This window comes from Sphingorhabdus sp. 109 (genome assembly GCF_902506555.1).
Lineage (GTDB): Bacteria > Pseudomonadota > Alphaproteobacteria > Sphingomonadales > Sphingomonadaceae > Parasphingorhabdus.
Genome location: NZ_LR732707.1, coordinates 3,099,376 through 3,153,836, shown reverse-complemented (window position 1 = coordinate 3,153,836; position 54,461 = coordinate 3,099,376). Strand labels below are relative to the sequence as shown.

Here is a 54,461-nt window from a genome sequence, read left to right as displayed (position 1 = left end):
AAGCATTTGCGGCGTTACGTCATGTGACATATCAACCCGCGGCTCGGGGCGACTTCATTCGCCAGCATCGCCAGATAGGCGGACTGCAGAGCTTTGCCCCCTTGCATATCTTCGATCGTCAGATAGTCGCTGGCACTGGCGACAAAGGCCGCAAATTGTTCGTCAACCTGCGCGCGAAATGTAACCGCCCCGACCTGCTTGATCAGGGTTTCCGCGGCGGTCGGAGCGAAAAAGAGCTCCGGCTTCGGCCCGGGCAAATCATCGGCACTTCCCCGCTCGGAAATATGCGTTACGCCGACCAGCGAGCTGAATTTCAGCGCATTGGCCCAGTGGCTGTGGATCGCGCCCAGCAACGGCCCGTTACCGGCAAAATCGACCGAGACGGTCGGGGTTGCGGCGTCGGCAGCGGCCAGATTGTCATAGGTCAGGACCGCGTCGTAAAGGCCCGAACTCTCGACAAAGGCCTTGTTCGCCGCCGATGTCAGACCAATACGCCGGATCTCCGGACTCCGGCTTTTCGCGACCATCGCCAGACCCAGCGCGGTTTTCGACGAAGCGCTGGTCATCAGCAGGGCCTGCGCGCCGAACCAGTCATTCGACCGCATGAAATGTTCGATCAGGAAACTGGTGGTGAACAGGGGCTGGAAAATCGCGCGCTCCGCCTCCAGCGGAGTCTCGTCCGTGCCCAGCCGCTGATATTGATTATAGATGATCGCCAGCCCCTGCCGATGGGCAGCGCCGTCGACAAAAGCACCATCGGTCACATTGGCGGGCGTAACCAGCAAATGGCTGGCCATCGGCAGATAGCCATAGACCCGTTCGCCCACCGCGATATCGCCATTGTGCGACGCCACAACCCGGGCAAAGCCCCAGACCGGAACAATACCCCATTGATCCTCACCGGTCGGGAAGAAATTCCAGTAGCCAAAGCCGTCACCAACCGTCGCATAGGTTATATTGTTGGCGGTCAGCGCATATTTCTCGATTTCCAGCAATATCTGTCCGTCGGCCAGCGACGGTGTCTCGCTGTCCTGCCATTTGGACTGCGCGAGTTCATCTTTCTTCACCCACAGGCTGTGCATCTTATCGTCTCCATGCTGTTTTCCGGTTTTGATCCAGCATAGGCCGTGGCGCCGAGATGGCAAAAGCATTTGCCAAAAATCATGCGCCTGCTAATCCTGTCTCACGGGATAGAATATGCGCCCATATGCGCCATCGGGGAGAAGTTTTGTGAGTACAGCACCTGTTTCAGGTCTCGAAGCGGCAATAGAGCCGATCACCAATGTTTCGGATTTCATCTGGGGTGGCAGCTGGGCCGGGGTGGAAATTCTGCCGATCCCGCCGATGGTCGTCATTCTGCTGGGCGCCGGCATCTATTTCATGATCGGCCTGCGCGGCTATCCGGTGCGCCGTCTTTTCCCCTCGCTGGCCGGTCTGTTCAAGAAGTCGGAGAAGAAGGGAGCGGGTGAAATCTCGCCGTTCGCGGCGCTGTCGACCGCGCTCTCGGGCCAGGTCGGTACCGGCAATCTCGCCGGCGTCGCCACCGCGATCACGCTCGGCGGGCCCGGCGCAATCTTCTGGATGTGGGTGACCGCCCTGTTCGGCATGGCCCTCGCCTTTGCCGAAGGGTCTCTCGCCGTTCGCTTCCGTTCGCAGGCCGCTGACGGCACCTATCGCGGTGGCCCGATGACCTATATCGCCATCGGTCTCGGACCGAAGTGGAAATGGCTCGCCATTCTCTTCTGCCTCGGCACCCTGTTTTCGGCGCTGGTCACCGGCAATGGCATCCAGGCCAACAGCCTCGGCGACAGCGCCAACGAACTGTTCGGCGTACCGGAATGGATTGGCGGCGCGGTGGCGGCGGTAGCGGTTTTTGCCGTGATCATCGGCGGCATCAAGTCGATCGGCAAGGTTGCCGAAACCATCGTGCCGTGGATGGCCGGTGCCTATCTGATCATGGCGCTGATCGCTCTCGGCATCAACCTGCCCTATCTGCCGGAAACCTTCGGCCGGATATTTGACGGCGCCTTCAATACCCAGTCGGCAACCGGCGGCTTCCTCGGCGCGGCGATCATCATGGCGATCCGCGCCGGTGTCGCGCGCGGCCTGTTCTCGAACGAGGCCGGACAGGGTTCGACCCCGATTGCCCACGCGGTTGCGCAGACCAACGATCCCGCAGCACAGGGCCGTTTCGCCATGATGGGCACGTTCATCGACACGGTCGTCATCTGCACGATGACCGCTCTGGTCATGCTGACGGTGGCCGGCGACTTCACCTATACCGATGCCGGCGGCGTCAAACAGGCGGTGGAGCACGCATGGCAGTCCGATCTCAACGGCTTTGCCATGACCTCCGGCGCTTATGCCGCAGCTTTCCCGCTGCTGGTGTTCGGCATTCCGATCGGCACACTGGTCGTGTCGGTCGCGCTGATCCTGTTCGTCTTCACCACCCTGCTCACCTGGAGCTATTATGGCGAACGGGCGATCACCTTTCTCTATGACCAGTTGCCGGGTGCCAGCCTCAGGGGCGAGAAAACCCTGCATATCATCTGGCGCGTGCTGTGGTGTGTGGTCATTCTCATCGGCTCGTTCGCGCCGCTTCAGCTGGTCTGGCGTCTCGGCGACATTTCCAACGCCGCGATGACCCTGCCGAACATTATCGGCCTGCTCGCCCTGTCCGGCGTCGTCTTCGCCCTCGCCAAGGGCGATCGCACCGCCGGCACCGACCATGGCCGCGAGACGCCGAAGGAACTGCTCGAGGAAATAACCGGCGCGCCGGGGCACTAGATGGACTCTTCTTTGCACCTCAAGCGCCGGGCGGCCTTGCCTCGCTACGCTCCGTATCATGACCGGAAAACCGAGCGTAGCAAGGCAAGCGCGACCGCGCGCCTGGGCCCCGGGTTTAATCCGGGGGAAGGAAGCCAAGGGGCGCGGATGCGCCCGCCCGGCAATTGAGGTCTAATAAACAATGTTAAAAAAACTCTATGAGTGGATGCTCGAAAAAGCGGGCCATCCACAGGCTCCCAAATGGCTTGCCGGAATCAGCTTTGCCGAATCCAGCTTCTTCCCGATCCCGCCGGACGCCATGCTCGCACCGATGTGCCTTGCGCGCCCGGAGCGGGCGTATTGGTACGCCTTTGTCTGCACCATCGCCTCGGTGCTCGGTGCCTTGCTCGGCTATGCCATCGGCTTTTTCGTTTTTGAAACCGTCGGCCTGCCGATCCTTGAATTCTACGGTGTAACCGAGAAATTCGACATTTTCGCGCAGAATTTCAACGAACAGGGCTGGATCGTGGTCCTGCTCGCCGGCTTCACGCCGCTGCCCTTCAAGGTGATCACCATCGCCGCCGGCAGCACCGCGATGCCGCTGCATGTCCTGATCGGGGCCGCGATTATCGCGCGTTCGGCGCGCTTCTTTCTGGTCGCCGCCCTGCTCCGCTTTTTCGGGCCACCAATGAAAGACTGGATTGACAAGAATTTCGCGCTGGCCACCACGCTGGTCGGGATTTTGTTCGTCGGCGGCTTTGCCGCGGTCAGCTGGTTCCTCTGACAAGCAACAATAGCTTTTAGCGCGACAGTATTTTTTTCAGTGGCCTAGCCACCGATGATTTTCTAAGGCTGGATGATGAGCACTAGACAGGTTTCAGACAGCAACGATCCTGTGATCGAGAATATCGGCCAGCTGGTCGAGCCCATGGTCAAGGGCGAAAAGCCCAAGGATCGCTGGCGGATCGGCACCGAGCACGAGAAATTCGTCTATTGTACCAATGACCATCACGCCCCCGGCTATGACGAGCCCGGCGGGATAAAGGATCTGCTGCTGGCAATGCAGGAATTCGGCTGGCAACCGGTCGAAGAAGGCGGCAAGGTGATCGCCATGTCCGGCAGCGATGGCGCGATCAGCCTCGAGCCTGCCGGCCAGCTGGAACTGTCCGGCGCGCCGCTGGAAAATCTGCACGAGACCTGCAACGAAACCGGCCGCCATCTGCAACAGGTGAAGGCGATTGGCGAGAAGACCGGCAAGGGTTTTCTCGGCATGGGCATGTGGCCGGACAAGACCCGTGCCGAACTTCCGATCATGCCCAAGGGCCGTTACCAGATCATGCTCGACCATATGCCGCGCGTCGGCAATCTGGGCCTCGACATGATGCTGCGCACCTGTACAATCCAGGTCAATCTCGACTATGCCAGCGAGGCCGATATGGCGCAGAAATTCCGCGTCGGGCTGGCGCTGCAGCCGCTGGCCACCGCCTTATTCGCCAATTCGCCCTTCACCGAGGGCAAGCCCAACGGCTACCAGAGCTTCCGCAGCCATATCTGGTCGGACACCGACCCGCACCGCACCGGCATGCTGCCCTTCGTGTTCGAAGAAGGCTTCGGCTACCAACGCTACGCCGAATATATGCTCGACGTGCCGATGTATTTCGTCTTTCGCGACGGCAAATATATCGATGCCGCGGGCCTCAGCTTTCGCGATTTCCTGAAGGGCGAGCTGTCGGTCCTCCCCGGCGAGAAGCCGACCATGTCCGACTGGAACGACCATCTCTCGACCGCCTTCCCTGAGGTCCGGCTGAAAAGCTTTCTCGAGATGCGCGGCGCCGACGGTGGCCCATGGAACCGTATCTGCGCCCTGCCTGCCTTCTGGGTCGGCCTGCTCTACGACCAGACCGCGCTCGATGCCGCATGGGACCGGGTCAAGGGCTGGACCATGGAAGAACGCGAGGCGCTGCGCAAAGGCGTCCCGAAGCTGGGCCTCGACACGCCTATTCCCAACGGCCAGACGCTGAAAGATCTGGCAGCAGAAATCCTCGACATATCCTCCGCCGGCCTGACCGCGCGCAACCGCCTCAACAGCAGCGGCGACAATGAAAGCGGCTTTCTCGACCCGCTTCGCGAAGTGGTCGCCAAGGGCAAATCACCAGCCGCCCAGCTGCTCGAACGCTATCATGGCGAATGGGACGGCGATGTCAGCCGGATCTATGACGAGATGAGTTTCTGAGCACCCTCGTTGCCCGTCGAACAGATTTGTGCTCCGCGCTCGACGCGGAGCCCTGACGGCAAAAGCCGGCTTTCTAACGCACGGCTCCGCATCAAGTTCGGAGCACCGGCCCTCCCCGACGCTAAAATTCAAACGCCTTCTGCTCCATGTCATCGGATGGCTCGTCCGCCTTCGCCTCCGCGCCCTCCAGGTTGGCCAGCGTCAGTCCGAGCAACCGCACGCCATTTTCCACGGGCATGATGCTAGCCAGCAAGTCCCGGCCGATGGCGGCAAATTCATTCTTGTCCGCAACATAATGATCGGTGGACTTTGACCGCGTCACCTGCCGGAAATCGGCATATTTCGCCTTGAGCGTCACCGTCCGCCCGCGCGCTTCGCATTTCCCGATGCTATTCCAGACGATGTCGATAATATGTTCGAACGCGTCGTGCATATCATCATCGCTGACCAGATCGTCGCCATAGGTCCGCTCGCCACCGACCGATTTGCGAATCCGGTGCGCGCGCACCTCGCGATGATCGACCCCGCGCGAGGCGCGAAACAGATAGCCTGCCGACTTACCGAAATGCTGGTTCAGAAAGGCCTGCGATTGCGCGCGCAGGTCAGCGCCGGTGTGGATGCCGAGCTTCGCCATCCGCTCTGCCGTCTTCGGGCCGACGCCGTAGAAACGCCACACCGGCAACTGCGCGACAAAATCCGCCCCCTGGTGCGGCTTGATCACGCAAATCCCGTCAGGCTTGTTCTGGTCCGAGGCAATCTTGGCGATGAACTTGTTATAGCTGACCCCGGCGCTGGCGGTCAGACCCGTCTGCTTCTTGATCTCGGCGCGGATCATCTCGGCAATCCTTGTCGCATTGCCGATCCCCATCTTGTCTTCGGTGACATCGATATAGGCTTCATCCAGCGACAGCGGCTCGACCAGATCACTATGCGTGCGGAAGATCGCGCGGATTTGCTGCGACACCTCGCGATAGACCTCGAACCGGTGCTTGACGAAAATGAGGTCGGGACAGCGGCGTTTGGCGGTCACCGAGGCCATGGCCGATCGTACGCCAAATGTCCGCGCTTCATAAGAAGCCGCCGCGACCACCCCGCGCTTTGACGAGCCGCCGACCGCAACCGGCTTGCCGCGCAATTCGGGAAAGTCGCGCTGTTCGACACTGGCGAAAAAGGCATCCATATCGATATGGATGATCTTGCGCTGTAGCAGATCGGGAGCGGAGTCGGACATGGGTTCAGTCTAGCGTCTGTTTTCCGGCTTGGGGAGCGGCTACATTGCCTCGCTCAAAACTTGCCGATAGCGTTCGATCGTTGCCTCTCCTGCTCTGGCCCGGACCGTCTCGGTAAAACTCGCGCGCATTCCGCAGCTCATAATATCCGCCGCTGCGGGATATTTTTCATAGTCCGGCTTGCCGGCGGCAAAAATTTCCAGTCGGTTGTCAAAAATCCGGAAGACCGGAACAGCCTCTCCCTCCGACACCGGAATATACCAGCCCGATTGCGCGTCGAAATAGAGATGCGTGGCATAGATGCTGCACAAATGCGCATTGGCTCCGACTGCGCTGCCTTTGATCGCATAGAGCCCGCCATCCCCGCGTTCGACCAATATTTCGGTCATCGAGGCACCGACCAGAACCGGCGCGATTCTGGCCATGAGATCCGATCCGGCCATGGTCGCCGGCAGCGGCAGCACATCATCGACAAAAAGCGCCGCCTGTCCGCGCGCCAGCCAGTTCTGCTCGCCCAGCATGCCGAGCAGCTCGCCCTTGCGCGCGCTGTAGCTTTGCCGGATACAGTCAGCGGGATATTCGGCCATTGCGCATCGGTTGCGCTGCTTCAGCCAGGCACGCTGGCTGGTTCTGACACTGGCGTTCGCTGCCTTCGCACGTTGGTACAGGACGGCCATAGAGCGGTCGTCAGCACGCAGATCGCTGGCATAGTCTCCGCAGATTTCCTTCTCGACCCGGCTCGCCGCCTTGCCACAGTTGAAAGACGGCTGCGATTCCACCGCGCGCTGTTCGATATGGGCGGCCAGCAACCGTCGGGCCTCCTCGCTGGTCAGACTGACATCCTGGTCACCACCGCGCAGGATGACAGGGCCGCGAAAATCGCTCTTCGCCAGATTCGGCAATTGGCGGGGGCCAATTATTGTCCGGTCGATCCGGGCACCGGCCAGATCGACGGCGTGCAACCCGAAGCTGTGCAATATGGCGCCGGTGAAATCAGCACCTTTGGCGCTTGTGTTGGCGCCGCCCTGATAAACCGGACAACCATCCGGCACGGTTATACCACATGCAAAAACAAAGCCGGTCAAATTGGCACCATCCAGATTCCAGCCCTCGACACTGCCCTCGAACCAGCCGCCGTCGAAATGCCCATGGGAAAAATCCGCGCCCCTGGCCGACACGGCCCGCAGACCGGCGTTGCGGAAAAGCACGCCGGGCATGTGAACGCCGTCCATATTGGCGGCGCTCAGGTCGGTCTTGATGAAGCCCGCGCCGGCGGCCAGCGCGCCGGCGAAATTGGCACCCGAAAGATCGCTTTCTTCAAAACAGATTCCGGGCAGCGACATGCCACCGAAATCCCAGCCGGCAAACGCGCCGCCCCTGACCACCGTTACATTTGATGTCCGATCTCCGGTCATCCGCAAAAAATCCGTAAGCGATTTTATCTGTTTGCCATCAATCATCCGAGGGGGCTTATCCGGTCGGCCTTCTCCCCAGATATCACCCGAGACAGACATGCAACCGGCTTGCTCAGGGGCGGATTCCGGCCGTGCGCCCGCTGGCCCTGCCAGCATCCCAATCATCAGAACAAGCAGCGGAAAGCTTTGCTTCGTCATCCCGTTATCCCCGGTCGCGCTGCCCGGCAAAGGCAAGCTGTCTATTTACACTATAGCCACAAGCGCGCGAGCTTGCCATAGGCCACCGGTGCAACGCAAAGCTCTTCCCTTTCCCATAGGCCGTATTGAACTCATCTTCATGATGGCAAGCCTGATGTCGCTCAACGCGCTTGCGATCGACATCATGTTGCCAGCGCTGGGGCTGATCTCGGACGATTTTGCCCTGCCCAACGTCAACGACCGGCAGTGGACGATCACTTCCTATATTTACGGCATGGCGGTCGGGTCGATCCTCTATGGATCGCTGGCGGATCGCTATGGCCGCAAGCCGGTGCTGCTGGTGACTATCGGCATTTATACCGGCTTCGGTATACTCTGTGCCCTGGCATGGGACTATCAGTTGCTGCTGATCGGCCGCTTCATCCAGGGACTGGCGGCGTCGGCGATGGGTGTGCTGGCGAACAGCATCATCCGCGATCGCTACGACGGCGATGCGATGGCCCGTGCGATGTCCACGATCATGATGGTGTTCATGATCGTTCCAATCACGGCGCCCCTGATCGGCCAGCTGGTACTCCACGTTGCGCCGTGGAAGGCAATATTCCTGGTTCTGTCCACCGCCGGCCTGATAGCCTTCCTATGGGTGAGTACCCGCCTTCCCGAGACTCTGCATCCGGACGACAAGACGCCGATCAAGGCCCGGTCGATCGGCGCCGCATGGTATGGCGTTATCTTCAACCGCAACAGCTTTGGCCATGTCATGGCCAGTGGCCTGATGATGGCGCCGCTCTTTGCCTATATCGCATCGGCCCAGCAGATATTTTTCGACATATTCGGTGCGGGTGATATTTTTGTCTATATTTTTGCCCTGAACGCCGGCGCGATGTCGGTCGCCAGCTTTACCAATTCGCGGATCGTCATGCGCTTTGGTGCGCGGCGAGTGTCCCAGTCGGCGCTGATCTTTTTCATATTGGTGTCGGCGATCCATCTGGTTCTGGCCGAGGCCGGTATGGTCAATCTCTGGATCTTCATGGCCCTGCTCGTGCCCACAATGGGCATGATCGGCTTCACCGGTGCCAATTTCAGCTCGATCGCGATGCAGCCGTTCGGCAAGACCGCGGGTGTCGCTTCCTCGTTCCAGAACTTTGCCCGATCCGGCCTGTCTTCGGTCATCGGATCCGTTATCGGCCTGCAGTTTGACGGCACGATCCTGCCACTTGCCACCGGCTTCCTGGTCTGTGGTATTGCGTCCCTGACGCTCATCTTCTGGGCCGAAAAAGGCAGATTGTTCCGCCGCGTTCAGACTGGGGTCACCGCCAAGGATCTATTGCCGCGATCCTGATCGACCCATAGACGAGCGGCAAGGGAACAAGGCAATGTTCATTTTCACTTCGGACAGACCGGCCATCGGCCTGATCTCAGCCGCCATGATCTTCGCGAGCCCTGCGCTGGCCGCGGAGCCGATCACCGGTGACTGGATCACCGAGGACCGCGACGCCATTATCCGTATTTCCCGATGCGGCGCGACCGTCTGCGGCCGGATTCACAAATATCTGGTGACCCCGCCGGATGGTGCGGGCCAGAAGGATATCTACAATCCCGACAGGAAGCTGCGCAACCGCAAGGTGCTTGGCATCGCGATCCTGACCGGCTTGAGGCCCGACGGCGATATCTGGCGCGGCAAGGTCTATGATCCGAAGAGCGGCCGGACCTATCGATCCGAAATCAGTCTCGACGCGACCAACAGACTGAAGATGAAAGGCTGTGTCGCCTTTATCTGCCAGAGCCAGATCTGGACCCGGGCGCGATAATCATCCCCCGGCTTCCGCCGGACCACATCCTCTATTCCATCTCCGCAATCCACTCGCGGAGCAGTGCGACCCCTTCGTCATGAACGATCGAGCGGCCGACTTCCGGCATGCTGATACCCGGATCGAGGCTGTTCAGCCGATAGATCATGATGCTGCCGTCCGGATCGCCCGGCGCGATGTCGAAATCATGACTGCCGCTGCCCCGCCCCGCCGCCACCGGACGCTTGTGGATACCGATACGGACCGGCGTGTCTTCCTCATAGGTCAGAAACAGGCCCGAGTTGCTCGCCGAACCATTGACGTTGTGGCAATGAGCGCAATTGACGTCAAGATAGCCGCGCGCACGGTCATTGAGCGGCGCGCTGCTCTCCCCCCAGACCGGGACGCGATAATCGACCGCCGGCACCCGGTCGACCAGGCCAAGCCGCGCGAATTGCGCAAGCTGCCCGCCGTGGGTCAGGTTGCGCGCCTTGGGACCGATTGGCGTCACCGCATCCGACAGTCCATGGCATTCCTTGCACTGGTTCTTGTTCGGCACAGCATAGCTGATCGACCGTTCCCGCCCGGAAGGGTCGGTAAAAGTGACGGGGATACGCGCGCCCGCAACCTTCAGCCTCGCCTCGGTCTGCGCCTCGTTCCAGACGTAGGGCAGCGCCAGCCAGCCGTCGGCCCGGTGGAGCAGCACCCTTGTCTCGAGCAGCATCGGCTTGCCGTCGCGCTCGTAACCAAAGCTCTTGATCAAGGCCGACCCCACCGGAAACTCGAGCAGCCCGTCGCCGTTTGCCTTCGCCTGCTGTCCCTCGGGCACATAGATGAACCGGTATTTCTCCGCATAGTCCGAAAAGAGCGGCATGTTCAACTGATAGGGCACGACCCGCTCGTTCGGCTGCCAGCCCGCTGCATCCTTGAAAAACCCATAGTCCGAAAGCAGCCGCGGCAGGCCGTCGGCCATTATCACCCCGTCGGCCACACCTTCCGGCTCGCGCGCGCCCGCTGTAAGGGCAAGCGCCAGAACAGCGCACGCAGAAGCCAGCAACCGCATTATCGGATAGCGTCTTCCATGGCCTGCGGCAGGGTGACCGGTTTCAGCCGCCGGCCGTCAAACGGCTCGCTCGCGCCCTCGACCAGCGAGGGCCTGGCTTCGGCCAGCGGCTGGCCCGGCGCGGTCAGCCCCAGCGACAGAATCGCGACATCATCACCGATCAGGATATTCTCGCCCGTGCCATCTTCGATAATCGGCGGAATAGCGCCGCCAAAGGCGGCCTTCAGCATATCACCCCCGGGAAAGGCCGGATTATAGCCAGCCCGGCCATGGTCATTTTCAAACACCCGCACGCCGATCGGCTTCGGGTTATAATTCGGATCATCCTGCCCCTTGCTATAGGACACGATCAGGACATTGCCGGTGCCGTTCTCGGCGAAGCGGTTTTCGAACACTTCCACTTCATAATGCGACATCACCATGACGCCCATGCCGGCCGGGACGTCCGCGACAATATTGCCTTCGGGGGCAAAATTCGGGGTGTTGTTGTCGACCACGATATTGTCGAACACGCGGACGTTGCGGCCGCCCTGTTTCGGGATATTGGGCAGATCGAAGACCAGGATGCCGCCGGTATTGTTGACCGCGACATTATTATAAACATCCGCGCCGACGCTGTTCTCGATCTCGATGCCCGCGACGTTGAACTTTGCCACGCTGTTGCGGACGACGATATTCTCCGATTGTCCGACGTAAATCCCGGCATCGGACGAACCGATGGTGGTCACGCTATCGACCAGCACATTGCTGCTTTCCACCGGATAAATGGCATAGGCGCCATTTTCGGCGTGCGGCCCGCGGGTCCACTCCACCCGCAGCCGGTAGTAGACAATATTGTCCGCGCCCTTCGACTTGATGCCGTCGCCCTTGCTGTCCTCGATCGCAAAATCGCGCAGCACGACATGATCGGACGTCACCAGCAGGCCTTCGCCCGCGCCCAGCTGTCCGGCGAAATTGAGCACCGTCTGGTCCATGCCGGCGCCACGAACGGTGACATTGTCGACATCCAGCGACAGGCCGTCGACCAGATCGAACCGGCCGGCGCCCAGTTCCACGACATCACCCGGCTCGGCCAGGATCAGCGCTTCCTGCAGCCGTTCCTGCGCATCGTCTCCGGGTGCAACGGTGATGGTTTTGGCCAGGGCCGGGGCGCTCAGGCAAAGCGCGGTAGCCACCAATAGACTGCGTATCATATCTCTCTCCTCCACGAAGCAGAGATAATGCCGCAAAAAAGCGGCCATGCCAAGAGCATTGACATCAATGTCAGTAATCAGCGAAAAACCAGCCTAGCCGTCGGCAAGAATCCATTCGATCGCCGCATCGGCGTGGATTTCGGTGCTATCGTAAATCGGCAGGATATTCGCCTTGGTATCGATGATCAGATCCAGCTCGGTGGAACCCAATACGATCGCTTCGATATCCTGCTTGGCGATATTGGTGATATAGGTTTTCATCGTCCGTTCGGACTCGCGCTTGGCCTGATTGAACATCAACTCTTCGTAGATGATCCGGTCAATCTCCTCGACCCGCTGCTCGTCGGGCGGCGACAGGGTGATGCCCTTACCGACCAGACGCTTGCGATAGAAACCCTCGGTCATCACATTGCGCGAGCCGATCAAAGTTGCCGTCTTTACGCCATCGGCGACCATCTTGTCGCCGACGCAATCGGCGATATGCAGGATCGGAACGCCAACTTCCGGCTGCACCTGGTCATAGATCTTGTGCATCGCGTTGGAACAGATCAGCACCGCCGTGGCGCCGCTTTTTTCCAGACGCTTCGCCGACCGGGTCATCAGACCGGCGGCCGCATCCCAGTCATCGTCCGATTGCAGCCGGGCGTAATCGCTGAAATTGACGCTTTCGATCAATAGATGCGGACTGGTAAAGCCGCCGAGGCGGTTTTGCACGATCCGGTTGATCCGCGTGTAGTAGCTGGCTGTCGACACCCAGCTCATCCCGCCAATCAGGCCAATTTTACGCATTGATGTTACATTCCCTGAAAAAATCGAAATTGGCGTCTAGAGCGCCTTTACGATTTCCTCGCACATTTTCTTCGCGTCGGAAAGTAACATCATGGTCTGGTCCATATAAAAGACCTCGTTGTCGACCCCGGCATAGCCGACACCGCCCATCGAGCGCTTGACGAAAAAGATCGTCTTGGCCTTGTCGACATCGAACACCGGCATGCCGTAAATCGGCGATCCCTTGTCGGTTTTCGCCGCCGGATTGACCACGTCATTGGCGCCGATGATGAAGGCCACATCGGCCTGGGCAAATTCGCTGTTGATATCTTCCAGCTCGAACACCTCGTCATAAGGCACATTGGCTTCGGCTAGCAGCACGTTCATATGGCCCGGCATACGGCCGGCCACGGGGTGGATCGCATATTTGACGCCGACGCCCTGCTCCTTCAGCATGTCGCCCATTTCGCGCAAGGCATGCTGGGCCTGCGCCACGGCCATGCCATAGCCCGGAATGATAATCACATTCTCGGCCTGTTTCATCATATAGGCAGCATCCTCGGCCGATCCGCGCTTCCACGGACGGTCAATCTTGGCCGCGCCTTCGCTCGGACCGCTGTCGGCACCAAAGCCGCCGGCAATCACGCTGATGAAGCTGCGGTTCATCGCCTTGCACATGATATAGGAGAGAATCGCACCGGACGAACCGACCAGCGCGCCGGTAATGATCATCGCGGTATTGCCAAGGGTAAAGCCCATCGCGGCGGCAGCCCAGCCGGAATAGCTGTTCAGCATCGACACCACGACCGGCATGTCCGCGCCGCCGATCGGGATGATCAGCAGGAAGCCGATCAGGAAGCTCAAGCCCACGATGGTCCAGAATATCGCCCCCGTGCCGACGGTCGGAGCAATGGCGAAATAGGCGGTCAGTCCGATTATCGCCGCCAATACGCCGAGATTGATGACATGGCGCAGCGGCAGCATGATCGGTGCACCCGACATATTGCCGTTGAGTTTCAGGAAAGCGATGACCGAACCGGAGAAGGTGATCGCACCAATGGCAACACCAAGGCCCAGCTCGACACGGCTGACGGTCAGGATTTCACCTGTCGCATCAAGAATGCCAAAGGCGCCGGGATTGAGATAGGCGGCGATACCGACCAGCACGGCGGCCAGACCGACGAGGCTGTGAAACGCGGCAACCAGCTGCGGCATATCGGTCATCGCGATGCGGCGGGCGATCACAAAGCCGATCACGCCACCAATGGCGATCGCACCGGCAATTTCCGGCAGGCTGGCAATGCTGTGGGTCCACAGGGTGGTGACCACGGCAATCAGCATGCCGACCATGCCGAAGCGGTTACCCGCCCGGCTTGATTCCGGCGAGGACAGACCACGCAGCGCGAGAATGAAAAGCACGCCGGCGACCAGATAGGCGGCGGCAACCCAGGGGTTTACCGCTTCGCCAGACGCAGCGAGCGCCGGAGTCGAGAAGAGAAGCGCGGATGCGCCAACCAATGCGTTCCGCATTATTTGCGCTCCTTTTTCTTGTACATTGCGAGCATGCGCTCGGTTACGGCAAAGCCGCCGAAAATATTCACGCTTGCCAAGACAACGCCGACCAGACCCAGCCATTTGGCGGTTTGCCCGCCATCCGCCTGCGATCCCGCCGCCGCCGCAATCAGTGCGCCGACGATAATCACCGAGGAAATCGCGTTGGTCACTGCCATCAGCGGCGTGTGCAAGGCCGGGGTCACCGACCAGACCACATAATAGCCGACAAAACAGGCCATCACGAAAATTGATAAGATTGAGATAAAGTCCATTGCTACCCCCCTAGTTCGCCAGAAGGCGCTCGTTCACGACTTTGCCATCCTTGGTCAGCCGTATGCCAATTGTCACCTCGTCGTCATCGGGCAGAACCGGCCTTTTGGCCTCTTCGTCCCAATAAGCGCTGAGGAAATTATAGAGATTGCGGGCAAACAGCGCCGAACTGTCCGCCGCCATCATCGCCGGAATATTCTGCGCGCCGACAATTTTGACTCCGTGTTTCTCCACGGTCTTGCCGGCAACAGCGCCTTCGACATTGCCGCCCTGTTCGGCGGCCAGATCGACGATCACGCTGCCATTGCGCATCGTCGCGATCTGCGCGTCCGAAATCAAACGCGGCGCGGCGCGGCCGGGGATCAGGGCGGTGGTGATCACGATATCCTGTTTGGCGATATGACTGGACACCAGTTCGGCCTGGGCCTTCTGATATTCCTCGCTCATTTCGGTGGCATAGCCGCCGGAACCTTCGCCCTCGATGCCTTCGACCGATTCGACAAAAATCGGTTTCGCGCCGAGCGACTGGATCTGTTCCTTGGTGGCGCTGCGCACGTCGGTCGCGCTAACCTGTGCGCCGAGACGCCGGGCCGTGGCTATCGCCTGCAATCCGGCAACGCCGACCCCCATGACGAAGCAGCGCGCGGCGGACACCGTGCCCGCTGCGGTCATCATCATCGGAAAGGCGCGGCCATATTCATTGGCGGCCAGAATGACGGCTTTATAACCGGAAAGATTGGACTGCGACGACAGGATATCCATCGACTGCGCGCGGGTGATCCGCGGCATGAATTCCATCGCCAGCGCATCGATGCCCAGCTTGGCATAAGCGTCAACCCGCTCGCGCTCGCCGAATGGATTGAGACTGGCCACCAGCCAGGCCCCTTTCTTCATTCCCTTGAGCGATTGGGGATCGGGGCCCTGCACGGCCAGAACAATGTCGGCATCCTTCAGCGTTGCGGCCCGGGTGGCAATGCTGGCTCCCATGGCTTCATAGTCGGCATCGGAAACCGACGCAGATTCTCCTGCGCCCTTTTCCACGGTCATAGAGGCGCCCAAAGCGATGAATTTCTTTACCGTTTCAGGCGACGCGCTAACCCGCGTCTCGCCGTCGGCGAGTTCCTTTAAAACCGCAATTTTCACTAAAATTTCCAATCAGTTAGGATATAAGAATTACCACCAATGTTACCACTATGATTGATGCGATCGTGCCAATCTTCAGCAGTGACAAAAAGCCGGAATATGTTTCCTCGGCCGGTCCCAGATTATTATCAGATGTCATGATTTCCCCATTTCTCGTACTAAACTGGCGCGAGGTGTAACCCTATATTAGCGCCTGCTCAAGTCCTACCCACCGTCATTTTGGATAGAATATTTGCTGGCCCTTTAATCGGCTCTTTACCGGTTGCCGCTATGAAAATGCTTCATTGTGGGACAATCGGGAAAAAAATGGCACAAAACGGCACAAAGTTACTGCTGCTTATCGATGATGAGCCGGCGCAATGCCGGTTAATTTCGGCACTGGCGTCGCGCGCGGGCTTCCGCACTATCTTTGCCCGCGACGCGGAAACCGCGATAGCGACGCTCGGCACGCAGGATGGGATGATGCTGGATGCAATCATTCTCGACCATTGGGTGCCGGGTTCCGAAGCCACCGAACTGATCACCGAACTGAAGGCGCGCCGCCCTGCCCTGCCGATCCTGATGCTAACCGCAGTCGGGTCGATCGCCGAGGCGGTCGACGCCGTCCGCGCCGGCGCCACCGACTATCTGATCAAGCCGGTCGCCCCCGAACTGATGCTCAAGGCGCTCGACGCCGCGGTCAGATCGTCGCGCGATGATGGCGAATTGCGCCCGCTCAGTGAAAAGATCTCGGTGCCGCTCGAATTTGAAGAAATCGTCGGAGCCGCACCGGCTTTTCGCGCCGCGCTGGCGATTGCCGCAAAAGCCGCAAGGGCCCGTGTTCCGGTCCTGATCGAGGGCGAAGGCGGGGTTGGCAAGGAAGTCATAGCCGATGCCATTCACGCCGCCAGCCCGCGCGCAAAAATGCCGATGTTGAAGCTGAATTGTGGTGCAATTACCGGAAATCTGCTCGATTCGATCCTGTTTGGTCATGAAAAGGGTGCTTTTACCGGCGCTTTTGACCGCAAGATCGGGCTGCTCCAGCAAGCTGAAGGCGGTACGATTTTCCTCGATGAAGTCGACCGGATACCTCCGGAAACCCAGGTCCGCCTGCTGCGTTTCCTGAAACATTCCGATATCCAGCCACTCGGCAGCCCGAACAGCTTCCAGCTCGACGTGCGGGTTATCGCCGCAACCAACCGCAAGCTGGAGCGGGAAGTCGAAAAAGACAATTTCCGCGAAGACCTTTATTATCAGATGAATGTTGTCCAGCTGACCATTCCGCCGTTGCGCGACCGGACCGGCGACATTCCGGCGCTGGCACGGCATTTTCTTGCCCGCCTGGCGCACCAGCCCGGCCTGCGCAGTCTGGGCATCACCGACGAGGCGCTAAACCTTTTGCGCAGCTATCGCTGGCCCGGCAATGTCCGCCAGCTACAAAGCGTGCTGTTCCGCGCCGCGGTCATGTGCGACCATAACGCCCTGAGCTGCGAGGAATTTCCGCAGATCGCCTCTTTTGTTGCCGAATCCGGAGAGACCGAACCGCATCTGTCGAACAGCCCCGAAGGCATTGGCATCACTCTTTATGCCGAAGATGGCAATTTGCGGCCGCTGGAAGAAATAGAAGCCGACGTGATCCGCCTCGCCATCGGCCATTATCGCGGCCGGATGACCGAAGTGGCCCGGCGTCTGGGCATCGGACGATCGACCCTTTACCGCAAGCTGGCGGATCTGGGCATTGATAACGCGGCATAATTTCTTCGCATTTTGCTGGAATTTGACATTTTCGGCCATTTTCCAACAATTGCGGGGCGGCCCGATCGCCGGACCAGTCCAACATCGCCATTGATGTTTCGCCCTGCTGGTCTTAAGTCTGGCGGATATGAAAAACATGCTTCCAATTCTTCCATTTGGTGCCGCCCTGACGCTGGCACTGCTTCTTTCGGCCTGCGGAAAACAGGAAGCGGTGGGCGATGTGCCTTCGAGCGAGGAACTGGCGCGACAGGCGGACGCCGCCAGCCAGGCGATCCGTGACGAAGCGGCTGCCGTGGAAGACAATACCGCAGCGGCGCCGGTCGATCTTACCAGCATGGAAAGCTATACCAACGCGCTGCGCGGCTATACGATCATGGTGCCCGGTGACTGGACAGTCGACGAATCCGCCAGCGACGACAATGGCCGGGTGTTTACCGAAACCGAAAGCGGCGCAAAACTGGCGGTTAGCTGGGTCGAAAATCGCGAGGATGCTGCCTGGAGCAAAGCGGTTGAAAATATCGAGGATGGCAATGCGGCCATGGAAGGCAGCGCCGTTGGCAACAATGAATATCGCGCTTCCGGCATATTGACCAATGGCCTGAAATCCAATCAGCGGCTGCTCCGCAAACCCGATGGCACAATGGTCCAGGCGGAGGTCAGCTATGCCGCCGACCAGGCCAAGTCGACCGACCCGCTGGCGGCGGCTATTCTGGACAGTCTGACGCTGAAATAGCGCCGGCCTGGCAACCGGCCATCGGCCGGGATGCTAGCGGTTGAGCCGGGCTTCCAGAAAGCTTGGCATCGGGCCGTTCCAGCCCTCGTCAATGTCGTTGCTGTCATCAGCCCCCGGCGGCTTTTTCTCTTCGACCCTGCGGTCTGGCACCGGTTTCTTCGGAGCGTCTTCCTGTCGCGATTTCTTCGGCGCATCTTTCCGGCGCGGGGCTTTTGCCTTCGCCGGCTTTGCCTGAACATGGTCTCCGTCGGCCTGATCAGCCGGCTTCCCACCAGTTCTGGCCGTGCGTTCCTTGCGGACCGGGATCTTCATGCCAGTCAGCTTTTCAATGCTCTCGACATGTTCGGCATCGCTGCGGGTGATGAAGGTTATCGCAACACCGGTAGCGCCAGCGCGGCCGGTGCGGCCAATACGGTGGATATAGTCATCCGGATGCCAAGGAATATCATAATTGATGACATGGCTGACGCCCTTGATATCCAGTCCGCGGGCGGCAACGTCGGACGCGCATAATATATTGATTTCACCCGACTTGAACCGGTCCAGCTCGGCGAGACGCGAACTCTGGTCCATGTCGCCATGGATCTGTCCGGCATCGAAGCCATCCTTGCGCAGACTCTGGCACAAATCGCGCACTTCGGTCTTGCGATTGCAGAATATGATCGCGGTCTCGACGCCTTCATTGTCGAGAATGTCGACGAGCAGCTTGCGTTTCGCCTTGGGTGCGACTTCGATCAGCGACTGGTCGATCGAGGTATTTGCCGTCGCCGGGCGCGAAACCTCGATATATTTCGGATTGCTCAGAAACTGGTCGGACAGGCGTTTGATCGGCGGCGGCATGGTGGCCGAAAACAGCATCGTCTGCCGGGTTGAGGGAAGTTTCGAGCAGATGGATTCGATATCCGGGATGAAGCCCATGTCGAGCATCCGGTCGGCTTCGTCGATGACCAGCAATTCGCAGCCGGACATCAATATCCGTCCGCGATCAAAAAGATCCATCAGACGTCCGGGAGTCGCAATCAGTACGTCGACACCCTTTTCCAGCGCCTTGATCTGGTCACCCATTGAAACACCGCCGATAAGCAGAGCCATGCTGAGATTATGGTTCTTGCCATATTTCTCGAAATTCTCGGCAACCTGCGCCGCCAGTTCGCGGGTCGGTTCGAGGATCAGCGACCGTGGCATCCGCGCACGCGAGCGGCCATGCGCCAATATGTCGATCATCGGCAGCACGAAGCTTGCTGTTTTGCCAGTGCCCGTCTGGGCGATGCCGATGATATCTTTCATCATCAGGACGGAGGGGATGGCTTGCGCCTGAATTGGCGTCGGTTCGTCATAGCCGGCTTCGGCTACAGATTTCAGCAGTTCTTCAGACAGGCCGATATCGGCAAATTTCATAGTGGTTCCGGAAAAATATAGGATGCAACCTTGCACCCTGTCTTAGCCTCTCGGGCTGTGCCGGGCAATGATCGCATATCCGGGATTTGTCAAGTTTTCTCGCTGGGCCTAGCGTTCCGGGACCAGTTCACGGAAGCGGTCGATCTCGCATTTCGCTCCGGTTCGCGAGTGAAGAATATCGCGGCCGGTGCATATTTTCCCGTCATCCGTTTTCTCGACATAGAAGCCCGAATAGAAGCTGCGCGCCTGGCATTTGTCCTCCAGTTGTGCCCGGATTCTCTTGCGGTCCTTGGTAATCAGATCGAGATAGCGGTCCGCAAACATCTGCACGCCAAGAATATTGTTCATCGGCACGCATTTTCCCATTTTCTTTTCCCGATAGGTTTTTTTCACGGATTCGCGGGAAAAATCCGCCATCGGTGCGAGTGGTGTCGGACGCCGACGAGGAACGCGAATAATCACCCGCTTTTCGATTCGGACCTGCGCAAAGAGCAGCGGACGCTCCGCCACATGGACCATGGCTGCGTCTGCCGACGGCATCTCGAGCGGCCGCATCTCGTGTGCATCGGGCACAGAGAGCAGCAATATCGCTGTAAGTGACAGGCTCACCATAATCCTTTAACTAACCCTTGCCTTGCCTATATCAGCAGTGATTGAATATTGCATGAACTGAGGATTTTCTATCTGTTAGCGTCTTGATATTCTTCGGCAAGGCTGATCCGCAACAGCGAACCGATGGCACCACCGCAGAGGGACTGGAATATGTCAGAAAAGGCCGATTGGCTGGAAGAAATGCAGGCGGTTGTCGGCCCCAAAGGCTTCACTCGCGCAGGTGATGAGATGGCACCCTGGCTCACCGACTGGCGTGGCCGGTATACTGGTGCGGCGCTCGCGATGATCTCTCCGGCAAACACGCAAGAGACGGCAGAAATCCTGAAAATTGCCAATAAAAACACCGTTGCGATCGTGCCGCAGGGAGGCAATAGCGGTATGGTCGGAGGGGCAACGCCGGATCGCGATGGCCTGTCGGTTCTGTTGTCAACGCGCCGCATGAACCGGATCCGCTCGATCGCACCACAGGACCAAATGATCTTGTGCGAGGCCGGAGTCATTCTCCAGAATCTGCACGAAGCACTGGCAAACGAAGGCCAGCGGTTTCCGCTGACCCTCGGCGGCAAAGGTTCGGCCACAGTCGGCGGTCTGATTTCGACAAATGCCGGCGGGACCCAGGTGCTTCGCCACGGGACCATGCGCGCACTGGTTAGCGGTATTGAAGCGGTCCTGCCCGACGGTAGTATTTTTGACGGCCTCTCGGCGCTGAAGAAAGACAATCGCGGCTATGATCTGAAACATTTGTTCATTGGCGGAGAAGGCACGCTGGGCATTGTCACCGCCGCTACGCTTAAAACCGTACCCGCCCTCGTCGATCGTTGTGTCTCTTGGGCCGCAGTCGACAGCACCGGTGCTGCCTATCAGATGTTCCGCTTTCTCAATCAGAGGACACCACAGTCGCTGGAAGGTTTCGAGATCATCCCCGAAACCTGCCTGCAGTCGGTATTGCGACACATTCCCGGTACCCGCGCGCCGCTTCAGGAAGAGCATCGCTGGCATATCCTCATTGAAATCGTGCGCGATCAACCGGACGCGCAGGATCCTAGGTCGGTCACCGAAAAACTGTTGGCAGAGGCGTTGGAACGGGGGCTGGTTGAAGACGCAACGATAGCGGCCAGCGAACAGCAGGCAGAGGATTTCTGGAAAATCCGCGATTCGATCTCCGAGGCAGAGCGCGCCAGTGGCCCGGCCCTGCAACATGATATCAGCGTACCGGTACCCGCTATGGCCCGGTTCATCAAGGAAGCATCGCCGGTCATAGAGGCGAGCTTTCCTGGTACGAAAGTCATCGCGTTCGGCCATATGGGAGATGGCAATGTCCACCTGCACGTCAAAGCGCCGGCGGGCGTGGTTCCTGAGCAGTGGATACGGGACTATGCGACGCGGATAACACCGCTTGTCCATGACCTCGTCATCGCGGCAGGCGGATCCATTTCGGCAGAACATGGAATCGGGCAGATCAAGCGCGCAGAACTGGAGCGACTGTCTTCCGACGCCCGCCTCGCTATGCTGCGCGCAATTAAAACGGCGATCGATCCGAAGAATATTATGAACCCGGGAAAACTCGTTCCTCTTGCGTCCGGTCAGTCAGGCTCTTAAAGCGCAAGACAACTATTCGGTTTCAACAGTAATTTTCGGAGAATATAACTATGGCGAGCACGCCACAAGCACAAGCCCTACCGATGTTCTACAAAGATCTGGTTCCGCTGAATTCCAATGAACATGGCACATGGAAAGTCAAGGGGCTCGACAACGCATCCTTCATGCAGTCGCAGCACGCCATTCCGATCACCACCGATGAATTCATCAATGCAGCGCGCAACTATCCGATTGTCTTTTCGGTCGGTGATAATAGCGTACCGCTGATTCTCATGGGTTTGAACGAAGGTGTGAACACGTTCATGAATGATGAAGGCCAGTTCAGCGAACCCGCCTACGTCCCGGCTTATGTCCGCCGGTACCCGTTCATGCTCGCAAAATTGCGCCCGGAAGCCGAAGAACTGTCGCTATGCTTCGACCCAACCACCGACGCAATTGGTGACTATAAGGAAGGTGACGCGCTTTTCGAAAATAGCCAGCCCAGCGAAACCACCAAGAACATCCTGAATTTCTGCGAACAGTTTGAACAGGCTGGCCAGCGAACCGGCCAGTTCGTGCAGGAGCTGGACAAGATGGGATTGTTGATGGACGGAGAGGTTTCCATTCAGCAAACCGGCGTTGAAAAGCCATTTGTCTATCGCGGATTCAAGATGGTCAACGAGGAAAAATTGCGCGAACTGCGCGGCGACGAGCTCCGCAAGATGAACCAGAACGGGATGTTGCCGCTGATCTACGCCCATCTCTTTTCGCTGCAGGTGATGCGTGATGTATTTGCGAAACAGGTTGCTGCCGGCAAGATGCCGCAAGTGACCGAAGCTCCCTCCGTTCCGGTTTAACCGCACAAAGCGGCCTGCTTCGTCCGATTTGGCCGAAGCAGGCCATGGTCTTCGAAAATTTTCTACTTCCGGGTCTTGCAACCTAGAGCAACTAGGCCCACATGGGCGTTGTAATGGTTCGCATCCCCCGATCGAATCATTACCGGCATTCCTCTGGAATGCCACCTCCCTGAACCTTGGCCACCTCGTCGAACCGACGAGGTGGTTTTTTTATTGAAAAGGCTTCATTCGGCCGCTTCCAGCTGATCCTGGCCTGACAGTTGCTCGGCCAGCATCATGCAGCAATGACGGATCAATTCCGCAACAGAGCTGGCGGCAGCTATCGGTTCCCGCATATTCCGGTCGAGATATAACGAACGGTCCACTTCCAGCTGGAAAGCATGGATATTGCGTGACGGATTACCATGCCGCTCCAGAATATAGCTGCCCGAATAGGGGTGATTCGTCTGGACCAGATGACCGTGTCTGCGGAAATGACCGGCGGCCAGTTCGACATAGCGCGATTCACAGCTTCGCCCGAAACGGTCGCCCAGCACAAAACCGATCTTGTTGTGATTCTCGTCGACGGTTGACGGCATGCTGTGCAGGTCAAGCAGCAGCGCGCATCCGAAGACGGAGTGGATCCTGTCCAGCAGATGCGCAACCTGCGCGTGATAGGGTTCGTGATCCTGCTCGATGCGGTCAATGACATGCTGCAGTGACCATTTGTTCCGCCACAAATTGCCTGCCCCGTGCAGTCTCCGCGGCAGCAAGCCCAGACCGCCCCTCACCTTTCTGCTCATCTGGCCGGTCTGCGACGGATCCATACCAATCACCATCGCCGGATCAATCTCGCTTCGGCTGCGATTGAGATCTATCCAGGCCCGCGGCTTGCGGGCAATGATCGCAGGGAAGCCGCTGGCAATAGCCGAGGCCGCTAGCCGATCCGAATAGCGGTCTTCCAGCCGCAAAAGATGGGAAGCAGGCACATTCAGGTTATCGAGCAGCTCTGGCGGATATTCGCGGCCGGAATGGGGGACGCTGACCAGCAACGGAAAGCGGAACCCGTCGACATTGGACAGGGAATAGGTCGGCAGCGACGCCGGGATTCGCCCTGGAACCGGATTAGTCATATTGCTGCCTTCCATAATCGGGTTCCCTCGCCAAAATAGTCGCCTTTTTCGGAAAAAAATTAACCGATTTGCACTTATATACCGGCCTCGGCATATAGGCAGGCTTGAAATCAAGCATATTCGGGAAGGCGCGACAAAATGATTAGGATTCTCCTCGCGGAAGATGAACGGGCGATGCGTGAGCATCTTACACGGGCACTGGAGAAAGCCAACTATGAAGTTATCGCCGTAGACCGCGGGACAGCTGCGGTGCCACTGCTCGCCGAACAGGAATTTGATCTGCTATTGACCGATATCGTGATGCCGGAAATGGACGGAATCGAACTCGCCCAGCATTGCGCGTCTGTATGCCCGAAGACCCAGGTCATGTTTATCACCGGTTTTTCCGGCGTGACATTGCGCGCCGGGGAGTCTGTTCCGAAGGCCAAAATCCTGTCCAAACCCTTCCATTTGCGCGATCTGGTCATGGAGGTCGACCGGCTGTTTGAGCCAGACAGTATCAGCGACCTGAATTAAGCCTTGCGCCAGCCGGAACGGCTGGCTAGAGGGCCTCCAGTGTGGGCGTATAGCTCAGTGGTAGAGCACTTCGTTGACATCGAAGGGGTCGGGAGTTCAACTCTCTCTACGCCCACCATTTTCCACACAATTCAGGCAGCCAGAGCAATCGCGTTGCCGGTATCCTGGCTCGGCGGATGCCCGTACCAGCTGGTATAGGCGCGGGTGAAAGCGCTCAGTTCGCTATATCCCAACTTGGCAGATATTTCGGAAAGATTCCGCGTGCCTTCGAGAAAATAGAGATGGCAAGTGTCCCGCCGCACCTGCTCCAGCAACTGGCGATAGGAAATGCCCTCGGACACTAGTTTGCGGCGCAACGTGCGTTCGGCCATGCCGAAGGTCCGGGCTGCCGCATCAAGGCTGAGGCCGGATTTGTCGAGCAGATATAACAAATATTCGTAGGTCAGCTTCGCGATATTTTGTCGTTCGAATCTGGCCCGGGCGAACGACGTCTCCTGCTTCCGGACCGCCGTAATAATCGCCGGATTATGACGCTGGATCGGCATGGTCATCGCCATATGATGATATTCCAGATAGGTGGATGGCCGGTTGAAATGGCAAGGTATCGGATCCCGTCCGGAATCTGCGCTCGGGAAGCCTCGGAAGCCATCAGGCCGGCGGTGGGCAAAATGCGCCGCTTTCACGGTCTTGAAGCGCCCTGCGGCCAGCAATTCCCCGCATTGATGGACCAGAGAAAATAGGATGTGGACAAGATCCGGTGCGGTCGCCTCACCCGGGTTCCAGACCAGCCGGTCACCGGAGGAAAGCGACAGAATTTTTGCCACCGGCTCCTCGCCCCCCAGTCGCTGTTCAGCGACAAGGTCAAGCAGCGCTTCACCAAAACTGGGCTGGAAAAAGGCAGTAAACCCGCGATCGGAAAAGCCCTGCGGCACCATCTTGCCGCCAATCTCGGCGTGAATATCGGTACAGTTGAGTTCATCGCGCGCCGCCGCGCAAAGGCGGGCAATCGCAATGTCATCCAGTTGATAGCCGGGATCACGCAATGCCGCTTCGGAACAGTCCAGCGCCTTCAAAAGCTGTGGCTTTCGGGCCTGAAGGGCATGGCAGCTGAGATAGGCACGGTACAGAAACGGAGCCGCAATCTTCAGACCTGTGGATGCCGTATATTCCATGGCTCCAAGCTAGAAGCCGAAATGCATTTTACTCAACTGGCTTTCGACAAGGATGCAAAATCGGCGACGAATATGTCGATTATGGTTAATTCATGCCCCGCGGCAGCCCATTCAGTAGCGAATGACCGACGCTCCCCAGGTAAATCCACCACCCATTGCTTCCAGAACCAGCAGATCTCCGGCCTTGATTCGACCATCGCGTACAGCGGTATCCAGGGCCAGCGGCACCGATGCCGCCGAAGTATTGGCATGCAGATCGACCGTCTTGATCACCTTTTCCGGCGGGAGGCTGAGCTTCCGGGCCGTTGCATCCAAAATCCGGGCATTGGCCTGATGCGGCACAACCCAGTCGACATTGTCGACCGATTCACCGGATTCTTCCAGCACCTCTTTCAGGACGGAGGACAGGTTGACCACCGCGTGGCGAAACACTTCGGGGCCTTTCATGCGCAGCTTGCCGACAGTCCCGGTGGTACCGGCGCCGCCATCAACGTAAAGAAGCTTGTTGTGTGCGCCATCGGCGTGCAAACGGGTGGCAAGAACGCCTTTTTCACCCTGCTCCGCTGCCAACACAATCGCCCCGGCGCCATCGCCAAACAGGACACAGGTCCCGCGGTCTTTCCAGTCGAGGATCCGGCTGAAGGTTTCTGCGCCGATAACCAGCGCATTCTGCGCGCTGCCGGCCCGAATCATGCTGTCCGCAACAGACAGCGCATAAAGGAAACCGGAGCAGACCGCTGCGACATCAAAGGCAACGCAGCCGTTGCATCCCAGTGCATCCTGAACGATCGTGGCGGTTGCCGGAAATGTCTGGTCGGGAGTGGCGGTGGCAACGATGATCAGATCGATGTCCGCAGCGCCAAAGCCAGCCGCCTTCATCGCCTTGTCCGCAGCCTCTATCGCGAGCGTAGAGGTCGTCTCGTCATCTTCGGCAATATGCCGGAATTTTATGCCTGTCCGCTCGACAATCCACTCGTCCGTAGTGTCGACGCGCTTGGCCAGATCGGCATTGGAAACACGCGTGCGCGGCAGAGCCGACCCGGTTCCCTTGATAACAGACCGTCTAGCGGCATCGTTCATTTTGCTACCTCTGCTATCGGCGCTGCTTCGCTGATCTTGGTCAGATCCTCACTAATCCGCTCGAGAATACTGTCCTCGACCAGACGGGCAGCCACTTCGACCGCATTGGCAACCCCTTTGGCATCCGCGCTGCCGTGGCTTTTTACCACCACGCCATTCAGGCCAAGAAACACAGCACCGTTGTGATTATTGGGATCAAGATGCCCTCGCAACATTTCGGTTGCCGGACGGGATATCAGAAAGCCGATTTTCGATCGCAGGCTGCTCAGAAAACTCTGTTTCAGCAGATCGGTGACAAAGCGCGCTGTGCCCTCGAGGGCCTTGAGCGCGACATTGCCGGAAAAGCCGTCGGTGACAATAACGTCGACTTCACCGGTGGAAATCTTGTCCGCCTCGGTGAAACCCAGAAAATCCATATGCAGGCTACCGGCGCCTTTCAGCGTCGCGGCGGCTTCCTGGATCGTGCCAGTGCCCTTGGCCTCTTCGGTGCCGATATTCAGCAATTTCACCTTGGGCCGGTCAAAACCGTGCATGATACGGCTATATGCGGCGCCCATAACGGCAAACTGAACGAGGTTCCGGCTATTGCATTCCGTGTTGGCGCCCAGATCGAGCATTACCACGTCCGTGTCCTTCATCGTCGGCAACAGCGCCGACAATGCCGGCCGGTCGATACCCGGCATGGTGCGCAACGCCAGCTTGGCGATAGCCATCAGGGCACCGGTATTGCCGGCGCTGACAGCGGCACTGACTTCGCCGCTTTTGACAGCATTGACCGCCATGCCCATGGATGTGGTCTTGGACCCGCGCAGCGCCTGCGCCGGTTTGTCGTCACCGGACACGATATCCGGCGCGTGCAGGATTTCCGAGTCCGCGCTCAGATTGGGATGATCCTTCAGCGCTTCGCGAATCTGCGTTTCATCACCAACGAAAAGAAACTGAAAGCCAGCATGACGGTGACGCGCAAGCGCGGCGCCTGCAACCATGACACGCGGGCCTTCATCTCCGCCCATCGCATCAATCGCGATTCGCGGCCTCATTCCCACCAGCTATTCCCCTTGATTGCGCGTCAGAAGCCGAGAGACTAGCCGATTAAAGATCGACGGCCAAGACTTCCCGGCCATTATAATGACCGCAGCTTCCGCACATATGGTGCGGACGCTTCAATTCACCGCAGTTCGGGCATTCCTGATAGGCTTCGACTTTCAAAGCATCATGTGACCGGCGCATACCGCGTTTGGAGGGCGTCGTTTTTCTTTTAGGTACAGCCATTGCTAAGCCTGTTCTTTAAAATTTAAAAATCCATAGCATGCTCAATTTGCTGATCGGCCAAGCCTGACAAACTGTCTCTGATATTGCAGAGAATCGCTTGGTCTTGGTTCAACAGATTGCACGCGAAATGGCGCGTATAATGATTTTCCTGTGCGTTGCAAGCATTGTGCTTCTATAGCAGCCCTATAATTTTCATATATTTGGGGGACAAGATGATTTTACCGATAACATTGACCGTGGCCGGCGCAGCAGCGCTGATCAATATCTGGCTCATGGTCCGAGTCGGCCAGGTCAGGGGTAGCGAAAAAGTCAGCGTCGGTGACGGCGGCAACGAAAAAGTCCTGCGCCGCATGCGCGCGCACAGCAACTATATCGAAAGCGCGCCGTTTGTCCTGTTGCTGGTCGCGGCTATCGAGTTAGCCAGCGCCACATCCCCGACATGGCTCTGGGTCGTAAGCGGCCTTTATCTGCTCGGTCGCGTCGCCCATGGCGTCGGCATGGACGATGGGAAATTTGGCAAGGGCCGGATGATCGGCACGGTTGTAACCATGCTGGTCCTGCTCGGGCTTGGTATATATGCGATCAGCATCCCCTATCTGTCGATTTAAGGAACTGGTTGCCGGCCAATGAGACTGTTCCGACCGAAAAGGCCGCTTGATACAGACGAGTGGGATTGGCAGCTTGCCAGTTTCAAATGGCTGATAACGGAGTTTGGCGGGATAGAGAAACATCCGGCCAACCGGCTGGTCCTGCCTAACGAAACCTTTTTTCCTGGAACGAGCGCAGACCCGTCCCGGAAAGCCCAGCAGATTTTTGAACAGGTCAAACTTTTGGCTGGCATGGGCGACTGGCCGACAAAGCTGGTGCAAGGCGATCAGACGCGCGAGATGGCTTTGGAGTCAGGCCAAATGCTCACACACGACAGCCATACACCGGCGGGGGAATATCGGCTTCTGAAAGCGGCCGACGGTCAATATCATGCACAGATCAGCTATAACCCCAGCCAGCTCGGCGATCCAGCCAAACTGATCGCGACCTTTGCCCATGAGCTGTCCCATTATCTTATGAGCACGGCGAAAACAGCGCCACCGGGTGGCTGGGAAGTGCATGAACTGACAACCGATCTCTGTTCGGTCTATCTGGGTTTCGGAATTTTCATGGCTACCAGCGCATGGAATTTCGCAGGCAGCAACGAAGGCTGGCAATATGAGCGGCAGGGCTATCTGAATGAACGGATGCTGATCACCGCAATGGTTATCTGGGAGACTCTGGCGAAGCGAAATCCTCTCGAGGTACTACCCTATCTGAAGCCCCATCTCGCCAAGGACACACGAATGGCCAACAGATTCGTTCAGAAACGCGATCTGCTCGATGAAGTCATGGCCACCGACCTGTCAATCTTCGCTGGCGGCGAAACTACAGCCGAGGATAGCGGCACTGTCTAGCGCGCCGCCAGCACATCGTCTGCAACAAACGCATTGGTCTTGCGTTCATAGCCGAACTGGCTGGTCGGGCCGTGGCCGGGGATGAAAGTCACATCGTCGCCGAGCGGCCAGAGCTTCTGGGTGATGGCGTTGATCAGATCCTGATGATTGCCGCGCGGGAAATCGGTTCGGCCGATTGACCCCTGAAATATAACATCGCCGACCACCGCCAGCCGCGATGGCTGATGATAGAAAATTACATGACCCGGCGTATGACCCGGGCAGTGGATTACATCGAGCGTCAGATCGCCGACGGTGACCTGGTCGCCGTCCTCCAGCCAACGATCGGGAACGAAGCTCCTCGCTTCCATGCCATAGCGGGCGCCATCACCGTCGAGCTGGTCAATCCAGAACAGATCATCCTTGTGCGGCCCTTCGATTGGTATCCCCAGTTCTTCCGCCAGCATCCCCGCCTGCCCGCAATGATCAAGGTGGCCATGGGTAATGATGATCTTCTCCAGATCGACACCATGCTCTTCGACTGCCGCTTTCAGGCGATTTAGATCGCCGCCCGGATCGCTCAGAGCGGCCTTGTTGGTCTTGGTGCACCAGAGGAGTGTGCAATTCTGCTGGAGCGGCGTGACCGGAATAACCACGGCCTTTAAAGGTGCATCTGTCATGAAAGACTATTTGGCTGTGCAACGCGCAAGTTGCAAGGCCCCAAAATGGAGAGGCGTTACAGCCGCCGTCCGGTCCAGACGACCCGGCCGATGATGTTTACGCTTTCCGCACTGACATCCTCCCAATCCGGATATTGCGGATTATCGCTGCGGATCGAAAGCTTTCCCGACGGCCCCATCGCAATCCGTTTGACCAGCAGCACGTCATCCATGCGCAGCACATAGATGCCGTCGCGCAAGGGCCGAGACGCAGCGCTGTGATCCACCATGATGTCGTCGCCATCGCCGAGAGTCGGAACCATCGAATCACCGTCGACCGCAATCAACGACATATGGGCAGGATCAGCGCCCAGCCGCCGGAGCCATTTGCGTCCAAAACCCATGGATTCCGCATATTCGTCATCCGCCAGCGCACCTGATCCAGCCGATGCACCCACCTGCAATTGTCTGATACGCAACAACCCATCCGGAGTAACCGGGGCAGACCGGTGCGATTCGCGCTGAGCGGGAGCGCCGAGCAGCCGTTCCTCGACATCATAAAATTCGGCCAGTCTGCGGCGGTCTTCCTCGTCCAGTTTTTTAGGGACTCCGCGGCGGATATATTGCTGGATATAGGCGGCGTTCTTGCCGAGCATCTTCGAGATCGCGGCAAAGCCATGCCCGTTCTTGCGGATCAGATGTTCGAGATGGGCACGGGGATCATCGGACATAGCCGCCACAACATAATGGCACTGGCCGAAATTGGCAATAGGATTTTTCCTAGACATGTAGGAAATCGCATTTCAAATAGGATTTTCCCTATTCAATGAGTCGCCCGATCGAGCGACTGGCGGCGAGAAGGAGAATACCGGTGCCATTATTGCGAAAAATCGAGATATTTCTGCGCGAAACCGACATGTCGTGGACCAAATTCGGCCGGCTTTCGGTTCGAGATCCCCGTTTTGTCCAGGATTTGCGTAACGGGCGCCAGCCCGGTCGGGACATTTCGGAGCGGGCGGAAGATTTCATGCAGATGTGGCGGACAGAACATGCCGGCTGAGCGAGCGCAAAGGAAAGCCTGTCCGCGCGATCCCGGCTCGTTGCTGATCCGGCAGATGGCAACGCTGGCAGGCAGTCACCTGCGGGTCACATTAAAGCGCGAACGCGCGTGGGCGAGCATAACCTTTGCCGGAACGCGATACACTGTCCGGGTTGACCGGAAGGATATATCCCGTCCGGAGACGTTGCGGAAACTGGCCGACATCCTTCCGAGCCATGAATTTGCAATTCCCGGTCATTTTGTCGCGGATATGCTGGTCACGCAACAGTCGGAGCAGCAATTGCAGGTGGACGCCCTGCTAATCGTCGATCCGGTCGAGACCTGAATAGGATCAGCGATGAGCCGTCATTTTCTCCAAAGTGCCAAGCGCCGCCTTCAAAGCCGCATCCATGTCGGCCTGCCGTCTCGATTCGGTGTCAATGTCAGCCGTTTCGACCGCCTCGACCGACCGCAGAGGTGGAATTGCAACCGGAGCGGGCTCATTGGCCGCCTCTACCGACGTAGCCTTCTCACTTGGACTGGGTGCGGATTGTGCAGGCACCGCAGGCGGCGCGATTGACTCGCGCCTTTCCAGAACTTCGAGACGCCGAAGCCCGGCTTCCAGGCGGTCGGCAAGCTGCGCCAGAGACAGGGTGGAAAGATTTTCGCGCTCGGCGCTCGATGTTTTGAGCGGAGCGGCATCTTCAATACGGTCAGACGCTTGTTTTTCTCCGGCTTCCGGAGCCGTGACTTTTTTGGCTGCAGGCTCGGCCATCGCGACCGGTGACTCCGCCTGCATCACTGGCTCAGCGCGCTTTTGCTCAGGCTCGGCCGGATCAAACCGCTTGATCGATTCGGCCAGTGGCGTGCCCAGATCGGATGCAGCAAAAATCGGCTGGCGCACCGGAGCATCGGGATGCCGGTCGGCGGCCCGGACATCCGGCAGGTCCTTCAGTTCGGTCACCTGGCCCGGAGCTTTTTTGGGCTTTTTCAGAAATTTGGTCAATGATTTGGCCGAAAGGTTCAGCTTGGGCATCGAAAATCGTGATTTTCCGTCCCGTTCCTCGGCCACCGGCTCCGTCGTCAGATTTTTGCGTAGTGCCAAGCTCATATCGGAGCCTCCTTCATGTGAGTTCGTCTTGTGATTTAAAAAAAGATACAATGCGGAAGCGGAAACCATACCAGCGGCGATCGCGATCAGGCCGCGCGCGGTATTCCCGAGCGGCGGTGCCGCAGCAGGGACGATTTCCGACAGTCCGGTCATGCCGACAATATTTTCAAGATAGACATGCGGCAGGGTTGCTATCACCAGTGCTGCGGCAATACCGCCTGCGACCGCCATTGCGGGCTGCTTGAACCGAATAAAGTCCTGCTGTATCTGCTCCACGTCATTCTCCACCATCTCAGGCCGCGCGCTCGAACGATTTGCGCTCTATCAACCCTTGGTAAACAGGGGTGTAACGCAAAATGTTTGACGACCAGTTACGATCCGCCTCGACAAATTTCTTTGCGTCTTCAATGACTTGCGCCCAGGAAGTGCTGTTATCGAGCAAAGCGCCCAGTTTTTCGGCGATTTTTTCCGGATCGCCCGCAGGGAAAAGCGTACCGGTAACCCCATCTTTAATCAGTTCCTGGTGGCCACCGACATCCGATGCCGCTACCAGCCGTCCCTGCGCCATAGCCTCAAGCGGTTTGAGCGGTGTTACCAGTTCGGTCAGCCGCATCGGCTTGCGCGGGTAGACCATGATATCCATCAGGCCATAGAAGCGCTCCACCTGTTCATGGGGCACCCGGCCGGTGAAGGTTACGGCTGATTGTATCCCCAGATGATCGACCTGCGATTTGAGCGCTTCTTCCATCGGACCGCCACCGACAAGCAGCAGGTGCACGTCCGGATGGGAGGCCTGCAGAATTGGCAGAGCCGCGACCAGATCGTCGAGCCCCTCATAATCATAGAAACTGCCGATAAAACCCAGCACCGGCTTACCGGCAAGGCCCATTTCCTTCAGCAGCGATTCGTCGCGTGCCGGCGGCTCGCCGAACAGGTCCAGATCAACGCCATTCGGGGATACGGTGATCTTTTCAGGCCTTACCCCGCGTCCGATCAAGTCGGATCGCAGACCTTCACAGATCACCGCAACCGCATCAGCGCCATTGACCACATGGTTTTCCAGTTGCCGGGTCAGCCAGTAGCGCGGGCTGTTTTCGCGGCCGGTGCCATTGCCGACTGCGGCATCCTCCCAGAAAGCACGAATTTCATATACCAGCGGCAACCCCGTCTTCTCGGCGGCCCGTAAAGCGGCCAGCCCGTTGAGGGCGGGAGAATGGGCATGGAGAACATCCGGTTGCCATTCCCGGACCGCCTGTTCGATCCGCTCTGCCAGAACCGCAACTTCACGCCATTCCCGCAAGGGGGAAGGACCCTGAACCTGAGCCAATGTCCGGAAAAACTGCAGTCCGTCAAATTCTTCCAGCAACTGCTCCGCTACATAGCCATGCTGGTTCTGCCGGACACCGGTTACACCGGCCACGGTCAGGCCGCTGGCAATCTGTGCCTTCATGATCGCCCGCGTGCGAAAACAATAGCCGCTGTGCAGCGGCAGGCTGTGGTCCAAAATATGTAATATTCGCGTCATGGCCTCGAGCCCTGCCAAAAAAGGATTAACGTCCCGTCAACCCAATGCCTGTATCGCGCAAGCCTAGAAGGGCGTGTTATCACCGCTCAGGCCAGGATGAAGAGTGAAATGGTAGACAATCTTTCTATCGCTTTGACGCATGGACTGTTGCTCATTGCCGCCTGGCGCCTGATGCACCGGGACGATCTCGACGTCGAACCGCCGCCGGAACGCGACAAGGAACCCATCGGTTTTGCGAAGCAGTTACGACCGAACGAATCGCAGCCCGATGCGTGATCTGTTTTTCGTCGGATATATTGTGGCGCTGCTCTTCATTGCCTTCAAGCGCCCGTTCCTGTTCACCCTGATTTACGCCTATGTCGATATCGTGGCTCCGCAGCGGCTGAGCTATTTCATGCTCAACTCCGTGCCCCTTTCGCTGATCCTCTTTGCCCTTGCGCTGTTCGGCTATATGTTCGCGGACAACAAGCAGGACAGTCGATTTTCCGTTCGGCAGGCGATGATGATCCTGCTGCTTGCCTATTGCGGCTATACCACGGTGCAGGCCGAAGTCCCCGAGGCCGCTCTGGAAAAATGGGACTGGGTGTGGAAGGCGCTGGTTTTCGCGATCTTCCTGCCGCTAACCCTCAAGACCCGGTTGCGTCTGGAAGCACTGGCCCTGTTCATGGTATTATGCGCCGGAACCCTGATCATTACCGGAGGGATAAAAACATTGCTGTCCGGCGGCGGCTACGGCGTGCTCGTTCTGCTGGTCGATAATAACAGCGGCCTTTACGAAGGGTCGATTATCTCGACAGTAGCCATTTGCATCATCCCGCTGATTCTCTGGCTCGCTCATTACGGCACGATTTTCCCGCCCGACTGGCGGGTGAAGCTATTTGCCTATGCACTGGTCTTTGCCGCTCTTCTCATTCCCATCGGGACACAGGCCCGGACGGGGCTGGTGTGCATCGGAGTGCTCGCCGTACTACAGCTGCGCTTCGTCCGCTACAGACTGCTCTACGCCGGCCTGGCGACGGCTATCGGCCTCATGTCGATTCCGTTTCTTCCGCAAAGTTTCACGGAGCGGATGGCGACGATAGAAAATTACGAAGCCGACCAGTCTGCCTCCACTCGCCTCGCGGTCTGGCGATGGACCCTCGATTATGTCAAACAGCACCCCTTCGGTGGCGGTTTCGACGTCTACCGGATCAACAAATTGACCTACGAATTATCGGAAGTGGATGTCGAGCAATATGAGCAGTGGGACATCGATCCGGACGATGTCGAAGCCAGACTGGTCGAGGACGAGGCCCGCGCCTTTCACAGCAGTTATTTCGAGATGCTGGGCGAACAGGGCTATCCGGGCCTGATCCTTTGGCTGATCATCCATGTTGGCGGTTTGTGGCGCATGGAAATATTGCGTCGGAAATTTACGCGATCGAAAAAAGAAGGCGAGCAATGGGTCGCTCCCCTCGCCACCGCATTGCAGCACGGCCATATAATCTACCTCGTGGGTGCATTGTTTGTCGGCATCGCCTATCAGCCCTTTGTCTATATGCTGGTAGCACTGCAAATCGGTCTCGACACTTATATGACACGCCGGTCAAATGAAGCGAAATGGCTACCGGTCGCGAAACGCGTGACCGGCAATGTCCGGCCCAAGATTCTGCCAAACCCTTAAGAAAACCTACAAAATGAGTGACCCCACCCGAGCCGCGCAATAGAAGCAGAAAATGATGATACACGCATCCGTTTCCATAGAAACCTGGCCGGTCGCCGGTGCCTTCGTCATCAGCCGGGGTGCAAAGACCCATGTTGACGTCGTGCACTGCGAACTGTCGGATGGTCGGTTCACCGGCAGATCCGAAGCAACTCCGATCTATTATGAAGGCGAAAGCGCCGACAAATGTGCAACTGAAATTTCACAATTTGTCTTAGAGCATCCGAATCTCGATCGGGCAGTCCTGCTACAGAATATGGCTCGCGGTGCCGCCCGCAATGCCATCGATTGCGCGCTCTGGGACCTGGAATGCCGGCAAACAGACAAGCCCCTCTGGCAGCTCGCTGGCTTGCCTAAACCGGCTCCGCTGACCACCGCCTTCACGATTTCGCTTGGCGAACCAGCCTTCATGGAAGCAGAGGCCCGGAAAGCCGCCGCAAAGGGTCATGGGCTGCTGAAACTGAAATTGTCCGGTCGGGACGACCATGCGCGCGTTGCCGCCGTCCACCGCGGAGCACCCGCGGCCCGTTTGATCGTGGATGCCAATGAAAGCTGGAACGATCTCGACATTGCAGCCGAAGCCACACGGCTGGCGCAATATGCCGTCGAATTGATCGAACAGCCGGTCAGTGCCGGACGGGATCATTTGCTCGGCGGGATACGGTCACCCATCCCGCTTTGCGCCGACGAAAGCTGCCATAGCAGCGCCGACATAGAACGGATTGCTCCCTTTTATGATGCGGTGAACATCAAGCTCGACAAGGCGGGCGGATTGACCGAAGCGATGGCGATCGCCCATGCGGCGCAGGCGACGGGCCTGAAAATCATGGTCGGCTGCATGCTGTCCACATCACTGGGGATAAGACCAGCCTTCGCGCTGGCACAGCTTGCGCACTGGGTCGATCTCGATGGCCCGCTACTGCTCGCCAGGGACCGGCCCGGTGGATTTCGCTTCGACAACGGGATCATATCTCCCGCCGGCTGGACGGGCTAGATAGCGTCGAGCTGTTCGATCACCGGAGCAGCCGCCATGCACGGCGCAAGCTTGGGACCACTAGCGCGGAAATGGTCCGATTTTCCGTGCGCATCGAGAGCGGCCTGATCAACATAGCGCTCAAGCACTTTATATTGCTGCGGGTTTTCCTTGCTCTGGAAGACCGAATAGAATTCATTGCCCGGCTCGTTGGCGCGAACTGCCGCCATGAGTTCGGAAAAAGCGGCTTCGAAATCGGCATTCTTGCCCTCGGCCACGGTCAATGTCGCGATAATGCCTACTGCTGCCATGATAGTCTCTCCCTGATAAGAATGGGCCGGCGATTTCCCGCCGGCCCGTTGTGTTCTGATTTCTAGAAAATTTCAAAAAGGCCGGCTGCGCCCTGTCCGCCGCCGATGCACATGGTTACCACGGCATATTTCGCGCCGCGACGCTTGCCTTCGATCAAAGCGTGACCGGTACAACGCGCGCCGGTCATGCCATAGGGGTGGCCGATCGAGATCGAGCCGCCATTGACGTTGAGAAGTTCGTCGGGAATGCCGAGCTTCTGCTGGCAATAAAGCACTTGCACAGCAAAGGCTTCATTGAGTTCCCAGAGGCCGATATCGTCCATTTTCAGACCAAAGCGTTCGAGCAATTTGGGAATTGCGAACACCGGACCGATGCCCATTTCATCAGGCTTGGTACCGGCAACCGCCATGCCGACATAGCGGCCCAGCGGATTGAGACCGGCTTTTTCGGCTGCCTTTGCTTCCATAACAACGCTGGCTGCCGACCCGTCGGAAAGCTGCGAAGCGTTGCCGGCGGTGACGATCTTGTCCGGTCCGAGAACGGGCTGCAGCTTCTGCAGGCCTTCGAGTGTGGTTGACGGACGATTGCCTTCATCCTTGTTGATCGTGACCTCGACATGGGAAATCTCTTTGGTTTCCTTGTCCTGGACACCCATTGTGGTGGTCACTTCGATGATTTCGTCGTCGAAACGACCGGCTTCCTGAGCCGCTGCGGTGCGCATCTGCGACTGCAGGGCATATTCATCGCAGGCTTCGCGACTGATACCATAGCGCTCGCCAACCACTTCAGCCGTCTGCAGCATCGGCATATAGATATCATCATGCATCTTCAGCAATTCGCGATCTGGCTGAACCCGCATTTCCGGGGTCTGGACGGTCGAGATAGAATCCTGTCCGCCGCCGACAACGATGTCCATCATGTCCAGCGTCACCTGTTTGGATGCCGTGGCAATCGCCATCAGACCCGAAGAACATTGCCGGTCGATCGTCATGCCGGGCACTTCGATCGGGAAACCGGCGCGCAGGGCAACCTGACGGGCCAGATTGCCGCCCTGCGAACCTTGTTGCAACGCGCTGCCCCAGACGACATCGTCGATAGTCGCGGGATCAATGCCTGCTCTTTCGACGGCGGCCTTGGCAGAATAATGGCCGAGGGTGGCGCCTGTGGTGGTGTTGAAAGCGCCTTTATAAGCGCGCCCGATAGGGGTACGGGCGGTGGAAACGATGACTGCGTCACGCATTTGGCAATTCCTTTATAGTTTAGATCGGAGTCGAATTTTGAGCGCATTGTCCCCGTTAATCGGCCAATTAACAAGGAATTTCTTCAGCCCGGCGCTGCCGTTACGGAACGCTAGTCGTTGGTGACCGTCACGGGGAAGCCCCCCTCGGGGTAGGGCAGAATCATCTCTCCATCGGGCGCAGCGGTAAAGGTGGTTTGTGTTGGATAAGCAAATTCAAGCCCCTCTTCGTTGAAGCGTTGCAGGATGGCCAGGCCAATGCGATGCCGTCCTTCAAACACCACTTCATATTCGCTGCTCATAATATCGAAATCGAGCTGGAAATCGATCGAGCTGTCGCCAAATCCGATGAAACCCGAGCGGATGAAATTCGCATCGTGGGCTTCGACAATTTCTTTCAACAAACCGGGAATACGACGGGCGTCGTCGGGCTTCGTCTGGTAAATGACCCCGATGCCGAACCGGGTGCGCCGCCGTGCCAGACGGGTCAGATTGGTTATTTCCATGTCGAGAAGATTGGTGTTCGATATAATCACCTCTTCCCCCATGATCGAGCGCAAGCGCGTGCTTTTCAGACCGATTTTTTCGATCGTTCCCGTCGTCGTGCCATAGGTGATCGTATCACCGGCGCGGAACGGCTTGTCGAAGATGATCGACAGCGCGGCGAAGAGATCGGAGAAAATCCCCTGCGCCGCAAGACCGATGGCGATACCGCCGACCCCGAGACCGGCAATCAGGCCTGTGACATTGATCCCGAGATTGTCGAGGATCATGATCGCTGCGATCGCAAACAGCACGAACGTCACCAATATGCGGATCAGGGTCATGGCGCTGTGCAGCGTCTCGTGCTGGTCAGGATCCTGCGAGGTCCGGCGGAGGATCAGGCCCAGGATGATTTCACGGAGCCAGATTGCTGCCTGGATCACTATGGCAATGGTGAATAGCCCCTGCACGATGCGGTCGACGCTGGTCGGTGCATTGGCAAAGCTGACAACGAGCTGGGCGGAAACCATCAGCATGAATATCTTGCTGGTCCGGGCGATCGCCTTGACGATGATGGTGCGATATCCGGTCAGGCCGTCATTGTTACGCACGTAACGGGCGGCGAAACGCTTGATCGCACCGAGCAGAAAGAAAATCGCGGTGCCTATGGCAAGCGCGATGATAAGTTCCACATAATTGTCGGCCAGCCAGTTGGAAGAATCGGTGATCAAGCTTTGAAAAGCAGCCCCGATATGCGGGACGGTCGGGAGTAGAGCGGGTTCTGTTGTAATGGCCATAATCTTTCAGCTAGGAAGAAACAGTACCAATGACAAGCGGTGCGGTTCCATAAGGTCGGCAAAAACAGCCCGCTTCCTATTTTGTTGCCCCGATAAGAAACTCTACATTGCCCTTGGGACCAGTGATCGGGCTTTCGGTAATTCCGAGAATGTCCCAGCCCGACGCAATCAGCCAGTCCCTCACTTTATCGCAGGTCGCCAGCCGGACCGCTTCGTCCCGAACGACGCCACCCTTGCCGACATCCTGACGCTCTGCCTCGAATTGCGGTTTTATCAGCGCCATCAGAATCGCCTTATCGCCGGCAAATTCGAGCGGTCGCTCGAGCACTTTGACCAGTGAAATAAAACTCGCATCGCACACGATGATATCGACTGTTTCCGGAATATGCTGATCGGTGAGAACGCGGGCGCTGGTTTGCTCGTGGACCACGACCCGGTCATCCTGCCGCAACTTCCAGGCAAGCTGGTTGGTGCCGCTGTCCACAGCATAGACCTTTGCCGCTCCACCGGTGAGCAGAACGTCGGTAAAACCACCGGTGCTGCTGCCGACATCCATCGCGGTCATCCCGGACACATCAATGTCAAAATGCCGCAGTGCGTGATCCAGCTTGATGCCGCCCCGCGAAACCCACGGATGGTCCTTGCCTTTGACTATAATCGCCGCATCACCGGCTATCTTTTGTCCCGACTTGTCGATTTTCTTGCCATTCACCGTCACCAGACCGGCCATGATATAAGCTTGCGCCCTGGCCCGGCTTTCGGCGAGGCCGCGATCCGTCAATATCTGGTCGACGCGCTGCTTGGCGGCTTTGGGATTGGACTGGCTCATGGGAAATCAGGACTAGCCTAGCGTCATGCTTTTGGCCATATTCCTTTGTCATGAGAATCATTTCATCCCCGCTTAGTTTTTCAATCGCTGTGCTGACACTGGCGGCCTGTTCTTCCGCACCGCCGGAACCAGCACCGGCGCCAGAGCCGGTGAAGCCTGTCTCAAACCCTGCGGCGCCCCAGCCTCCGGCGCAGCCTCAGGGCAAATGGACAGACTGGCCAATCACCACGGGCGACTGGGTCTATCGGAAAGACGAGCGCGGATCACTGGCATTATTCGGGGCAACCGACGAGCCTGCGACCGTGATGATCCGTTGCGATCGACCGCGCGGGCAAATATTCCTGTCCCGCGCTGGAGCAGTGGGCAATGGTGCCAAAATGGTGTTGCGCGCGAGCGCCGGCCTGCAATCCTATCCCGCCAAGAGTAGCGGGGGAACGCCGCCTTATGCTGCAATATCGATATCGCCCGGCGATATCATGCTGGACCGCATCGCCTATAGCCGTGGGCGCTTTGCCATAGAAACCACGGGTCTCAAGTCTATCGCAGTCCCGGCATGGCCGCAATTCAGTCGTGTTGTCGAGGATTGTCGCCGCTGAACGGCTCGGCGTCAGGCCGGAACGCGCAATTGTGACAGCAAAATAAATTAATTCAAGACTTGTTCGGAAACCGGCGTTGATTCACATTTACAGCGTCGAACAGCGGAGAAGTTTCAATGCAACAGTTCGTATTTCATTCACAAGCGAAAGGAGGTGGTCCGATGTCTCATGGTTCAGCACAGGGGTCGGAAAAATCCGTTCGGGGGGCCAATCTGATCTAGCGGTCAGGCAACCCGGCAGCGGCACTTCCTACCGCTGACCCATGTTCAGAGGCTGTTGGTCCGAAGGGATCGGCAGCCTCTTTTCATTGCCCGTTATCCGCTCTCTCGAGATATTCCTCGCGGATCATGAAGTCGCGGACCCCGATCCGCACTTCCCGCAGAAACTGGACGAGAGCCATGGAAAGCAGACTGATCGCAACGACAAAGGCACTCGCGATCGCCAGCGACAGATCAATCCCGGTTAGCTCCATGACAAACAATATGCCGATCAGCGCGCAGGCCGTGATCGCGCTGACAACGCTCAGGAAAATGGCGCTGTTGACGACCCTGAGCCGCACCTGCAGATCGCCCAGTTCGGCAACGACAAGCTGGTGCTCTTTCCCGGCTGTCGACTTGAACAGTTCCTGCAGATCGCGCGACCGGTCGATGATCCGCGCCAGACGGCCGGCAAACAGGTTCAGCATGGCTCCGATACCAACCAGCAAGAATGCAGGAGCCAGAGCGGTTTGAAGCACCGTTACGATATTGGCATTGGCGATTTCGGAAATTCCGTTCATCTTTTCATCCGTATCCGCAAGGTCAGCCCCCCTATAGGCGTTTCGTCCCACAATGTCAGGGCGAAACGCCCGGCATCTGCCCGTGCACGGTCGAGTACAGCCTCCGGCACATCCGCACTTGCAAAAATCTGGTCGGCCTGCCCCAGCCAGCGCGCCTGGCGCAGGGTAAGATCATCGGGATCGATACTTGCCAATTCCAGATCGATGACTTGCGAGCGCGCCTCGCCATGCGGCTGGTCCAGCCATGCTTCCAATTCTTCCAGATCATGCTCGACCAGCGCGTCAAGTCGACCGCCCGGATCGAGAACGGCGTCTATCGCCTTGCGTCGCGCGCTGGCCTCCGGCCACCTTTGCTGGATCCGTTCCCGCTGCGCCAGCAAGCCATTTGCCAGAGTCCCCAGACTGGCCGGTAGCAGTTGCTCCAGCCGTTGCCGCAGCGCCTTGGCCAGTCCCGCCGATGCACCGCCCGTGCCTAGCGCCAACAGCACCGGATCACGATCGATGATCGCCGGCGTGGTATAATCGCAAAGCGCCGACCGGTCGACCGCGTTGACCAGCAAACCTCTGGCTTTCAGACGCGCTACTGCTGCGATCGCTTCGTCATCATCTTCCAGTGCAACCACCGCGAGCACCAGCCCGTCGGCATTTTCATCGTCGGTGATCGTCGCGCCGGCGCGTTGATAGAGACGCCGTTTTGCATCGGCCATTTCCCCGCTACCGAGGAGAAGGATCTTGCGACCCTCTAAATTGACGAAAATAGGCAACTGGTTCATCGCATTCACCTATGTAAGCCGATCCGCCGTTAGCGGATGCGGGGTTCATTTCAGCCAGTCGGGCACGTGCTCCGCTGCCATGATGGTCGCCGGTTCGATCCGCTCGGCGACCACGGCATAGCGGTTGCCATCAACCAAAACTTCCGGCACCAGCGGCCGGCTGTTATAAGTATTGGCCATGGTTGCACCATAAGCACCAGCCGTCCGGAATATTCCGAGATCGCCGGTTTCGACGCGATCTACCGTGCGTTCCTTGGCAAAAATATCACTGCTTTCGCAAATCGGCCCGACGATCGATGCCACCATCGTTTCACCGCGGGGCTCCACCGCTGCAAAATCATGCCAGGCGTCATAGATCGCAGGCCGCATCAGATCATTCATCGCTGCGTCAACAATGACAAAATCGCTATCCACACCCGGTTTTATCCGGATGACCCTGGTGATCATGATGCCGCTGTTCCCGGCAATCACCCGGCCCGGCTCGAACATCAGGGTGACATCCCAATGCCGGGTAACCCGCGCGACCATGGCGCCATATTCCGCCGGGCTCGGCGGATTGTCTTCCGGCTTGTAAGGCACGCCCAAGCCACCGCCTAAGTCGACATGGGAGATGGTGTGACCGGCAGCCCGCAACTGCTCAACCAGTTCGCCTATTCTGGTATAGCATTTTTCTAGCGGGTCGAGGCTCTGCAACTGGCTGCCGATATGCACGGCAACACCGCGCAGGTTCAGCCCTTCGAGCCTGGACAGACGCGCGTAGATATCCGGCGCGACGTCGATCCCGACTCCGAATTTATTCTCTTTCTTGCCGGTCGAGATCTTAGCATGGGTGCCGGCATCGACATCGGGGTTCACGCGCAGCGTTGCCGAGGCCTTCTCCCCGCGGGCAGCCGCGATTTCCGCGAGCATCACGCCTTCCTCTTCCGATTCCAGATTGAATTGGCCAATGCCCTTGTCCAAGCCCAGAGTCAGCTCTTCGCGGCTCTTTCCAACACCGGAGAAAACGATATCCTCTGCCTTCATGCCAGCGGCCAGCGCCCGCTGCATTTCCCCGCCGGACACCACGTCCCCGCCATAGCCCTGATTGGCAAGAATACGAAGGACGGCAAGATTGGGGTTGGCTTTCACGGCAAAAGCGAGATGGATTTTGCCCGCGTCTTTCAACCCTTCACGAAACACGCGCGCGTGCCGTTCAAGCGTTGCACGCGAATAGACATAGACAGGGGTGCCGACTTCCTCGGCAATTTTCGGCAACGGAATATCTTCCGCGTGCACAACGCCATTCTTGAGCTGAAAATGGTCCAATTGATAATACTTTCAAATATTGGGGGGAAAGTTAGCCAGGTGGCGGCAGATCGAATTCGTCATCCTGCCGTTTTTCCGACCGCCGTAACAATTCGTCGCTCCGTTCCGGCATCGCCTGGCTCGATGGTACCAGCAGGTCCTCGCCGCTGGGCGTTTCCATTTCACCATAGACCGGAGGAGGCAGGGTTTCGCCCTTGGCCGGTTGCAATGCGCCGCGATTACCGCAGGCAGTCAGAATCACGGCCGCTCCCGCCAGCAACAGAATCGAACGAATTTTGCTCATTTCAGCTCTCCGGGCCCAGTGTTTCTCTGGCCTTTGCAACCTGCAGCCTTACTTGATCCGGCGCCGTGCCACCATAGCTGGATCGGCTGGCCACGGAAGCATCAACGCTCAGCACGTTGAAAACGCCTGCATGGATCCGGTCGTCGATGGCCTGAAATTGCTCGAGCGAAAGATCGGCGAGGCCGCAGCCTTGCTCTTCTGCCAGCGAAACCACGGCACCGGTAACATGATGCGCTTCGCGAAACGGCAATTTGGCTTCGCGGACCAGCCAGTCGGCAAAATCGGTTGCAGTCGAGAAGCCGGATTCGGCCAGAGCACGCATCCGGCTCCCGCTGAATTCCACTTCGGCGACCATTCCCGTCATCGCGGCGATCGACAGGCCGAGCAAATCATGCGCTTCAAACACCGGTGGCTTGTCGTCCTGCATATCTTTCGAATAAGCAAGCGGCAGACCCTTCATCGTGATCACTAGCGCATTCATCGCACCGGCAATCCGTCCACAATGGCCGCGAACCAGTTCGGCCGCATCGGGATTGCGTTTCTGCGGCATGATCGAGGAGCCGGTCGAAAAACTGTCCGGCAGTTTGACGAAACCGAACGGCTGGCTCGCCCAGATGACGAATTCTTCCGCCAGCCGAGATAGGTGCAGGCTGCACTGGGTTGCCGCCATCAGATAATCGAGTGCGAAATCCCGGTCGGACACCGAATCGAGGCTGTTGCCGGTCGGATGATCGAAAGCCAGCATCGCCGCCGTTTTCTCGCGATCAATCGGGAAGCCGGTTCCCGCCAGCGCTGCCGCCCCAAGCGGCGATTCATTCATCCGCTTCCGCGCATCGGCAAACCGGGAACGGTCCCGCCGGATCATTTCGTAATAGGCCATCATATGATGGCCAAGACTGACCGGCTGGGCCGATTGCAAATGGGTGAAGCCGGGCATGATCATGTCCGCATGTTCTTCGGCGCGATCCACCAGAGCCTTTTGCAGACTTCCCAGCGCGTCATCGACCATATCCATGGCTTCGCGGACCCAAAGGCGGAAATCGGTCGCGACCTGATCGTTGCGGGAACGCGCCGTGTGCAGCCGGCCCGCCACCGGACCGATAATTTCCGCCAGCCGCGCTTCCACGTGCATATGAATATCTTCGAGATCGAGATTCTCGGGCACCCCGTCTTTTTCATATTCCTGAGCAATCTGGTTCAGGCCGTTGATGATCTGGGTCGCGTCATCGGCTTCGACGATGCCTTGTTCCGCCAGCATCGCAACATGCGCCAGACTTGCGCGGATATCGTGCCGCCATAATTTCTTGTCGAACGGGATGGACGCGTTTATCTCGCGCATGATTGAGGAAGGGCCATCGGCAAACCTGCCACCCCACATGATATTGGAATTTTTTGTGCCTTTTGTGATGCGAACCGTCCTGTTCATGCTTTTGCTGATTAACTTAGCGGCCTGCGATAGAGAATCGAACGGACCGGGGCAAGAATTTGCTGACAGCAAAAGCGGGGAATCAGGCGAGCCTGGCGAAAGCGGCAAGACTATGGTCGGGAAGCTGGATATCTCCCGGCGGGGTACAGCCATGATCGACACCCCTTTTCAGGCTCCCGACGGAAGCACCGTGCAACTGAGCGACTTCATCGGCCAACCGTTGCTGGTAAACATCTGGGCGACCTGGTGCGGACCGTGCATAGTGGAGATGCCCATGCTGGACAATCTGGCGGCTCGCGAAAAATCGCGGCTCAAGCTACTGGTGGTGTCGCAAGACATTCAGGGCAGGGAAAAGGTCCTCCCGTTTTTCGAAGACCGGAATTTTACGGAGCTTGAACCCTATATCGATCCGGAAAATGGCCTGAGTTTCGGTTTTGGCTCTGGCGTCATGCCGACCACCGTTCTCTACGACGCGCAAGGCAAGGAAGTCTGGCGAGTCATTGGGGCAATGGATTGGGATGGCGCCAAGGCCGCCGCCTTGCTGGAAGAAACTCTGGCGGAAAACTGATTGCTCGCCCCCGCAAGCGCTATTTGGTGAACCAGCGAATCAAGGCGTTGGCGGCACCTGCAACGTAGAACTGATTGTATTTACACCGAACGCCGTTATTCTTCGACACCACTGCCTAAAGGAGAACCTAATGAAGCCTCGCAAAACCCATATGATACTGCCCGCAATCGCCGGACTGGCGCTACTGTCAGCCTGTAGCCAGAATGCGGACACGGGTCCGGTGTCCGACACTTCCGACGTTGAGCTTGCCAATGGCCTTACCGTGAAGGAACAGATCGAGACGCGACAAGCGCAACTCAAGAAAATAGGCAAGGCCTTCAAAACCATCAGCGATCAGTTGCGGGCGAGCAGCCCTGATCTTGCACAGATTCAGGCCGCCGCTGCAGCCGTACCGACGGAAGCAGCGAACATGATTGATTGGTTTCCCGAAGGAACCGGGCCCGACTCGGGCGTGGAAACGGAAGCGCTTCCGATCATCTGGGAAGATAAGGATGATTTCGACAGCAAGGTAGTGGCGATGCAGGACGCAGCCGCGAAACTGGAAACGGCCGCACAGGGTGGCGATGTCGAGGCAGTGGCCGCCGCTTTCAAGACAACGGGTGGCACGTGTAAAGCCTGCCACGACAAATATCGGTTGGACGACTAGCCCGCGATGACAGTGGATATGCCGCGCATTCTGGTCTGGGATGTGGCCATCCGGCTTGTCCACTGGCTGATGGTGATTCTCGTGCCCCTGCTCTGGTGGACCGCGGAAGAGGGCCATATGGACTGGCACAGAAGTCTGGGCCTGACCATGTTCGCTCTGGTCCTCTTTCGTCTGATTTGGGGGCTGGTCGGAACTTGGACAGCACGCTTCTTGCCTATGATTCGCAGGCTGGGGTCGCTAAAATCTTATCTCGCGCATTTGCGGACCCGGAAATATAACCCAAGCTTTGGCCACAGCCCGCTTGCTGTGCTCGGCGTCTTTGCGCTGCTGACGGCCCTCGCCACCCAGATCGCGACCGGATTGTTCGCCGTAGATGTCGATGGACTTGAATCGGGGCCCCTCGCCATTCTGATATCCTTCGATACCGGAAGGCAGCTGGCGGAAATCCACGAGTTCAATTTCAATCTGCTGGCGATTCTGATCGGACTTCATATCTCTGCGGTTGCGGTCTATCATTTTCTGTTCAAAGCAACTCTCGTTGGACCGATGATCACCGGCTACCGGTTGCGCGCTGACTTTCCAGAGCAGACGTTACCGGAAAACCGGCCGCGGCTTGTGCCAGCGATCGTTGCAGTTGCGCTGACGCTAGGCTTCGTTGTCGCAATATTGAACTTTTGATAACGTGAATCGCACGAGCGAACCATCACCGGCTTCTATCGGGATGATGGTGGGCGATGACGGGCTCGAACCGCCGACATCTTCGGTGTAAACGAAGCGCTCTACCAACTGAGCTAATCGCCCCCATGACAGGATGCCTATCAGCATCGTCGAGGTCAGGCGAGCGCCATTGCCAAATCCCGACGCCTTTGGCAAGCCCAATTGCAGGGCTTGGCAAACAAGATGCTCCGGAACAGATTTTCCATGCCGGCTTGCCATGATCATTTCGTCATTAACCAGAACCCTAGCTGACTCCGCGATTCGCAAGTTATACATCCTTATCCACAGCATATAACTTATATATATCAGTGTGTTAAAAAGATTTTTAGCAAAATCCACGGCTTGCCGCTGTCAATCGTTATATTTCATTTTTTTTACAGGAGCGCCCTTGATCGACTCATGCAGAGGGGCTTACTAAGAAGGCTCGGCTGATGGCTGCAATCGCCATATCAAAGCCTAATTGGAAAATAGAGATCATCGTTGAAAACGCGTTTTCAGCAACGCACATTTGTGCTCGATTGATTCCCATGGCTGGGGAAATTGAAGGCTGCTGAATTCTGGATCTGCGGTCAAGTATCGGCGTCGGGATCGCGCGCCAAACGGGGATGTTGTCGGGGGATGCTAGTGAGTAAGAATATAGAAGGCCGGGATAGCGGACTGTCGGTTGACGCCGCTGTTGCGGATGAGACTGTGATTTCTGGTGATCTGGAAGCCAGCTGGCGCAAGATATGCAGCGGTTTGCGCCGCGATCTGGGCGCGCAGATTTTCGGCCAGTGGATCAAGCCGATCACGCTCGCTCTGTTTGATTCGGGTAACGGATCGTTGCATTTGGAACTCCCTTCGGAATTTGCGGCCACCTGGGTGCGGGACCGCTATGCCGAGCGGTTGCTGCTGGCATGGAAAGCCCATCATCCGGCGGTCACCGATCTGGTGTTCCAGGCACAGTCAGGCTCTGCAAAAATCGCCCGCGTCTCCCCGCTCAATGGCACTGCGGCACCGGCGAGCCGCAAGGCTGTTTCCGAAAGCAAGTTCCGGTTGGACCTCGACCCGCGGATGACCTTCGACCAGTTTATCGCCGGTCACTCGAATATTCTCGCGCTTAACGCCGCTCAACGCACAGCCGCTGCCGAAAAACCGCTGTTCAGTCCGCTCTATCTCCAGTCCTCCACCGGTCAGGGCAAGACTCATCTGATGCACGCCATCGGCCATGCATTTCGCGAAGAATTCCCCTCTTCGACGATCATCTATATGTCCGCCGAACGGTTCATGATCGAATTTGTTTCCGCGATGCGCCGCAACGAGGGCATGGAATTCAAGGCATCGCTGCGCGAAGCGGATCTGCTGATGATCGATGACATCCAGTTCATCGTCGGCAAGAATTCGACGCAGGAAGAATTTCTCCACACGGTCGATTCGCTTATCAGTCAGGGCAAGCGGGTGGTGGTTGCCGCAGACCGTCCGCCGCAGGCGCTCGATGGCGTCGACCAGCGCCTCTTGTCGCGGCTGTCCATGGGGTTGGTCGCGGACATCCAGTCTGCCGGCCTCGAACTGCGGCGCGACATTCTCGAGCATCGTCTCGCGAGCATGCCGCACCAGAATGTATCGGAAGAGGTCGTCGATTTTCTTGCCCGTACAATCAGCCGCAATCTGCGCGAACTGGAAGGCGGACTCAACAAGTTGCTCGCTTATGCACAGCTGACCGGACGCGAGATCACCCGCGAACTGGCCGAAGAGCAATTGTCGGACATATTGAGCGCCTGCCGCCGCCGGATCACGATTGACGAAATTCAGCGCACGGTTTGCGAATATTACCGGCTTGACCGCAACGAAATGTCATCCAAGCGCCGCGCCCGCGCGGTGGCCCGGCCGCGCCAGGTTGCAATGTATCTGGCCAAGGTGATGACACCGCGCAGCTATCCGGAAATCGGACGCAAATTCGGCGGCCGCGACCACAGCACGGTCATCCATGCTGTGAAGCTGGTCGAGCAATTGCGCGGCGAAGACAGCGAAATGGACAATGATGTCCGGATGCTGCTCCGCCAGCTTGAAAGCTGAACGGCTTTCAAGCCAGCCGGCAGCCGGTCTATTCTTTTTCGGGGGCGATGGATATCCGGACCCGCTCGCCGCTGTTGCCCGGGAAATCGGTAAACATGGCTTCGACCAGATTGGGCACCAGATAGGTCAGATTTTTTGACCGCGACAAGGCCTCGGCCTTGCCTTCGAACAGACGTTCGCCATTGGCAGCACGGTCAATTTTCATGTCCAGCTCGCTGGTATAGACGGTGAAACTGCGGACGCCATTATAGCCGGAAAAACCGTAGCCGCCGTAAAGGAACGGATCGTGGAATCCATAGCGATAACCAGGACGTCTGTAATATCCGCTGAAACGGGCAGAAGGATAGAACGGGTCGGGATCGGCAACGACTTTCTCGCGCCCCTTGTCAATTTCATAGTCCATGCTGACGATCAGCTCTGCCGCAGCAGGATCATCGCTGCGCTGGTATCCGAGTTCGAGCATCTTCTGCTCGACCAGCATCGCATATTGGCCAAACTCCAGGCCACCCGACAGATCGGGATCAGCGGCAACCACGGCGAAACTCTGGCCCGTCGTGTCGGGAAGCGCGACAAAACGCTGGACATCCGCACGAAACGGCGTTGCGCAAGCGGCCAGCGACAATAGTGCGACCGGTGCCAGCATAGAGAAGCGCCTGCGATTGCAGACATGTTTCGTGAAATTAGTCATGTTTCTTCCTTCAAATTACCCACCATAATGGTGCGCAAGATAGAGAGGCCGGGCTGAACCGGCTTTGAACAGCGACAGATTGACGCCCTGCACCGACTTGGCCCCTTTCGGACCAACAGCACAAGAGAAAACAGGATTTTTAGTCGATCACGAGATCGACATACCGACTATGTGCGATTCGAAGTGTAGTGATCGCCCAAAAGAAAACCCGCCACAATCGGGCGGGTTATTCTGTCTAGACTGATCGGGCTATTTAGAGCGCCGCGACCCGCTTTGTCAGCCGGCTGAATTTCCGCGAAGCCGTGTTCTTGTGATACAGGCCCTTGGAAACACCGCGCGCCAGTTCCGGCTGTACGGCTTTAAGGGCTGCTGCTGCCACGTCCTTGTCGCCGGCCTCAACCGCAACGTCTACGGCCTTGATCTTGGTGCGGATCTGGCTCAGGCGATTCTTGTTGATCGCGGTGCGGCGCGTGTTGCGACGGATACGTTTTTTTGCTTGCGGCGTATTAGCCATGAAAAACCCTCAAAATCTGAAATTAAATGCCGGTACTTGTCGGACAGCTTCCGGCTCAAGAGCGCGGCCAATAGCGTGACAGCTGATTCTCGTCAATAGCTTAGTGAATGGCTTATTTCTGACAATGCGAACAGTAAAAGGTAGACCGTCCGCTGTCGACTCGCCGCAACACTGGCCCACCACATTCACAGGCTTCGCCTTCGCGGCCATAGACCCGCCAATCTTTGGAAAAATATCCCAGTTCTCCGTCCGGTTGCACGAAATCCCGCAGGGATGATCCGCCGGCCGCTATGGCCGCGATCAGAACCTGCTTGATCGCGGCAACCAGCCGTTCGTAACGCGGCTTTGATATCGCGGCGCCCTTTCGGCCTGGAGATATGCCCGCCATATGCAGAGCCTCGCACACATAAATATTGCCGAGTCCCGCAACGGTGCGCTGGTCCAGCAATATCTGTTTGATCGGGGCTTTGCGATCCTTGGTTGCCGCTTTCAGATAGCCACCTGTGAAATCGTCACCGAGAGGCTCCGGCCCCATCGCGACAAATGGCCTGTAATGGCCCAGATTCTCACGGCGAACTATATCCAACGCCCCGAATCGGCGCGGATCGTTGAGCGTCAACCGGCGCCCTGATTGTGTTTCGACCAGGAGATGGTCGTGTTTTTCTATTTCTTCGGGATCAATCCTCCAGCGGCCTGACATGCCGAGATGAAAGATCATCACATCACCGCGATCGGTTTCGATCAACCCGTATTTCGCCCGCCGGCCGAGCGAGGTTACCACCGCACCGGTCATCCTCTGCCGTAAATCCACCGGGATCGGCCAGCGCAGATCCGCGCGGCGCGGCTCGACCATCGTCAGACGCTGCCCCTCTAGCACCGGCCGCAAACCGGCGACGGTCGTTTCCACTTCCGGCAACTCGGGCATGGCATTCCTTTTCTGTTACGGTCCGAAGGGCAGCTATAGAGTGATTGCAGTGCTGCCAAGGCTCGTCTACTCGGGATTTCATAGAATAATCAGCACGGATAAAAAATGGCCATCGAAAGCAAAACCGTCTCATTCGGCTATGAAGAGGTCGAAGAGAACGAGAAAGTCGGCAAGGTTGGCGCCGTTTTCTCCAGCGTTGCATCCAAATATGATGTGATGAACGACGCTATGAGCGCGGGAACCCATCGCCTGTGGAAAGACCGCTTCGTTCGCCGCGTCAAGCCGCGGGCAGGCGAAACGATTCTCGACATGGCCGGCGGCACCGGCGATATTGCCTTTCGTATGGTTGATAGCGGCGCCGACATCACGGTTGCCGATATCAATGCGGAAATGCTGGCCGAGGGGATCGAACGAGCGCTCGACAAGGACGAGACGCGCCTGGTCTGGAGTCAGCAGAATGCCGAAGACCTGAACTTCCCCGATGCCCATTTCGATGCCTATACGATCGTCTTCGGCATCCGGAACGTCACCCATATCGACAAGGCTTTGGCAGAAGCCCATCGCGTGCTCAAATATGGCGGGCGTTTCTATTGCATGGAATTTTCGCAGACCAGATGGCCCGGCTTTGACAAGGTCTACCATAGCTATTCCCACCATATTCTGCCGAAAGTCGGGAAGCTTTTGGCAAATGATGAAGCCAGCTATCGCTATCTTGCCGAATCGATCGCCAAATTCCCGCCGATGGAAGAATTCCGCGCCATGATTCATGCAGCCGGATTCAGCCAGACCAAAGTAGAGCCGATGATGGGCGGGCTGGTCGCCATTCATAGCGGCTGGAAAGTCTGAGCGCACAGCAGCAATGACCAGTTCCCGCACCCATATATTCCGTCTCCTCAAATGGGGTCGCACGCTCGCCAAACATGGCGCACTCCGCGATCTTGAAAAGCACAAGGCAACGCCGCCGCAGGTCCGGCGCCTGTTTCGCATCGCCCGGATCGGTACGATTCAGCCGAAGGAGCCCAATTATTCAGCAGCCCTGCAAGCCATTGGCCCGGCCGCGATCAAGCTCGGCCAGACGCTGGCGACCCGGCCTGACATAATCGGCGAAGCGGCGGCCCGCGATTTGCTGCAACTGCAGGACAGTCTGCCGCCGGTTCCCTTCGACTCGATTCGCGACGAGATCGAGTTCAGCCTCGGCAAGCCACTGGACGAACTATACAGTCACATCGATCCCGATCCGGTGGGCGCCGCATCAATCGCCCAAGTGCACCGCGCAACCACGCTTGATGGCAAGGATGTTGCCGTCAAAGTATTGCGCCCCGGCATCATCAAGAAATTTTCCCGGGATATCGAAACCTACGAATGGGCTGCGGCACATCTCGAGGCTCTGGGCGGGGAGGCCGCCCGCCTGCGTCCGCAACTGGTTATCGCCAATTTCAGGCGCTGGACCATGCGCGAACTGGACCTGCGCCGCGAAGCCGCCAGCGCCTCGGAACTGGCCGAACATATGGCTCAGGTGGATCAATTTGAGATTCCGGCTATCGACTGGGACCGGACTTCGGGCCGGGTATTGACGCTGGACTGGGTTGACGGGGTTAAAATCTCGAACCGCGAAGCTCTGGTAGCGGCGGGCCATGATCTGGATGCAATCGCCAGCCGTCTTGTCCACACATTCCTGAAGCAGGCAATCGAGGCCGGCTATTTTCATGCCGACATGCATCAGGGCAATCTGTTCGTGAAGGCAGACGGAACGATTGTTGCCATCGATTTCGGCATCATGGGACGTATCAACAAAAAAGCCCGTTTCTGGCTGGCGGAAATCCTCTACGGCCTGACCACCGGCAATTACAAACGCGTTGCGGAAATCCATTTCGAAGCGCAATATGTTCCGGATCACCACAGCATGGAGGATTTCGCCACAGCCCTGCGCGCGGTCGGCGAGCCGATGCGCGGCAAACCGGTCAGCGAACTGTCGGTCGGCGATATGCTGGACGGGCTGTTCGCCATCACCCGCGATTTCGATATGGAAACCCAGCCGCATCTGTTGCTGCTGCAAAAGACGATGGTGATGGTCGAGGGCATCGCCACCGACCTCAATCCGACGATCAACATGTGGGATGCCAGCGGCCCCTACGTGAAGGAATGGATCCGCGGCGAACTGGGACCTGAGGCCGCGATCGCCGACCGGATTAATGCGGATGTCGACACGCTGTTGATGCTTCCCGATATCGTTCGTCGGTTAGATGCCCAACTCCCCCGCCAGGGCGGTGCGCCACCACCACCGCCTGTGGCTGATGTCGAATTGATCTGGGAAAAACGGAAAAGAGGCGGAAGCGGAGAATTCTGGCGTTATGCCCTGACGACGGTTGTTGCTGCCGCTGCCGGAGCCGGTGCAGTTTGGCTTTACACTAACGTCTGATTTCACGCCGGTGGTGGCGTGGCCTTGGCGTTCCGCAGCTTGTCTCTCAGATAAAAACAGCCGCCGATTATACCGCTCAGCAGGGCAAGCGCGGCCCACCAGAATTCGAGCAGCAGCTTGGCCATTCTAGTCCAGAAACCCACCTTTTGTTCAGCCTCTGCCCGCTTTTTGGCCCGTTCAGCTCTGGCAATCTCCCGGGCCTCGCTTTGCGAGACGGTAACATTGACCCTGATCAGATCGCTCGGATAGCGGTTAAGAATCGTTCCGTCGGTTGCAAGAACAGTGATTTCGGCGGACAAGGGATGAGTGCCTTCCCTTTTCGGAGTGACATCCCAAGCCCACACTTTGCGCCGCGAACGGCCCATCTCGAGATCGACCGGAATATCCGGATCTATGTCGAACGCGCGTCCGGTCAATCTCGCGCGCATCTTCGCGCCAATTTCAATGCCTGCAGTTGCGGCCATGCCCTGGTCACCCGCCAGCGATTTAATGCGCAACTCTTCTTCCTCCGGCCCGATCGCCAGACGCACTTCGCTAGCTTGTCCTTTCACCATGTCGCGCGGCGGATCAAATGCCGCAATCCCCTGATCAAGATCCGCAATCTGATCGCGATAATCCTCGCAGAGTCCGGCCGGAACGCGTTTACGAACATCACCGCACCAGATGGTCTGCACAGGCGAAACGTCGACCGACTGCCCGGCAGCATTGCGGATCGGATCTTCTTCCGCCGCTTCACTAACGCCGGTCCTCTCTTCGGCTACGGCATCTGCAGCAGCCTCAGCCGCATCTTCGAAAGCGTCAGCGGCAGCCTCGTCGCTTGCCTCATCCATTGCATCTACAACAGCATCCCCGGCATCCAGAGAGTCTTCCACCGATTCACTGACCGTGACATCGTCTTGCCGATCCGTCCTGTCGGCAGCGCCGGAACATGCCGCAAAAACCAGCATCGGGGCGATAGCGATCGTCGTTATCAGTGATCTGGAATCCATGT

Annotated in this window: 59 protein-coding genes and 2 tRNA genes; 26 read left to right on the top strand and 35 right to left on the bottom strand. The window is 58.0% G+C overall.

Annotation, left to right across the window (positions count from 1 at the left end; all coding sequences use genetic code 11):
• Window positions 1–14: 14 nt before the first annotated feature.
• The gene (locus BOSE62_RS14980) at window positions 15–1,082 is read right to left on the bottom strand and encodes a DUF2855 family protein (protein WP_159647548.1); all 1,068 of its coding nucleotides are present in this window, start codon (window positions 1,080–1,082) and stop codon (window positions 15–17) included.
• Between the two features lie 148 nt (window positions 1,083–1,230).
• Between BOSE62_RS14980 and BOSE62_RS14975 the strand changes: the two genes are divergently transcribed.
• From BOSE62_RS14975 to BOSE62_RS14965, 3 genes are all read left to right on the top strand, one after another.
• Window positions 1,231–2,787, top strand: a complete 1,557-nt coding sequence (locus BOSE62_RS14975) for an alanine/glycine:cation symporter family protein (protein ID WP_236554065.1) — start codon at window positions 1,231–1,233, stop codon at window positions 2,785–2,787.
• A gap of 181 nt (window positions 2,788–2,968) precedes the next feature.
• Complete coding sequence (locus tag BOSE62_RS14970; RefSeq protein WP_159647546.1) at window positions 2,969–3,550, top strand: YqaA family protein; 582 nt, start codon at window positions 2,969–2,971, stop codon at window positions 3,548–3,550.
• 75 nt (window positions 3,551–3,625) lie between these two features.
• Window positions 3,626–4,999, top strand: a complete 1,374-nt coding sequence (locus tag BOSE62_RS14965) for a glutamate--cysteine ligase (protein ID WP_159647545.1) — start codon at window positions 3,626–3,628, stop codon at window positions 4,997–4,999.
• A 121-nt stretch (window positions 5,000–5,120) separates the two neighbouring features.
• On the opposite strand, the gene dinB is transcribed toward BOSE62_RS14965, so the two are convergent.
• Both dinB and BOSE62_RS14955 read right to left on the bottom strand, forming a co-directional pair.
• Window positions 5,121–6,230 carry a DNA polymerase IV gene (gene dinB, locus BOSE62_RS14960; protein WP_159647544.1) on the bottom strand — a complete coding sequence of 370 codons (1,110 nt, stop codon included), beginning with the start codon at window positions 6,228–6,230 and terminating at the stop codon, window positions 5,121–5,123.
• A 39-nt stretch (window positions 6,231–6,269) separates the two neighbouring features.
• The gene (locus tag BOSE62_RS14955; protein ID WP_159647543.1) at window positions 6,270–7,643 is read right to left on the bottom strand and encodes a pentapeptide repeat-containing protein; all 1,374 of its coding nucleotides are present in this window, start codon (window positions 7,641–7,643) and stop codon (window positions 6,270–6,272) included.
• Between the two features lie 337 nt (window positions 7,644–7,980).
• Here BOSE62_RS14955 and BOSE62_RS14950 point away from each other — a divergent pair, with 337 nt between their 5' ends.
• Window positions 7,981–9,183, top strand: a complete 1,203-nt coding sequence (locus BOSE62_RS14950; RefSeq protein WP_159647542.1) for a multidrug effflux MFS transporter — start codon at window positions 7,981–7,983, stop codon at window positions 9,181–9,183.
• 34 nt (window positions 9,184–9,217) lie between these two features.
• Window positions 9,218–9,652 carry a DUF2147 domain-containing protein gene (locus BOSE62_RS14945; RefSeq protein WP_159647541.1) on the top strand — a complete coding sequence of 145 codons (435 nt, stop codon included), beginning with the start codon at window positions 9,218–9,220 and terminating at the stop codon, window positions 9,650–9,652.
• A gap of 31 nt (window positions 9,653–9,683) precedes the next feature.
• On the opposite strand, the gene BOSE62_RS14940 is transcribed toward BOSE62_RS14945, so the two are convergent.
• The 7 genes from BOSE62_RS14940 to BOSE62_RS14910 form a co-directional block, all read right to left on the bottom strand.
• The gene (locus tag BOSE62_RS14940) at window positions 9,684–10,694 is read right to left on the bottom strand and encodes an SO2930 family diheme c-type cytochrome (RefSeq protein WP_159647540.1); all 1,011 of its coding nucleotides are present in this window, start codon (window positions 10,692–10,694) and stop codon (window positions 9,684–9,686) included.
• Complete coding sequence (locus BOSE62_RS14935; RefSeq protein WP_159647539.1) at window positions 10,694–11,887, bottom strand: parallel beta-helix domain-containing protein; 1,194 nt, start codon at window positions 11,885–11,887, stop codon at window positions 10,694–10,696. Before BOSE62_RS14935 ends, BOSE62_RS14940 begins: the two co-directional genes overlap by 1 nt.
• Before the next feature lie 93 nt (window positions 11,888–11,980).
• Window positions 11,981–12,676, bottom strand: a complete 696-nt coding sequence (locus BOSE62_RS14930) for an aspartate/glutamate racemase family protein (protein WP_159647538.1) — start codon at window positions 12,674–12,676, stop codon at window positions 11,981–11,983.
• Window positions 12,677–12,712: 36 nt separating this feature from the next.
• The gene (locus BOSE62_RS14925) at window positions 12,713–14,185 is read right to left on the bottom strand and encodes an NAD(P)(+) transhydrogenase (Re/Si-specific) subunit beta (RefSeq protein ID WP_159647537.1); all 1,473 of its coding nucleotides are present in this window, start codon (window positions 14,183–14,185) and stop codon (window positions 12,713–12,715) included.
• On the bottom strand, window positions 14,185–14,481 hold the full coding sequence (locus BOSE62_RS14920) for an NAD(P) transhydrogenase subunit alpha (protein WP_066743604.1): 297 nt from the start codon (window positions 14,479–14,481) through the stop codon (window positions 14,185–14,187). The genes BOSE62_RS14925 and BOSE62_RS14920 overlap by 1 nt, the downstream gene beginning before the upstream one ends.
• A gap of 10 nt (window positions 14,482–14,491) precedes the next feature.
• Window positions 14,492–15,622 carry a Re/Si-specific NAD(P)(+) transhydrogenase subunit alpha gene (locus BOSE62_RS14915; protein ID WP_159647536.1) on the bottom strand — a complete coding sequence of 377 codons (1,131 nt, stop codon included), beginning with the start codon at window positions 15,620–15,622 and terminating at the stop codon, window positions 14,492–14,494.
• 16 nt (window positions 15,623–15,638) lie between these two features.
• Window positions 15,639–15,761 (bottom strand): aa3-type cytochrome c oxidase subunit IV, encoded by a 123-nt coding sequence (locus BOSE62_RS14910; protein ID WP_159647535.1) that lies wholly within the window; start codon window positions 15,759–15,761, stop codon window positions 15,639–15,641.
• Window positions 15,762–15,928: 167 nt separating this feature from the next.
• Between BOSE62_RS14910 and BOSE62_RS14905 the strand changes: the two genes are divergently transcribed.
• Complete coding sequence (locus BOSE62_RS14905; protein ID WP_159647534.1) at window positions 15,929–17,356, top strand: sigma-54-dependent transcriptional regulator; 1,428 nt, start codon at window positions 15,929–15,931, stop codon at window positions 17,354–17,356.
• Between the two features lie 136 nt (window positions 17,357–17,492).
• The gene (locus BOSE62_RS14900; RefSeq protein ID WP_159647533.1) at window positions 17,493–18,089 is read left to right on the top strand and encodes a hypothetical protein; all 597 of its coding nucleotides are present in this window, start codon (window positions 17,493–17,495) and stop codon (window positions 18,087–18,089) included.
• Window positions 18,090–18,122: 33 nt separating this feature from the next.
• Here the strand turns inward: BOSE62_RS14900 and BOSE62_RS14895 are convergent, their stop codons facing one another.
• Together BOSE62_RS14895 and BOSE62_RS14890 are read right to left on the bottom strand one after the other, a co-directional pair.
• Window positions 18,123–19,487, bottom strand: a complete 1,365-nt coding sequence (locus BOSE62_RS14895) for a DEAD/DEAH box helicase (RefSeq protein WP_159647532.1) — start codon at window positions 19,485–19,487, stop codon at window positions 18,123–18,125.
• A 108-nt stretch (window positions 19,488–19,595) separates the two neighbouring features.
• Window positions 19,596–20,099 (bottom strand): hypothetical protein, encoded by a 504-nt coding sequence (locus BOSE62_RS14890; protein ID WP_236554063.1) that lies wholly within the window; start codon window positions 20,097–20,099, stop codon window positions 19,596–19,598.
• 150 nt (window positions 20,100–20,249) lie between these two features.
• Between BOSE62_RS14890 and BOSE62_RS14885 the strand changes: the two genes are divergently transcribed.
• Together BOSE62_RS14885 and BOSE62_RS14880 are read left to right on the top strand one after the other, a co-directional pair.
• A complete protein-coding gene (locus tag BOSE62_RS14885) occupies window positions 20,250–21,698 on the top strand; it encodes an FAD-binding oxidoreductase (protein ID WP_159647531.1) in 1,449 nt (482 codons plus the stop codon).
• 50 nt (window positions 21,699–21,748) lie between these two features.
• A complete protein-coding gene (locus BOSE62_RS14880; RefSeq protein WP_159647530.1) occupies window positions 21,749–22,534 on the top strand; it encodes a SapC family protein in 786 nt (261 codons plus the stop codon).
• A gap of 224 nt (window positions 22,535–22,758) precedes the next feature.
• Here the strand turns inward: BOSE62_RS14880 and BOSE62_RS14875 are convergent, their stop codons facing one another.
• Window positions 22,759–23,646: an N-formylglutamate amidohydrolase gene (locus tag BOSE62_RS14875; protein WP_159647529.1), complete on the bottom strand. Its 888-nt coding sequence runs from the start codon at window positions 23,644–23,646 to the stop codon at window positions 22,759–22,761.
• 138 nt (window positions 23,647–23,784) lie between these two features.
• Here BOSE62_RS14875 and BOSE62_RS14870 point away from each other — a divergent pair, with 138 nt between their 5' ends.
• Window positions 23,785–24,162, top strand: a complete 378-nt coding sequence (locus tag BOSE62_RS14870) for a response regulator (RefSeq protein ID WP_159647528.1) — start codon at window positions 23,785–23,787, stop codon at window positions 24,160–24,162.
• Between the two features lie 43 nt (window positions 24,163–24,205).
• Window positions 24,206–24,280, top strand: a tRNA-Val gene (locus BOSE62_RS14865).
• Between the two features lie 13 nt (window positions 24,281–24,293).
• Here BOSE62_RS14865 and BOSE62_RS14860 read toward each other — a convergent pair.
• From BOSE62_RS14860 to rpmF, 4 genes are all read right to left on the bottom strand, one after another.
• Window positions 24,294–25,334, bottom strand: coding sequence for a helix-turn-helix transcriptional regulator (locus BOSE62_RS14860; protein WP_159647526.1), 1,041 nt, complete (start codon window positions 25,332–25,334; stop codon window positions 24,294–24,296).
• 111 nt (window positions 25,335–25,445) lie between these two features.
• Window positions 25,446–26,414, bottom strand: a complete 969-nt coding sequence (locus tag BOSE62_RS14855) for a beta-ketoacyl-ACP synthase III (protein ID WP_159647524.1) — start codon at window positions 26,412–26,414, stop codon at window positions 25,446–25,448.
• On the bottom strand, window positions 26,411–27,454 hold the full coding sequence (gene plsX, locus BOSE62_RS14850; RefSeq protein WP_159647522.1) for a phosphate acyltransferase PlsX: 1,044 nt from the start codon (window positions 27,452–27,454) through the stop codon (window positions 26,411–26,413). Before plsX ends, BOSE62_RS14855 begins: the two co-directional genes overlap by 4 nt.
• A 52-nt stretch (window positions 27,455–27,506) precedes the next feature.
• On the bottom strand, window positions 27,507–27,686 hold the full coding sequence (gene rpmF / locus BOSE62_RS14845) for a 50S ribosomal protein L32 (RefSeq protein WP_082896673.1): 180 nt from the start codon (window positions 27,684–27,686) through the stop codon (window positions 27,507–27,509).
• 212 nt (window positions 27,687–27,898) lie between these two features.
• On the opposite strand from rpmF, the gene BOSE62_RS14840 reads away from it, so the two are divergent.
• Together BOSE62_RS14840 and BOSE62_RS14835 are read left to right on the top strand one after the other, a co-directional pair.
• Window positions 27,899–28,294 carry an MAPEG family protein gene (locus BOSE62_RS14840; RefSeq protein ID WP_159647520.1) on the top strand — a complete coding sequence of 132 codons (396 nt, stop codon included), beginning with the start codon at window positions 27,899–27,901 and terminating at the stop codon, window positions 28,292–28,294.
• Between the two features lie 18 nt (window positions 28,295–28,312).
• Window positions 28,313–29,131, top strand: coding sequence for a hypothetical protein (locus tag BOSE62_RS14835; RefSeq protein ID WP_159647518.1), 819 nt, complete (start codon window positions 28,313–28,315; stop codon window positions 29,129–29,131).
• Here BOSE62_RS14835 and BOSE62_RS14830 read toward each other — a convergent pair.
• Both BOSE62_RS14830 and BOSE62_RS14825 read right to left on the bottom strand, forming a co-directional pair.
• Window positions 29,128–29,790, bottom strand: coding sequence for an MBL fold metallo-hydrolase (locus BOSE62_RS14830; RefSeq protein ID WP_159647516.1), 663 nt, complete (start codon window positions 29,788–29,790; stop codon window positions 29,128–29,130). The two genes, BOSE62_RS14835 and BOSE62_RS14830, sit on opposite strands and share 4 nt — an antisense overlap.
• Window positions 29,791–29,846: 56 nt before the next feature.
• The gene (locus BOSE62_RS14825) at window positions 29,847–30,500 is read right to left on the bottom strand and encodes a S24 family peptidase (protein ID WP_159648075.1); all 654 of its coding nucleotides are present in this window, start codon (window positions 30,498–30,500) and stop codon (window positions 29,847–29,849) included.
• Between the two features lie 140 nt (window positions 30,501–30,640).
• On the opposite strand from BOSE62_RS14825, the gene BOSE62_RS14820 reads away from it, so the two are divergent.
• Both BOSE62_RS14820 and BOSE62_RS14815 read left to right on the top strand, forming a co-directional pair.
• Entirely contained in the window at window positions 30,641–30,829 is a 189-nt protein-coding gene (locus BOSE62_RS14820) for a hypothetical protein (protein ID WP_443028811.1), read from the top strand.
• Complete coding sequence (locus BOSE62_RS14815) at window positions 30,819–31,154, top strand: hypothetical protein (protein ID WP_159647513.1); 336 nt, start codon at window positions 30,819–30,821, stop codon at window positions 31,152–31,154. The genes BOSE62_RS14820 and BOSE62_RS14815 overlap by 11 nt, the downstream gene beginning before the upstream one ends.
• A 6-nt stretch (window positions 31,155–31,160) precedes the next feature.
• Here BOSE62_RS14815 and BOSE62_RS14810 read toward each other — a convergent pair whose 3' ends face one another.
• Together BOSE62_RS14810 and BOSE62_RS14805 are read right to left on the bottom strand one after the other, a co-directional pair.
• A complete protein-coding gene (locus BOSE62_RS14810) occupies window positions 31,161–32,195 on the bottom strand; it encodes a hypothetical protein (RefSeq protein WP_159647511.1) in 1,035 nt (344 codons plus the stop codon).
• A 16-nt stretch (window positions 32,196–32,211) separates the two neighbouring features.
• Window positions 32,212–33,444 (bottom strand): TIGR04063 family PEP-CTERM/XrtA system glycosyltransferase, encoded by a 1,233-nt coding sequence (locus BOSE62_RS14805; protein WP_159647509.1) that lies wholly within the window; start codon window positions 33,442–33,444, stop codon window positions 32,212–32,214.
• A 108-nt stretch (window positions 33,445–33,552) separates the two neighbouring features.
• On the opposite strand from BOSE62_RS14805, the gene BOSE62_RS14800 reads away from it, so the two are divergent.
• The 3 genes from BOSE62_RS14800 to dgcA are packed head-to-tail and all read left to right on the top strand — an operon-like array spanning window position 33,553 to window position 36,140.
• Window positions 33,553–33,720 (top strand): hypothetical protein, encoded by a 168-nt coding sequence (locus tag BOSE62_RS14800; RefSeq protein ID WP_201295687.1) that lies wholly within the window; start codon window positions 33,553–33,555, stop codon window positions 33,718–33,720.
• Entirely contained in the window at window positions 33,713–35,107 is a 1,395-nt protein-coding gene (locus BOSE62_RS14795; RefSeq protein WP_159647507.1) for a putative O-glycosylation ligase, exosortase A system-associated, read from the top strand. Before BOSE62_RS14800 ends, BOSE62_RS14795 begins: the two co-directional genes overlap by 8 nt.
• Before the next feature lie 55 nt (window positions 35,108–35,162).
• The gene (dgcA, locus tag BOSE62_RS14790) at window positions 35,163–36,140 is read left to right on the top strand and encodes an N-acetyl-D-Glu racemase DgcA (RefSeq protein ID WP_159648074.1); all 978 of its coding nucleotides are present in this window, start codon (window positions 35,163–35,165) and stop codon (window positions 36,138–36,140) included.
• Here the strand turns inward: dgcA and BOSE62_RS14785 are convergent.
• The 4 genes from BOSE62_RS14785 to BOSE62_RS14770 all read right to left on the bottom strand — a co-directional run bounded on the left by BOSE62_RS14785 (window position 36,137) and on the right by BOSE62_RS14770 (window position 39,777).
• A complete protein-coding gene (locus BOSE62_RS14785) occupies window positions 36,137–36,430 on the bottom strand; it encodes a putative quinol monooxygenase (RefSeq protein WP_159647505.1) in 294 nt (97 codons plus the stop codon). The genes dgcA and BOSE62_RS14785 overlap by 4 nt on opposite strands.
• A gap of 62 nt (window positions 36,431–36,492) precedes the next feature.
• Window positions 36,493–37,671, bottom strand: coding sequence for an acetyl-CoA C-acyltransferase (locus BOSE62_RS14780; protein ID WP_159647503.1), 1,179 nt, complete (start codon window positions 37,669–37,671; stop codon window positions 36,493–36,495).
• Window positions 37,672–37,781: 110 nt separating this feature from the next.
• Entirely contained in the window at window positions 37,782–38,948 is a 1,167-nt protein-coding gene (locus BOSE62_RS14775) for a mechanosensitive ion channel family protein (RefSeq protein WP_159647501.1), read from the bottom strand.
• Window positions 38,949–39,024: 76 nt separating this feature from the next.
• Window positions 39,025–39,777, bottom strand: coding sequence for a TlyA family RNA methyltransferase (locus tag BOSE62_RS14770; RefSeq protein WP_159647499.1), 753 nt, complete (start codon window positions 39,775–39,777; stop codon window positions 39,025–39,027).
• A gap of 149 nt (window positions 39,778–39,926) precedes the next feature.
• Here BOSE62_RS14770 and BOSE62_RS14765 point away from each other — a divergent pair, with 149 nt between their 5' ends.
• A complete protein-coding gene (locus tag BOSE62_RS14765) occupies window positions 39,927–40,373 on the top strand; it encodes a hypothetical protein (protein WP_159647497.1) in 447 nt (148 codons plus the stop codon).
• 304 nt (window positions 40,374–40,677) lie between these two features.
• On the opposite strand, the gene BOSE62_RS14760 is transcribed toward BOSE62_RS14765, so the two are convergent.
• From BOSE62_RS14760 to argH, 5 genes are all read right to left on the bottom strand, one after another.
• Complete coding sequence (locus BOSE62_RS14760; RefSeq protein ID WP_159647495.1) at window positions 40,678–41,151, bottom strand: DUF2721 domain-containing protein; 474 nt, start codon at window positions 41,149–41,151, stop codon at window positions 40,678–40,680.
• The gene (locus BOSE62_RS14755; protein WP_236554061.1) at window positions 41,148–41,858 is read right to left on the bottom strand and encodes a precorrin-2 dehydrogenase/sirohydrochlorin ferrochelatase family protein; all 711 of its coding nucleotides are present in this window, start codon (window positions 41,856–41,858) and stop codon (window positions 41,148–41,150) included. The genes BOSE62_RS14760 and BOSE62_RS14755 overlap by 4 nt, the downstream gene beginning before the upstream one ends.
• Window positions 41,859–41,969: 111 nt before the next feature.
• The gene (gene lysA, locus BOSE62_RS14750; protein WP_159647491.1) at window positions 41,970–43,229 is read right to left on the bottom strand and encodes a diaminopimelate decarboxylase; all 1,260 of its coding nucleotides are present in this window, start codon (window positions 43,227–43,229) and stop codon (window positions 41,970–41,972) included.
• A gap of 31 nt (window positions 43,230–43,260) precedes the next feature.
• Window positions 43,261–43,512, bottom strand: coding sequence for an LPS translocon maturation chaperone LptM (lptM, locus tag BOSE62_RS14745; protein ID WP_159647489.1), 252 nt, complete (start codon window positions 43,510–43,512; stop codon window positions 43,261–43,263).
• 1 nt (window position 43,513) lies between these two features.
• Complete coding sequence (argH, locus tag BOSE62_RS14740; protein ID WP_159648073.1) at window positions 43,514–44,890, bottom strand: argininosuccinate lyase; 1,377 nt, start codon at window positions 44,888–44,890, stop codon at window positions 43,514–43,516.
• Between the two features lie 199 nt (window positions 44,891–45,089).
• On the opposite strand from argH, the gene BOSE62_RS14735 reads away from it, so the two are divergent.
• The 3 genes from BOSE62_RS14735 to BOSE62_RS14725 all read left to right on the top strand — a co-directional run bounded on the left by BOSE62_RS14735 (window position 45,090) and on the right by BOSE62_RS14725 (window position 46,830).
• Complete coding sequence (locus BOSE62_RS14735) at window positions 45,090–45,506, top strand: TlpA family protein disulfide reductase (protein ID WP_236554059.1); 417 nt, start codon at window positions 45,090–45,092, stop codon at window positions 45,504–45,506.
• 130 nt (window positions 45,507–45,636) lie between these two features.
• The gene (locus BOSE62_RS14730) at window positions 45,637–46,152 is read left to right on the top strand and encodes a c-type cytochrome (protein WP_159647485.1); all 516 of its coding nucleotides are present in this window, start codon (window positions 45,637–45,639) and stop codon (window positions 46,150–46,152) included.
• Between the two features lie 18 nt (window positions 46,153–46,170).
• Window positions 46,171–46,830, top strand: a complete 660-nt coding sequence (locus tag BOSE62_RS14725; protein WP_159647483.1) for a cytochrome b/b6 domain-containing protein — start codon at window positions 46,171–46,173, stop codon at window positions 46,828–46,830.
• Window positions 46,831–46,877: 47 nt separating this feature from the next.
• Here the strand turns inward: BOSE62_RS14725 and BOSE62_RS14720 are convergent.
• Window positions 46,878–46,953: transfer RNA gene (locus BOSE62_RS14720), tRNA-Val, on the bottom strand.
• Between the two features lie 347 nt (window positions 46,954–47,300).
• Between BOSE62_RS14720 and BOSE62_RS17555 the strand changes: the two genes are divergently transcribed.
• The gene (locus BOSE62_RS17555) at window positions 47,301–47,423 is read left to right on the top strand and encodes a hypothetical protein (protein ID WP_268893913.1); all 123 of its coding nucleotides are present in this window, start codon (window positions 47,301–47,303) and stop codon (window positions 47,421–47,423) included.
• Between the two features lie 64 nt (window positions 47,424–47,487).
• A complete protein-coding gene (dnaA, locus tag BOSE62_RS14715; protein ID WP_159647481.1) occupies window positions 47,488–48,924 on the top strand; it encodes a chromosomal replication initiator protein DnaA in 1,437 nt (478 codons plus the stop codon).
• A 28-nt stretch (window positions 48,925–48,952) separates the two neighbouring features.
• Here dnaA and BOSE62_RS14710 read toward each other — a convergent pair whose 3' ends face one another.
• From BOSE62_RS14710 to mutM, 3 genes are all read right to left on the bottom strand, one after another.
• The gene (locus BOSE62_RS14710) at window positions 48,953–49,612 is read right to left on the bottom strand and encodes a DUF4136 domain-containing protein (RefSeq protein ID WP_159647479.1); all 660 of its coding nucleotides are present in this window, start codon (window positions 49,610–49,612) and stop codon (window positions 48,953–48,955) included.
• Window positions 49,613–49,865: 253 nt separating this feature from the next.
• The gene (gene rpsT, locus BOSE62_RS14705; protein WP_159647477.1) at window positions 49,866–50,126 is read right to left on the bottom strand and encodes a 30S ribosomal protein S20; all 261 of its coding nucleotides are present in this window, start codon (window positions 50,124–50,126) and stop codon (window positions 49,866–49,868) included.
• Window positions 50,127–50,238: 112 nt separating this feature from the next.
• Window positions 50,239–51,051 carry a bifunctional DNA-formamidopyrimidine glycosylase/DNA-(apurinic or apyrimidinic site) lyase gene (gene mutM, locus BOSE62_RS14700; RefSeq protein ID WP_159647475.1) on the bottom strand — a complete coding sequence of 271 codons (813 nt, stop codon included), beginning with the start codon at window positions 51,049–51,051 and terminating at the stop codon, window positions 50,239–50,241.
• A 105-nt stretch (window positions 51,052–51,156) separates the two neighbouring features.
• Here mutM and BOSE62_RS14695 point away from each other — a divergent pair, with 105 nt between their 5' ends.
• Window positions 51,157–51,897: a class I SAM-dependent methyltransferase gene (locus tag BOSE62_RS14695; protein ID WP_159647473.1), complete on the top strand. Its 741-nt coding sequence runs from the start codon at window positions 51,157–51,159 to the stop codon at window positions 51,895–51,897.
• Window positions 51,898–51,910: 13 nt separating this feature from the next.
• Window positions 51,911–53,470 (top strand): 2-polyprenylphenol 6-hydroxylase, encoded by a 1,560-nt coding sequence (gene ubiB, locus BOSE62_RS14690; protein WP_159647471.1) that lies wholly within the window; start codon window positions 51,911–51,913, stop codon window positions 53,468–53,470.
• Between the two features lie 2 nt (window positions 53,471–53,472).
• On the opposite strand, the gene BOSE62_RS14685 is transcribed toward ubiB, so the two are convergent.
• Window positions 53,473–54,459 carry a hypothetical protein gene (locus BOSE62_RS14685; protein ID WP_159647469.1) on the bottom strand — a complete coding sequence of 329 codons (987 nt, stop codon included), beginning with the start codon at window positions 54,457–54,459 and terminating at the stop codon, window positions 53,473–53,475.
• Between the last annotated feature and the right edge of the window lie 2 nt (window positions 54,460–54,461).

What these genes read in the sequence shown, in the direction of transcription:
- BOSE62_RS14980 (WP_159647548.1), bottom strand. Translation starts at nt 1,082, where the DNA reads ATGCACAGCCTGTGGGTGAAGAAAGATGAACTCGCGCAGTCCAAATGG.
- BOSE62_RS14970 (WP_159647546.1), top strand. Translation starts at nt 2,969, where the DNA reads ATGTTAAAAAAACTCTATGAGTGGATGCTCGAAAAAGCGGGCCATCCA.
- BOSE62_RS14965 (WP_159647545.1), top strand. Translation starts at nt 3,626, where the DNA reads ATGAGCACTAGACAGGTTTCAGACAGCAACGATCCTGTGATCGAGAAT.
- dinB (WP_159647544.1), bottom strand. Translation starts at nt 6,230, where the DNA reads ATGTCCGACTCCGCTCCCGATCTGCTACAGCGCAAGATCATCCATATC.
- BOSE62_RS14955 (WP_159647543.1), bottom strand. Translation starts at nt 7,643, where the DNA reads ATGACCGGAGATCGGACATCAAATGTAACGGTGGTCAGGGGCGGCGCG.
- BOSE62_RS14950 (WP_159647542.1), top strand. Translation starts at nt 7,981, where the DNA reads ATGATGGCAAGCCTGATGTCGCTCAACGCGCTTGCGATCGACATCATG.
- BOSE62_RS14945 (WP_159647541.1), top strand. Translation starts at nt 9,218, where the DNA reads ATGTTCATTTTCACTTCGGACAGACCGGCCATCGGCCTGATCTCAGCC.
- BOSE62_RS14940 (WP_159647540.1), bottom strand. Translation starts at nt 10,694, where the DNA reads ATGCGGTTGCTGGCTTCTGCGTGCGCTGTTCTGGCGCTTGCCCTTACA.
- BOSE62_RS14935 (WP_159647539.1), bottom strand. Translation starts at nt 11,887, where the DNA reads ATGATACGCAGTCTATTGGTGGCTACCGCGCTTTGCCTGAGCGCCCCG.
- BOSE62_RS14930 (WP_159647538.1), bottom strand. Translation starts at nt 12,676, where the DNA reads ATGCGTAAAATTGGCCTGATTGGCGGGATGAGCTGGGTGTCGACAGCC.
- BOSE62_RS14925 (WP_159647537.1), bottom strand. Translation starts at nt 14,185, where the DNA reads ATGCGGAACGCATTGGTTGGCGCATCCGCGCTTCTCTTCTCGACTCCG.
- BOSE62_RS14920 (WP_066743604.1), bottom strand. Translation starts at nt 14,481, where the DNA reads ATGGACTTTATCTCAATCTTATCAATTTTCGTGATGGCCTGTTTTGTC.
- BOSE62_RS14910 (WP_159647535.1), bottom strand. Translation starts at nt 15,761, where the DNA reads ATGACATCTGATAATAATCTGGGACCGGCCGAGGAAACATATTCCGGC.
- BOSE62_RS14905 (WP_159647534.1), top strand. Translation starts at nt 15,929, where the DNA reads ATGGCACAAAACGGCACAAAGTTACTGCTGCTTATCGATGATGAGCCG.
- BOSE62_RS14900 (WP_159647533.1), top strand. Translation starts at nt 17,493, where the DNA reads ATGCTTCCAATTCTTCCATTTGGTGCCGCCCTGACGCTGGCACTGCTT.
- BOSE62_RS14895 (WP_159647532.1), bottom strand. Translation starts at nt 19,487, where the DNA reads ATGAAATTTGCCGATATCGGCCTGTCTGAAGAACTGCTGAAATCTGTA.
- BOSE62_RS14890 (WP_236554063.1), bottom strand. Translation starts at nt 20,099, where the DNA reads ATGGTGAGCCTGTCACTTACAGCGATATTGCTGCTCTCTGTGCCCGAT.
- BOSE62_RS14885 (WP_159647531.1), top strand. Translation starts at nt 20,250, where the DNA reads ATGTCAGAAAAGGCCGATTGGCTGGAAGAAATGCAGGCGGTTGTCGGC.
- BOSE62_RS14880 (WP_159647530.1), top strand. Translation starts at nt 21,749, where the DNA reads ATGGCGAGCACGCCACAAGCACAAGCCCTACCGATGTTCTACAAAGAT.
- BOSE62_RS14875 (WP_159647529.1), bottom strand. Translation starts at nt 23,646, where the DNA reads ATGACTAATCCGGTTCCAGGGCGAATCCCGGCGTCGCTGCCGACCTAT.
- BOSE62_RS14870 (WP_159647528.1), top strand. Translation starts at nt 23,785, where the DNA reads ATGATTAGGATTCTCCTCGCGGAAGATGAACGGGCGATGCGTGAGCAT.
- BOSE62_RS14860 (WP_159647526.1), bottom strand. Translation starts at nt 25,334, where the DNA reads ATGGAATATACGGCATCCACAGGTCTGAAGATTGCGGCTCCGTTTCTG.
- BOSE62_RS14855 (WP_159647524.1), bottom strand. Translation starts at nt 26,414, where the DNA reads ATGAACGATGCCGCTAGACGGTCTGTTATCAAGGGAACCGGGTCGGCT.
- plsX (WP_159647522.1), bottom strand. Translation starts at nt 27,454, where the DNA reads ATGAGGCCGCGAATCGCGATTGATGCGATGGGCGGAGATGAAGGCCCG.
- rpmF (WP_082896673.1), bottom strand. Translation starts at nt 27,686, where the DNA reads ATGGCTGTACCTAAAAGAAAAACGACGCCCTCCAAACGCGGTATGCGC.
- BOSE62_RS14840 (WP_159647520.1), top strand. Translation starts at nt 27,899, where the DNA reads ATGATTTTACCGATAACATTGACCGTGGCCGGCGCAGCAGCGCTGATC.
- BOSE62_RS14835 (WP_159647518.1), top strand. Translation starts at nt 28,313, where the DNA reads ATGAGACTGTTCCGACCGAAAAGGCCGCTTGATACAGACGAGTGGGAT.
- BOSE62_RS14830 (WP_159647516.1), bottom strand. Translation starts at nt 29,790, where the DNA reads ATGACAGATGCACCTTTAAAGGCCGTGGTTATTCCGGTCACGCCGCTC.
- BOSE62_RS14825 (WP_159648075.1), bottom strand. Translation starts at nt 30,500, where the DNA reads ATGTCCGATGATCCCCGTGCCCATCTCGAACATCTGATCCGCAAGAAC.
- BOSE62_RS14815 (WP_159647513.1), top strand. Translation starts at nt 30,819, where the DNA reads ATGCCGGCTGAGCGAGCGCAAAGGAAAGCCTGTCCGCGCGATCCCGGC.
- BOSE62_RS14805 (WP_159647509.1), bottom strand. Translation starts at nt 33,444, where the DNA reads ATGACGCGAATATTACATATTTTGGACCACAGCCTGCCGCTGCACAGC.
- BOSE62_RS14800 (WP_201295687.1), top strand. Translation starts at nt 33,553, where the DNA reads ATGGTAGACAATCTTTCTATCGCTTTGACGCATGGACTGTTGCTCATT.
- BOSE62_RS14795 (WP_159647507.1), top strand. Translation starts at nt 33,713, where the DNA reads ATGCGTGATCTGTTTTTCGTCGGATATATTGTGGCGCTGCTCTTCATT.
- dgcA (WP_159648074.1), top strand. Translation starts at nt 35,163, where the DNA reads ATGATACACGCATCCGTTTCCATAGAAACCTGGCCGGTCGCCGGTGCC.
- BOSE62_RS14785 (WP_159647505.1), bottom strand. Translation starts at nt 36,430, where the DNA reads ATGGCAGCAGTAGGCATTATCGCGACATTGACCGTGGCCGAGGGCAAG.
- BOSE62_RS14780 (WP_159647503.1), bottom strand. Translation starts at nt 37,671, where the DNA reads ATGCGTGACGCAGTCATCGTTTCCACCGCCCGTACCCCTATCGGGCGC.
- BOSE62_RS14775 (WP_159647501.1), bottom strand. Translation starts at nt 38,948, where the DNA reads ATGGCCATTACAACAGAACCCGCTCTACTCCCGACCGTCCCGCATATC.
- BOSE62_RS14770 (WP_159647499.1), bottom strand. Translation starts at nt 39,777, where the DNA reads ATGAGCCAGTCCAATCCCAAAGCCGCCAAGCAGCGCGTCGACCAGATA.
- BOSE62_RS14760 (WP_159647495.1), bottom strand. Translation starts at nt 41,151, where the DNA reads ATGAACGGAATTTCCGAAATCGCCAATGCCAATATCGTAACGGTGCTT.
- BOSE62_RS14755 (WP_236554061.1), bottom strand. Translation starts at nt 41,858, where the DNA reads ATGGCCGATGCAAAACGGCGTCTCTATCAACGCGCCGGCGCGACGATC.
- lptM (WP_159647489.1), bottom strand. Translation starts at nt 43,512, where the DNA reads ATGAGCAAAATTCGTTCGATTCTGTTGCTGGCGGGAGCGGCCGTGATT.
- argH (WP_159648073.1), bottom strand. Translation starts at nt 44,890, where the DNA reads ATGTGGGGTGGCAGGTTTGCCGATGGCCCTTCCTCAATCATGCGCGAG.
- BOSE62_RS14735 (WP_236554059.1), top strand. Translation starts at nt 45,090, where the DNA reads ATGATCGACACCCCTTTTCAGGCTCCCGACGGAAGCACCGTGCAACTG.
- BOSE62_RS14730 (WP_159647485.1), top strand. Translation starts at nt 45,637, where the DNA reads ATGAAGCCTCGCAAAACCCATATGATACTGCCCGCAATCGCCGGACTG.
- BOSE62_RS14725 (WP_159647483.1), top strand. Translation starts at nt 46,171, where the DNA reads ATGCCGCGCATTCTGGTCTGGGATGTGGCCATCCGGCTTGTCCACTGG.
- BOSE62_RS17555 (WP_268893913.1), top strand. Translation starts at nt 47,301, where the DNA reads ATGGCTGCAATCGCCATATCAAAGCCTAATTGGAAAATAGAGATCATC.
- dnaA (WP_159647481.1), top strand. Translation starts at nt 47,488, where the DNA reads ATGCTAGTGAGTAAGAATATAGAAGGCCGGGATAGCGGACTGTCGGTT.
- BOSE62_RS14710 (WP_159647479.1), bottom strand. Translation starts at nt 49,612, where the DNA reads ATGACTAATTTCACGAAACATGTCTGCAATCGCAGGCGCTTCTCTATG.
- rpsT (WP_159647477.1), bottom strand. Translation starts at nt 50,126, where the DNA reads ATGGCTAATACGCCGCAAGCAAAAAAACGTATCCGTCGCAACACGCGC.
- mutM (WP_159647475.1), bottom strand. Translation starts at nt 51,051, where the DNA reads ATGCCCGAGTTGCCGGAAGTGGAAACGACCGTCGCCGGTTTGCGGCCG.
- BOSE62_RS14695 (WP_159647473.1), top strand. Translation starts at nt 51,157, where the DNA reads ATGGCCATCGAAAGCAAAACCGTCTCATTCGGCTATGAAGAGGTCGAA.
- ubiB (WP_159647471.1), top strand. Translation starts at nt 51,911, where the DNA reads ATGACCAGTTCCCGCACCCATATATTCCGTCTCCTCAAATGGGGTCGC.
- BOSE62_RS14685 (WP_159647469.1), bottom strand. Translation starts at nt 54,459, where the DNA reads ATGGATTCCAGATCACTGATAACGACGATCGCTATCGCCCCGATGCTG.